Source organism: Gemmatimonas sp., assembly GCF_031426495.1.
Classification (GTDB): Bacteria; Gemmatimonadota; Gemmatimonadetes; order Gemmatimonadales; family Gemmatimonadaceae; genus Gemmatimonas.
In genome coordinates, this window is record NZ_JANPLK010000029.1 from 1 (window position 1) to 57,245 (window position 57,245).

The following is a 57,245-nucleotide window of genomic DNA, read 5'->3' on the forward strand; positions in this document are numbered from 1 at the left end:
GTGGGCGCCGCGGCCGCAGATAACCGCATATTTTTCTGGGCGGCCTCTGCGCCCTCTGCCTCTCTGCGTGATCGTTTCCAAGGGTGTGAGCGGTTCGCGCTTCACTCTCGGAATTGGACTAGATTTCCCGCCATGAAGATCCTGCTCCTCGGCTCGGGCGGCCGTGAACACGCACTCGCTGACGCACTCGCGCGCGAGAATACCACCATCGATCTCGTGGCCGGTCCGGGGAATCCTGGGCTCGCTCAGTTGGCTCGTGTGGTCTCGGTGAATGCCTCCGACCCGATCGAGGTGGCGGAACTGGCCGAGCGCGAGCAGGTGAAGTTGGTGGTCGTCGGACCCGAGGCGCCGTTGGCGATCGGGCTGGTGGATCATCTGCAGCATATCGGCGTGCCCGTGTTCGGGCCCACGATGGGAGCGGCCAAGGTGGAGACGTCGAAGGCCGACACCAAGGCGTTGATGATGGACGCTGGCATTCCGACGGCGCGCGCCGAGACGCACAAGAAGTCGGTGGATGCGAAAGAGGCGGTGCGTGCCCGCTTCGGCGTGCCAGTGGTCATCAAGGCCAGCGGACTCGCCGCCGGAAAAGGCGTGATCATCTGTCACACGCTGAAGGAGGCCGACGCCGCCATCGAGCGCGTGCTCGAAGACAAAGCGTTCGGCGAGGCCGGTAGCGAGTGTTTGGTGGAAGCGTTCATGACCGGTGAAGAGTTGTCGCTGTTCGCGGTGACCGACGGCGTCAACGTGATGCCGATGATTGGCGCGCAAGATCACAAGCGCTTGCTCGACGGCGACGAAGGCCCGAACACGGGTGGCATGGGGGCGTACACGCCCGTGTCGTTCTCCACGCCCGGGCTCGTGGACGATGTCACCGAGCGGATCTTCCTGCCCACATTGCACGCCCTGCGCAAGCGCGGCACGCCGTTCACCGGGCTGCTCTACGCGGGATTGATGCTCACGGAAGAAGGCCCCAAGGTCGTGGAGTTCAATTGTCGGTTCGGCGATCCGGAAACGCAGGCGATCTTGCCGATGCTGACCAGCAGCCTGCTCGATCCGATGTTGACCGTGGCCCATGGTGGCCGCATCGGTAGCCTGTCGCCGTTTACGTGGCGTGACGGCGCCTCGGTCACCACGGTCGTCGCGTCGCAGGGCTATCCGGATGCACCGATCACCGGTCAGCACATCACGCTGCCGTCGTTCAGCGACGACTTGCGCGTGTATCACGCCGGCACGTCGCTCGCGGCCGATGGATCGCTGCGCACCAGTGGTGGGCGCGTGTTCGCCGTGACGGCGATGGCCGACACCTTCGCCGATGCCCAGGACGCGAGCCGCGACGCGGCGTCGCGCATCGAGTTCGAAGGTGCGATCTATCGCGGCGACATCGGCTGGCGGGAAGCGGCGCGACTTGCCTGAGCTTCCCGAAACGGAGACCATTGCGCGCGATCTCGACGCGATGGTGTGTGGCGCCACCATCGTCGGGGTCGACGTGCTCAAAGCCGACGTGCTTCGCGAGGCCGATGCGGCGGGCTTTGCCGAGACGCTGTCGGGACTCACTATTGCCCACGTGTGGCGCCGGGCGAAACTGATCGTGCTGGACATGCGGCCTCGCTCGACGGCCGCGGACGTCGCCGAGCCGCCGTGGCGAGTCGTGGTGCAGCCGCGCTTCACCGGCGGCATGGTGGTCGATGATGGCTCGCTGTCGGAGGCCGACCGGGCGTACGTGGCCGTCACGCTGCGCCTGCACGATGGCCGCGCCCTGCACTACCGCGATGTACGGCGGTTGGGCACGGTGGCGCTGATGTCACCCGAACGTTTCACGAAGTATTCGAGCGCATTAGGTGCCGAACCTCTTGACCCGGAGCTTGGCGACGCCGAGTTTTCGGGACTTGTTCGGGAGTCGCGCCAAGCCATCAAAGTGTTCCTGATGGACCAGAAGCGACTCGCCGGCGTCGGCAACATCTACGCGAACGAGGCTCTGTGGCTGGCCGGGATCGATCCGTCGCGCGAAGCGCGCACTCTCTCCGAGCAGGAACGCGCTGCGCTGCGGTCGCAGCTCTGTGCCGTGTTGACCGCCTCCATCGCGGCCCGCGGTACGAGCTTCCGCGACTACCGGGACGCGCGCGGTGAACGGGGATCTTTCGTCGAGCAGTTGGCAGCCTACGGTCGCGCCGGCGAGCCCTGTCTCGCCTGCGGCCGCCGTCTGGTCGGCACGCACGCGATCGACGGGCGCAGCACCGTCTTCTGCTCGCACTGCCAACGGTAGGCTCGGCGGTACACGGCGCGGCAAGTCGCGCCCCAAGTTGGCCACTCAACTCGACCTGTCGGTCGGCTCACCCGACGCCGACGTGCAGCGACTGCGAGCCCAGGTGCGCGAGCAGATGCGCAACGAGCCGGGCGTCTATCTCATGCGCGGCGTACACGGCGAAGTGCTCTATGTGGGCAAGAGTACGCAGGTCCGCACGCGACTGTTGTCGTACTTCCGACTACCTTGGCCCGAACACCGTCTCGCGCAGCTGCTGCGCGAGACGTCGCGCATCGAGTGGGAGCCGATGCCGAGTGAGTTCGCGGCGCTGCTGCGCGAAGTGCGACTCATTCGTGCGCACCTCCCAAAGTACAACATCAAGGCCGCGCGCCCGCTCGATAAATGGTGGGTAATCACCGTCGCCGGCGGCCCGGCACCGCGGCTACGCCTTCAGCGCGCGAGTGCGGCCGCCCGCGCCAAGCAGGCCGCACAGGTTATCGGTCCGTTCGCGTCACGTCGTCCGCTGGTGGAAGCGCTGCGGGTGCTCAACGACGCGCTGGGCCTGCGTGACTGCACCGACCGCGTGCCGATGGTACTGCATGACGCGGTCGACCTGTTCGACGAGGTGGTGCACCCGTCGCTCACGCGCACGCCCGGCTGCCATCGCTACGAAACGCGACGCTGTCTCGGGCCGTGCGTTGGGGCGACCACGGAGTACGCCTACCGCGCACAACTCTCTCGCGCGCGGGCCGTGCTGGAAGGTCGCGACGATTCGCCGCATCAGCAGCTCGTACGCGAGATGTCGGCCGCCAGCGCCGCGCTGAGCTACGAGCGTGCCGGCTGGCTGCGCGACCGGCTTACGGCGCTGCAGGAGCTCGATGCGCAGTTGGCGCGCGTGCGCGAGGCGATCACGAAGCCGAGCTTCGTGTACGCGATGCCGGGTCGCGATGGTGACGACCGATTGTATCTCGTGCGACACGGTCGCGTGGTGGCCGAGGCGCGCTGCCGCGAGCCGGAATCCGTGACGGCGCTCCAGGCGCTCGAGCAACGCGGCGTGCAGGCCCCCACCGGCGCCGTGGTCGACCAACTCGATGAGCTACTGATGATCGAGTCGTGGTTCCGCACCAGGCCGAACGACGCGGCGCTCACGGCCGACACCGTGGTGGGAGCATTGGAGACGTTGGTGCGAGATCGCCGCGACTCCGACTCACTCAGGTGAGTCCGTCCACCTACTCCATGCCGTCATCTTCAACCACGACCTCTTCCGGAATCCCCAGCGGAATCAATTCCACGTCCGCCTTCCCGTTCAGGATGTAGAGCTTCGCCACGCTGGGCTGCAGCTTGAAACGCCGGGGACCCGCCGCGCCAGGATTCACGACAATGCGCTTCGCGGCCTTGGTGACCAGCTGCACGTGCGTATGTCCGTACACGATCACATCGGCGTTCATGTACGCACTCACCAGTCGCGGCGGGTTCACACTGCCGATTTCGTGTCCGTGTGTGACCACGATGCGCACGCCATCGATCGTTTCCTCGATGCGTTCCACCAGATCCGGTCGCCCAGGGGCGTCGGTGTTGCCCCACACCGCCTGAATCGGCGCGATGGTAGCGAGCTCGATCAGCACTTCCGGCGGCCCCACGTCACCCGCGTGAAAAATGCGAGATACGCCGTCAAGCGCCGCGAACACCTCGGGGCGCACCAGTCCGTGCGTATCGGAAATCAGGCCGATGATCGTGGCTTCCTTCATGGGTTCGTCTGGTCCTGTGCGAGGTGGTCGCGTCGGCGCCGGAGTTCGGCGAGCGCGCCCTGCCCATCGGGCGTGTCGGGAAAGCGATCGGCCATGCGCCGGAGTTCCACGATGGCGCGTCCGGGATCGGCCAACACCCCAAGATACAGGTCCAGGAGTCGATGTGTGGCAAAGAGCTCGTCGGATCGGCTGACATCGGTCACTTGGCGGAGACGATGCAACAGGTCGCGCGCACGCGCGGGTTCGCCGCCGGCCCGCATGTGCATCTCGGCCTCCGCTCGCAGCAGCGCGGCCATCTCCCCGTGTTTGGCCCGGAGGGCCTCGAAGGCCCTCGACGCCGCCTCAAAATCGCCTCGTGACGCCAGTGACTCTGCGTGGGAGAACACGGCCGTGCTGCGCCCTCGACCACCCGGCTCCAAGAGCCCGCGCACCACGCCCTCGGAGAGAACCGCGGTTCCCTTCACGCCGGCCAGAATCACGAGAGCGGCAAAGCACCCTCCGACCATGGCCAGAATGAACCGCAGAGGCACGGGAACACCGTAGAGCTTCAGCAGCATCTCGGCGGCAATGACCATCAGCGCCGTGACCAGCGTACCGATCACGCTGCGATTCAGCCGCGCTCGTTTGCGTTGGCGCTCAACCGCCTGTTCATGCAGCGCCGGATCGAAGGTCATTCGTGCTCGATCTCTCCGCCCCAGCGCTTACCCAGCGTGTGCTCCACGTCGAGATGATCGAGCACCCGCGCCACGATGAAATCCACCAGATCGTCGATGCGGGCCGGCTTGTGATAAAAGCCTGGCGCCGCCGGAATTACGGTGGCCCCGGCCCGCGTGACCTGCGTGAGATTCTCGAGGTGAATGAGCGACAGCGGCGTTTCCCGTGGAACCAAAATCAGCCTACGCCGCTCTTTCAGCGCCACGTCGGCCGCCCGCTCAACCAGTGAGCGCGACGTGCCGTGAGCGATCGCACTCACCGTGCCCATGCTGCACGGACACACCACCATGCCACTCGAACGCGCCGAACCCGATGCCGGCGCGGCCCCGCGGTCGTTGTCATCGAATACCGTGACGCAGGCGTCGAAGGCGTCCGCCCCGACGTGCGCCCGCAAGCTGTGCAGGTCGGGGATATCGCTTTCCGTGGCGAGCAGGCGAAATCCATGGCTCGACACGATCAACCAGGTGGGCACCTGCAACGTGACCAACTCTTGCAACAGTCGCACCGCGTACGGTGCCCCCGAGGCGCCCGTAATCGCCAACACCACCGGATGTCGAGCAGCTCCCTGCATCATGCGCCGGATCCGGAAGCGAGGAAACGAGCCGCCGCAAACGCCGTGAGAAAGCCCAGCGAGATGATACCGTTCATCGTGAAGAAGGCCGCGTCGAGCTTGGTGAGATCATCGGCCTTCACCATGCGATGTTCCCACACCAGCATTGCCGCCACAAAGGCCACGCCGCCCCACAACACCATCTGCACCGCCGGCACGCCGATGCCCAGCGGATGCGTGGAGACCACGACCGCCAGACAGCTCACCGCGATCACGTGCAGTGTACGCGAAAAGAGAATGGCGTTCGGCACACCGATGGCCGAAGGCATGCTGTGCAACCCGTTGGTGCGATCGAACTCGGCGTCCTGCAGCGCATACAGCATGTCGAAGCCGCCACTCCAGCACACGATGGCCAACGCGAGCACGCACAAGAACCACCACGGGTCGCTCCACGCACCGGTCACCGCCAAATAGCCGCCAACCGGCGCCATCGACAATCCAAGGCCAAGCCACAGGTGCGAGTACCGCGTGAAACGCTTGGTATAGCTGTAGCCGAGCACCCACAGCAACGCGACGGGTGACAGCGCGAGGCACAACGGATTCAACTGCCACGCCGCAATCACGAACACCGCACTGGCGACAGCCACTGCCCCTTTGGCCTGCGCCAACGACAGCGTGCCGGCCGGCAACTCGCGCTTGGCCGTGCGCGGATTGATCGCATCGACATCGCGATCGACGATGCGGTTGAACCCCATTCCGGCAAAGCGCGCCGCCGTGAAGGCCAGCAATACCCAACCCACCATCGCCACCGTGACCGGTGCCACCACGCTTGCGCACAACACTCCGACCAACGCAAACGGCATCGCGAAGACCGTGTGCGGCAGCTTCACGAAGTTGGCCAGGCGCACCAGCAGCGACTCGCCGGTCATGAGTTGACCGTCGCGGGCACCCTTCGGCGGCACGACGCTGCTCACGGCTTTGCCATCGGCGGCAGCCCGAGCTTCGACCACTTCGCATCGACTGCCCGCTGGGTCTCGGCGTCCATGGTGATCACCTTGGGCCACGCGCGGGTGAAGCCTTCTTCCGGCCACTTCCGCGTGGCGTCGATCCCCATCTTGCTGCCGTACGTGAACGCACGGCTGGCGTGATCGAGCACATCCACCGGCCCCATGGTGAAGCGCACGTCGCGCTGCGGGTCCATGTTGTTCAGCGCTACCCACCACGCCTCCACCGGGTTGCGCACGTTTACTTCCTTGTCCACCACCACCAGCACTTTCGCCAGCGACATCAGTCCCTGTCCCCACAAGGCGTGCATCACCTTGTCCGCGTGCCCGGGATACTTTTTGTCGATGCTCACGAACACGAGGTTGTGAAAGCCACCCTCGGCAGGCATGTGGTAATCCACAATCTCCGGCGTGGTGAGCTTGAGCAGCGGCAGGAAGATGCGCTCGGTGGCGTGGCCGAGATAGAAATCTTCCATTGGAGGACGTCCCACGATCGTCGTGGAGTACACCGCGTGCTTGCGCATGGTGACCGCCGTGACGTGCACTTGGGGATACAAATCGGCTTCGGAGTAGAAGCCGGTGTGATCGCCGAACGGCCCTTCAACCACCAGTGCTTCTGCGGGATCGATATAGCCCTCGATCACGAACTCGGCGTCGGCCGGCACTTCGAGATCACACGACACGGCCTTCGTGAGCTTCACGGGATCGCGCCGCAGAAATCCGGCGAAGAGAAACTCGTCGATGTTGGGCGGCAGCGGCGCGCTCGCCGAGAACATGCTGGCCGGGTCGGCACCGACGACGATGCACACTGGCATCTTCTCGCCACGCTCGGCCATCTGTCGCATATGCTCAGCGCCCGTCTTGTGACGCTGCCAGTGCATTGCCACCGACTTTTTATCGAGCTGCTGCACGCGGTACATACCGACGTTGCGAATGCCACGAACCGGATCCTTGCTGATCACCGCCGTCATGGTGATGAACGGCCCGCCGTCTTCGGGCCAGCAATGCAGGACGGGGATCCTGTCGAGATCGATCTCGTCGCCCTGCCATACGATCTCCTGACACGACGGCGTGCCGCTCTTGGTGCGCGGCGGGAACTTCGACACCTCGAGTAGGCGAGGCAACAATGAGAGCTTGCCGAGGAAGCCGTCAGGCACCTTGAGATCCATCAGCGCCGTGATGCGATCGCCGATGGCGTCGAGGTCGTTTACGCCGAGCGCCAGGGCCATTCGGCGCATGGAGCCGAACAAGTTGATGGCCACCGGATACTGCGAACGCGTACCGTCGCGGAGAATCGGATGCTCGAACAGCAGCGCCTTGCCGCCGCCGGGCATCTTGGAGACACGGTCGGCAATCTCGGTGATCTCGAGATGCACTTTCACCGGCTCGGTGACGCGGTGCAGTTCGCCGGCCCGATCGATGGCGGTAATGAAATCGGAAAGCGTATCGAGAGACATCAGAGACCAACCGGGCGGTACGTCATGGCGTTCCTAAGTGCGTTGCTCACGCGGTCCCCACGTGAATCGCGGCGATGCCGAAGGTGAGGCGTTCCCACGTGACCGTGGTGAAACCCGCGCGGCGCATGTGGCCGGCGAGCGCTTCTTCGGTGGGGAAATGCGAGACGGACATGGGCAGATACGTGTACGCGCTGCCGTGGCCGCTCACGAGACGCCCCACCAGCGGCAGCACGTGATGGAAGTACAGGTGATAAAACGTGCGCACGATCGCCAGCGGCGGCGTGGAGAACTCGAGAATCACGAAGCGGGTGCCAGGTTTGAGCACGCGATGCACTTCGCGCAGGCCGGCGTCGAGGTCGGCCACGTTCCGAATGCCGAAGGCCACGATCGCCCCGTCGAGGGACGTCGTGGCGAACGGCAGTGCCAGCGCGTCGGCGCCGACTGGGGCGAGTACCTCACGCGAGGCCTTGCCGTTGCCATGTCGCAGCATCGGCACGGCGAAATCGGCACCGGCTACGAATCCGGAGAATCCCGGCTGCCTGACCAGCGCGGCGCCCACGTCGAGGGTACCGGCGCACAGGTCGAGGTAGCTCCCCGCCGGTCGCTGGGTCCACTGCAGGGCGCGCAGGGCTTTGCGCCGCCACGCTTTGTCGATGTTCATCGACAGCACGTGATTGAGCAGGTCATAGCGCGGCGCGATGTCGGAAAACATCTGCTGCACGTACTCGCGCTTCCCTTCCCCACGGGCGGCCTGTTCGGCCCGGCCGGTGGATTCAGCGCGTTCGGTGGCCTCGTTCGGAGGCGGGACGACTGGCATTGGCGAAACATCGACAGGCGGGGGAGTGCGAGCAAGCGCACGCCCATGCTAGGTTATGCGATCCGATGCAGACTCTCGACGAGCTGGGAACTCTCCCCGATGCCGATGTCGTTCGCCTGGCGCAGCAAGGCCGTGAGCTTGCGTTCCGCGAGCTGGTGCGCCGCTACGAACGGCCGGTGTTTTCGCTCGTCTTCCGCATGGTCAGAGACCGGGAGACGGCTGAGGACCTCGCGCAGGATGCCTTCGTCAAAGTCCTGAACCACATCGACAAGTACAGTCCCGAGTTCAAATTCTCGAGCTGGCTGTTCAAGATCGCGAACAATGTGGCCATCGATCATCTCCGCCGGCGCCGGCTGGACACGATCAGCATGGACGGCTCCCCGCACGCCTCCTCGGCCAGCGAGGTCGAGGCCACGACCCTCAATCTCGAGAGCGAACAGGAGAGCGCCCTCGACGAGCTGGAGGCGAAGGAGCTGGGTTCGGCCATTGAGCAGGCCATCGCCAAGCTGCGCCCCGAGTATCGGGCGTGCATCATGCTGCGTCATGTGGAAGGCCGCTCCTACGAAGAGATCGCCGCCACGCTCGACCTGCCCTTGGGTACGGTGAAGACCTACATCCACCGGGCCCGACACGAGCTGCGGAAGGCGCTCGAGGGGCTGCGGGACTGAGACAACACGCTGGACCGATTCATGAAGCGATCTTCGTCAAGATCACTCAAACCCTGTGAAACCTGACGACGGGCAGGCGCGTAGTTTCCCGTGGAGGCATCAATGCACGACAGACACCTGAGATCAGACGAAATCGAGCTCCTGCTGGACGGGGAGGAAGGGTTTGGCGTCGCTCCTTTGAGAGCGCACGTCAAATCGTGTATTTCGTGCCGTCAGGAACTGGAGAGCGCCCAGGAGCTCATGGTCGCGCTCGATGCCCTTCCCGACTTTGCCCCCTCCGTGAACTTCTCGGATCGGGTCATGTCGCAGGTGCAGGTGTTCGAGCCGTGGCATGCCGCGGCCAGTCGCACTGTGGAGCAGTTCGTCCCGGCTACCCGGCCAGCGCGTATTGCCGCGGGATTCGGCGCCGCGATCACCGCTGGTCTGGCGACCGCCGGTGCCACGTGGGTCGTGGCGCGCGCCGACATGGCGTTCATCCTCACGCAGCTCGGCGCCGAAGGCGTGCGCGACCAGATCGTGGCCGCCTCCAACGACGTGGCGTCCACCGTGCTCGGTCAGCCTGGAATCGCCGCCATGCAGAGCGGGTCGCCGGAAATGGCGGCCATCGCGGTGGGCGGCTTTGTGGCGATCGTGGGGATGGGGGTCGTCGGGCTTCGTGCCCTCGCCACCGCCTCGCGTCGCGCCCGTTGAGGTCGTGACATGTTGACGGCGACCACCAACCTGCTCGCGGTCGCCGGTGTGTTCGGCATTGGCCTGATCATCGGCCTCGTGGTGCTCATGACCGCCGAAGAAGCACTCACCGCCGTCGCCAAGACCGCTGCCCGCGATATTTCCGGCAGCTTCTGGGTCGGCCTGCTCTGGCAGTTGCTGGCGGTGCCCCTGCTGGTGGTGCTGCTTGTCGCATGCGCCATCACGATTCTCGGCATTCTGGTTATCCCCATCGCTGCGCTGGCGTGGGCGCTCGCCTACGCTGGTGCGTTCACGCTTGGCATTCTCGCCGTCGCGTTGGTGATCGGTCGTGCTCTGGCCGGACGTGGTGCCAACAGCAGCGAGCGCGGTGCGGCCTTGCGTGGCTTGGCCGTGGGGTTAGCCACGCTCAGTCTGATATGGTTCGGCGCGGCCATCGCAGCCAAGGTGCCAATAGCCGGCGCCATCGCGCGGCTCATTGCCGTGGCGTTCACCTGGGCCGTGGCCACGGTGGGACTAGGCGCCGTAGTAAAATCCCGCATGGGCGTGGCGCAGCTCTCGATGCGGTTCGGAGCGTCGCGCTTCGGCATGTCGGGCTTCACCTCGCGTTGGGGCGCGGCCTCGACCACCACGACCACCGAAGTGGCTGCGCCGGGCTGGCAGACGCCGACGCCTGTGCAGGGCGTCGTGGCCGCTCGACGACCAGTGAACACGGACAGCGGCACGGGGAACGGCGCCGAGTTGTAGCTCGGCGGCCGTGCAATTTCAGCGCAGCGGGTTTTCGTAGCGCAGCCCGCGAAAGCGCGCGAAGTCACCATCGGCGCTGTGCAGCGTGGCACCACGTTCGATGCAGAGGGCGGCGAGATGCGCGTCGGTGGTGAGATTGCCGCCGCGGCCGGCTTCGCGCAGCAAGGCGCGCAGAATGGACCAATGCCCGGGTCCGGGCTCAACCACGCTCACGATGCGCTGCTGAAGCCACAGGTCCACCAATTCCGTGGCGCGATCGAGTCTCGCGGGTGACGAGACCACGCGCGGATTCGTACTCACGCGAATGAATCCGGTGAGCACGGTCCAAGAGAATCCGACCGGCTCGTCACCCGTGAGCAGCTTGTCGAGCCACGCTCGAGCCGTCGCATGCTGTTCGCTTTCAGCATGAACGGCGTACACCAGCAGGTTGACGTCGGGAACGATCACGCGTTATCGGCCTTCGGCCATCTTGCGAATGATCTCTTCGTCCTCGAGGTCGTCCGCGATCCATCGGGCTTTGACCAGATCGATGCCTTCCCGCACCTGCCCCATCGAATAGGACGGCGTGCAATACGGCACTTGTGCTTGCGGCGGCATCTCGAGCCCCCGCAGAATCACGCGATGCAGCAGCGCCTTGAACGGCACGCCTTCGCGGTGGGCCGTGTCACGCAGGCGCTGCAGGAGCGCTTCGTCGAGATCGATAGTGGTGCGCATATATGATGCTAACGCATCACTTAGATGATGTCAACGCATCACCGGCGCCAGCTCCACGGCCTGACCGCGCGACAGCCGCAGCCGTGCGGCCGCGTGCCCGTCGCGCACGGCGATCTCCACGAAGCCGCTCGATCCCACCAGCGCTACCAGTTCGCCGGGCGCTGCCTCACCATACGTGCGCACCACGCGCACCTGGTGGCCGCCCACCTGCACGGCCGCGCCGTCGCGGGCGGCCAGGTTGGTGATCGCGTTGCCGAAGCGATCGATGGTGAGGATCTCGCCGTGTAAGGCGCCGTCATGGGCGCGGCGTGGCTGCGGCGTGCGCAGTCGCACGGGCTGCGTGAACGGCTCGCCGATCATGTCGAGCGACATGCCGCGGGCCAACTGCGCAGCAGCGGGCGCGAACACATCACGCGCGTGGAAAGTGGGCGACGCCTGCGCATCGATCGCGAGCGACACCACGCGTGCATCGAGCGCGAACAGCGCCGGCGACAACACGCCGTTATCGGGCCCCACGAGATAGCGCCCTTCGCTGCACACGGCGATCGCCTCGCGCGACGTGCCGACACCGGGATCGACCACCACGAGATGCACGGTGCCCACCGGAAAGCGACGCCAGTAGCGCGCGACCGTGAGACGGGCGAACGCCACATCCTGCGCCGGCACATCATGCGTGAGATCGAGCAACGGAATGCCGGGCGCCAGCGTGGTGAAGACGCCCTTCATTTCGGCGACGTACCCGTCGGCGGTGCCGAAGTCGGTGAGCAGCGTGATGGCGGGAGCGATCATGTCGTAACGTGCGTCAGACCCGCACGCGCCGCCACCGTCCACTGCCCCACAGCGCCGCCATCAAGAGGCCGCGCGCCGCAGCGGTGAGCGCCAGCGTCCACCACAGTCCGCTGGTGCCCCACTGCGCGGCCGCCCACGCGCCGATCGGCAATCGCGATAGCGTGATCGTGCTGGAGCCAATCATCGGCCACAACGTCCACCCTGCCCCACCCATCGCACTTTCCAGCACCACCTCGGCGCCCAGAAACAGCTGCGAGAACGCGGCAATGCGCAGGTAACGCGCTGCCTCGGCAATCACCGCCGGATCGGTGGAGAAGATGGCCGCAAAGTTCTCAGCAAAGAAGAACGACGCGCCTGCCATAACCGCGCCGACGATGCTTACGATGCCGGTGGCAGTCCACCCCGCGCGTTCGGCCCGATCAGGATCGTCCGCGCCCATGCTTTGCCCAACGATTGCCGCCACTGCTGCGCCCATGCCGACCGACACGACGTACACCACGCTCTCGATGCGAAAGCCGAGGCCAAGTGCCGCCAAGGCCGGTGTACCGAACTGCGTGGTGATGCGTGTGAGCAGCACGTAGATCGCGCTGAACGCCACGCCCGTGAGCGCGGCCGGTGCGCCAACACGCGCAATACTCGCGATCACATCCCAGCGCGGCTTCGCCCAACGCAGCATGCTACGACGCTGCAAGATGATCACGCCGGCAATGCAGCCGAGTCCACGCGGTACGAGCGTGGCGAGTGCGGCGCCGCGAACGCCGAAAGCGGGCACGGGCCCCAATCCACGAATGAGGATCGGGTCGAGCACGAGCCCCAGCACCGTCGTCACCGCCAGGATATACAGCGGCGTACGCGTGTCGCCTTTCGCACGGAACGCGGCGTCGATGGCGAAGAAGCCGAAGATGAGCGGCATGCCGAGCAGATAGGTGCCGAGGTACTCGCGACCGATGGCACTGACACTGGCGCCAGTATTCATCACCGCGAAGAGCCAGTGCAACACGAATGGCGCGGCCAGCGCGATCGCGCCGCCCAGCAGCAGCGCAAGCAGGAACCCTTCACTGATCGTACGCGCTGCCTCCGACGGACGACGCTCGCCATGACGACGCGCGGCGATCGCATCGAGGCCGATGCTGACCATCTCACCGATGGAAATCACGAGCCAGATCCAGAAGATCGAACTCGTCGCGGCAGCGAGCGCATCGGGGCCGAGCGTACGTCCGATCCAGTACGTGTCCACGTTGTGAAACGTGGTCATGAGCAGATTCGCGACGACCGCCGGCAGCGCCACACGACGAATCGTGAGGGCTAACGGCTCCCCGACGAGTGCGCCGCGTGGCGCATCGACTTCAGCTGCCGTAGATACTGACAAGGCGCTCCACCACGCGCTGCGCGATCGCTTCGAGTTCCTTCGCCGCACGCGACGTCGGCTCGGCGTCGATTATCGGACGGCCGGTGTCCCCGCCTTCCTGAATGCGCGGATCGAGCGGCACCTGTCCGATCAACGGCAGGTTGGTTTCCGCAGCCAACCGCGCGCCGCCGCCGGTGCCGAACACGGCGATCGGCTTGCCCGTTTCGGGGTTCTCGAAGTACGACATGTTCTCCACGATGCCGAGTACTGGTACGGCGGTGCGCTCGAACATCTTAACGCCGCGCAGCGCGTCGCCCACCGACACCTGCTGCGGCGTGGTCACGATCACGGCGCCATGCACCTGCGTCGCCTGCACGAGCGAGAGCTGCGCGTCACCGGTGCCCGGTGGCATATCGACCAGGAAGTAGTCGAGCTGCCCCCACGCCACGTCCTTCAGGAACTGCGTGAGGATCTTCATCACGATCGGTCCGCGCCAGATGGCCGGCTGTTCTTTCTCGATCAGGAAGCCGATCGACATCACCTTGATGCCGTACGCTTCGAGCGGGATGATCTTCTCATCCACCACCGACGGCGCCGCATCCACGCCGAGCATGAGCGGCAGGTTGGGGCCGTAGATGTCGGCGTCCATGATGCCAACGCGCTTCCCCATCTTGGCGAGCGCCACGGCGAGATTCACGGCCACGGTGCTTTTGCCCACGCCGCCCTTGCCCGACGACACGGCAATGATGCGACCGAGCTGCGGATAGGCCACCGGCTCGGGGACCTTGGGCGGCGCCTTGGGGGCGGAATCCATGACGGGGAGGGCGCGTCCCATGCCGCCCGTGGCTGGTGCTTGCGGCTGGTTCATGGCTGGCGGTGCGGAGGTCGGCGCGCGGCGCGCCGGCGTGGGTTCGGCTTGCGCGGGGTCGCGCACATCAACGCGGACATCGGACACGCCTGTGAGCGCCTCGATGGCCTGGCGGACGTCGCGCACGAGAGTGGCGTCGTCGGCGGCGGCGAGCAGGAGCGTGAGGCGCACCTTACCGTCGACGGTGGTGGCGATATCCCGCACCATGTCGGCGGCCATGACATCGGCGCCGGTACGGGGGTTGCGGACCGCGGCGAGGGCGCCGGTGATCCGCTCCATGAGAGGCTGCATCGGAGAGTCGGGTTGTCGGGATAACTACATCCCGAAAAGTAGGCATCGCGGCGAGGGGCTCCAAGCGGGGATCTGACGTTCCCGACGACCAGCCGGCGGTGGAATGGCCATGCCGGCAACAATCGGGTGACAGCGCGCTGACGCCGAGGTGCTATGGTGGCTCCGTCGCGCGGATCCGGGCCGCGGCGACCGGTGCGACGCACTCCGCGGCGCGCCACTTCACGGATAGATCCCGAGGTTTGACATGATGATGACCATTCCCCGCGCCGCCTTCGGCGTGTTCGCGTTGCTGTTCACGGTGGCCACGGTCGATGTGTCGCGCGCGATGGCGCAGACGACGGTGACGCCGACGGCGTGTGGTGTCGGCGTGATCACCGCTTGCGGCACTGAATCAATTACGAAGTGCGAAACCACGTTCAGCTTCAATCTCAATGTGCTGCTGCAGAGCGGCGGACTTACCTGGTCGACCACCAACTGCACGAGTGCCGGCTATAAGACGTTGTACAAAGACGTGCGGAGCACGTCGACGGGAACAGAGTCCACGACCATCAACAGCTGCGGCGGCAGCACAGGCACCGGATTGACCGGCATGCGTGGTTCGGGCGACGAAGAGGAGACCATCGAGCTCTGCGAGTCCTAATGTCGCGAACCCCGAGCCTCTGGCATTGGGTGCTCGCGGGGTTGACACTATCGCTCGCCGGCGTCGGCTTTGACGCCGTGCGAGCGGTACCCTCGCGTCGGCTGAGCAGCGAGATGCGACCGTTTCTCCCCGCATCTCATACACGCTCCAACCAATCGACCGCTGTGCACGCTGCGGTCCTGCTTCAACTTGCAGACTGTTCCGGCAATCTCCGCATGCTGCATGTGCTGCATCGCGGTCCGTCGCGCGAGCGAATGCGGCTCGCGGTCATCTGGTACGTTGGACCGGCATCGGACTCGCTCGCTATCCGATCGCAGCTCCCGGCGTGGACCACGCTCGTTCCACTGCGGCCTGCCCCGCGCGGCGTCGTGCGTGAACTCGCCGAGCTCGGTCACCGCACGACACCCGCACTGATCGTGCTAGATCAGGAGGGGCGCGTGCGATTCACCACACAGAGCCCGCGATCATCACGCGAAGTGGCGGGTCTCCGCCGTATCGTCGAGGGGCTCACCTGGATCGAGGAGCTGTAAATGCGAACCGAACGACTGACCACGCTCGTTGTACTGCGCGCACGCACCGTGCTGAGCCTCACCGTGACACTGCTCAACGCCGTCGATGCGCTGGGTGCGCAAGGAAAACCAGGCGTGCGGCAGTTCCGCACAGACTCGTTCTTCATCCGCGAGTGGATTCGTGGCGGCGTCAAGGAACCGGACCTGCTCGTCGAGCCGCGCGAGATCGCCGTAACGCAGAGCGCCGTCGTCGTGCTCGACGCCGGTACGCGCGAGATCCACGTACTCGATCTAAGAGATGGATCGAAGCGCCTCGTGTTAAAGGCAACGGGTGAAGGTCCCGGCGAGTTTAAGCGTCCCATACACATCGCCACCACGACACAGCTTATCGGCGTGCTTGACCAGGCCACGAGTCGTATCACTGTGTACTCGGACTCCGGACGCTACCTGTGGACCACATCCGTTCCTGACGGTCCGAGCGTGGAGGCCATCTGTATGCTTCCACGAGGGCGATTGCGAGTTAAGTATCTCGGCGCCGTCGGGGCCTTGGCCACGATCGACAGTTCGGGGCGAATCCTGTCGCGGAGCTCACTGCCGGCAGCACCGGAGTTACAGAAGGCGCCCACCTTCGCGAACGCTGCGTACGTCGCCGACGGATGTGCTGACGGCGTGATGAGTATCGTCCCTAGCTTCGGCGCATTCTGGTATAGCATCGCGGAAAACGGCGCGACGAAGCGCTTCGCCTATGTCGAGGCAGGGCGCGACGCGGTGATCACGTTGAGGAAGCGAGCCGTCGATCGCAGCAGAACACTCAAGGCGGACCAGCTCATTCAAACGACCGAGGTCAACGCCATCGCGCGCGGCGCGATGCAGCGCGGTGACACGATCATTGTCGAGGCTGGGGCAACGAATCGTCTGCCCTACGAGCTGATCGACTACTATCGGGCCAAAGACGGCAAATATCTGTACTCTCGACACCTACCCTTCACGCCGTCGGCGCTCGCTATCACACCCGATGGACGACTGATTGCGACATTCATAGGGGACGAGACGTCTTCCATTGTCCAACTCTCGACCACCCCTCTTTCCCCACGCGAAATCGCCAAGCAAAAGCCGCGAAAATAGGACACGACCTTCTCAATCAATTCTCCCTCTACTCCGCCGCCGTGTCTCCGCCCGTCAGATATGCGCGCGCATCCGCCACCACCTGCTCCTGCACCTCCGCGAGATTCCCCGTCAGCAACGCCCCTGACGCCTTCGCGTGGCCACCGCCACCGTACCGACGCGCGAACTGCTGCACGTCCACCGAGCCGGTGCTCCGGAATGACACCTTCACCTTGCCGTGCCCGAGATCGCGGAAAAACATCGCCATCCGCGTACCCGTGATCGAGCGCGGGTGCTCCACGATACCGTCCAGCTCCTCGCTCGTGATGTCGAAGCGCTCCATCGCGCCGGCGGCCACCGAGATGTACGACAGACCGATCTCATGGTCGGCATGCAAGGTGGCGAGCGCCTCGCGCAGCAACTGCAAGCGACCCACGCTCACCTGCGCATAGATGCGCCGGTACATCTCTTCCGGGTTCACGCCGGCCGCCAGGAGCGCGGCGGCAATCGCATGCGCGCGCGGCGACGTGTTGCTGAACCGGAAGCTGCCGGTGTCGGTGAGAATCGCCGCGTACAGCGACTGCGCGATCGCCGGCGTGACGTCGAGGCCCAATGTGATCGCGATGTCGAACACCAACTCGGCGGTGGCACAGGCCGCGGTATCGGCCACGGCGATGTGACCCACCGGCTCATCGCCGGCCACGTGGTGATCGACCACCGAAATCGGTACGGTCAGCGCACGCACCGTGTCGGCCAGCTGACCGAGTCGGCGAATGTCGTTGATGTCGAGCACGATCAGCGCGTCGATCCCGTCGAGACCGGCGGCCCCGCGTGCGCTGGCCTCCTCGATGTCGTCACCGAGGAGGAAATTGAACATGGCCGGCCACGGCGTGGGATTCACGATGCGCGCGTGAATCCCCCGCTGCGCCAGCAGGCGTGCCAACGCCGTCTCCGAACCGCACCCGTCGCCATCGGAATTGATGTGCGTCGACAGCGCCACCGTCATACCCGGGCGCAGCGTCGCAAACCACGTCCCGATGGCGTCACGGCGTATCGTCGACGCCGTCAGCACGCCATCACTCATTTGGCGCCGCTGGCCTTGTCCTGCTTACCGATCTTGGAGTTACCCATGCCGTACACGAAGTAGACGGTCATGCCGATCGCGGTCCAAACGCCGAGCAGCGTCCAGGTGAGGCCGGGCAACTGGAACATCATGTACAGCGTGGCACCGGCGCCCATGATGGGAACGAGTGGCACCCAAGGCGTACGGAACGGACGATCGAGTTCCGGCGACCGCTTGCGGAGTACGAGCACGCCGATGCACACGGTGGCGAAGGCCGCCAACGTACCACCCGACACGAGCTCACCGAGCAGGCCGAGCGGGAAGAAGCCGGCAATCACGATGGCGATAAGACCGACGATCCACGTGGACGCCGCCGGCGTCTGATACTTCGGGTGCACCTTGGCGAAGATCTTCGGCAGCAGACCGTCACGCGACATCGTGTAGAAGATGCGCGGCTGGCCCATGAGCATCACGAGCACGACCGACGACAAGCCGGCCACGGCGCCGATGTTCACCAGATTCTCGAGCCACTTGAGCTGCGGGACCGCCTCGAGGGCCGCCGACACCGGGTGGGCGACGCCGAGCGCCTGGAAGGGCGCGAGTCCGGTCATGACCAACGACATCAGGATGTAGAGCACCGTGCAGATCAACAGGGACGCAATCATACCGATCGGCAGATCGCGCTGCGGATTCTTGGCCTCTTGCGCGGCCGTGGACACGGCATCGAAGCCGATGTACGAGAAGAACACCACCGGCGCCGCGCGCAGCACGCCAGACATGCCGTACTTCGTGCTGCCATCGGCGTTGGTGACCATCTCAGGAATGAACGGATGCCAGTTGTCCGTGTTCACGTACATGAAGCCGAAACCGATCACCAAGAGCACGATCGTCATCTTGATCGCGACGATGACGTTGTTGAACGTGGCCGATTCCTGCACACCACGCACCAGCAGCATCGTCAACGCCAGAATGAGCAGGATCGCGGGAAGATTGATCAGGCCATCCACCGCGTTGCCGCCCGCCGCCGTGCACGCGTCACGGGTGGCGAAGGCGACCTTGGTCGCGGCATCGGCGAGTACCCCGCCGGTGCTGGTGTTCACACAGGTAAACGCACGGACCACCTGATGCCCGTTCTCGACCGTCAGCGGCGCCGAGGCGAACGCGGCTGGAACGTGAATTCCCACCGTGTCGAGCATCGCGCTGAAGTACCCCGACCAGCCCACCGCCACGGTCGCCGCGGCGAAGAGATACTCGAGCACCAGATTCCACCCGATGAACCACGCCACGCCTTCACCCATCGTGGCGTAGCTGTAGGTGTACGCCGAGCCGGCGATCGGAATCATCGACGCGAACTCGGCGTAGCAGAGCCCCGCGAACAGACACGCGAGACCGGCCAGCACGAAGGAAAGCGAGACGCCCGGTCCGGCGAAGTTGGCCGCCGCGGTACCGGTGAGGACGAAGATGCCGGCGCCGATGATGGCGCCGATGCCCAGCATCGTCAGGTTGAGCGCGCCGAGCGTTCGCTTCAGGCCGCCCTCGGAACTCGCGGCCTCGGCGCGGAGCGCCGTGATCGACTTCTTGGACCAGATTCCCATCGGTCGGGGGTTGTGGGGACAAGGTGGGGTAAGACGCGGGTGTCGGCGCTGCCGACACCCGAGGGACAGAACCTCGGACGGAACGATACGCGCTGGACCGCAAACGTGTTACATCACGTTTACGGCCCGAGGCGATTTCTTCGTGCGCGTCAGGTGCCGGCCGAGGGACCAGACGCAGAAATCACAGCGAGTAGTTCGGTGCTTCGCGGGTAATGGTAACGTCGTGCGGGTGCGATTCACGCAGGCCGGCGGTCGTGATACGCACGAATTCCGCTTCCGTGCGCAGCTGCTCGATCGTGCCACAACCCACATAGCCCATGCCGCTGCGGAGGCCGCCGATCATCTGAAAGATCACGTCGCCCACTGCGCCCTTGTACGGCACACGCCCCTCGATGCCTTCCGGCACGAGCTTCTTGGGGGACATCTCGCCGTCCTGGAAATAGCGGTCGGCCGAACCGTCCTGCATGGCCGACAGCGAGCCCATGCCGCGGATCATCTTGAAGCGACGTCCCTCCAACAGGAACGACTCGCCCGGGCTCTCTTCGGTGCCAGCCAGCATCGAGCCCATCATGACACTCGAGGCTCCGGCAGCCAGCGCCTTCACGATGTCACCCGAATACTTCACTCCACCGTCGGCGATCACGGGGATATCGCCCGCACCCTCGACGGCGTCCATCACTGCGGTCAGCTGCGGGACGCCAACACCGGTCACCACGCGCGTGGTGCAGATCGAGCCCGGCCCCACGCCGACCTTCACGGCATCGACCCCACGCTCCACCAGCGCCGCCGCACCGGCCCGCGTGGCGACATTTCCGGCCACCAGCTGGACCTCAGGGAAGGCCTCCCGCACCTTCGCGGTCGCCTGGAGCACCCCTTCGCTGTGCCCGTGTGCCGTGTCGATGATCAACACATCGACCCCGGCCTGAATCAGGGCACGAGCCCGATCGAGATAGTCCCCACCCGAACCGAGCGCCGCCGCCACCCGAAGGCGACCGTGAATGTCCTTGTTCGCGTCGGGATACTGACGGCGCTTGTGAATGTCCTTCACGGTGATGAGCCCTTTGAGCACGCCGTGCTCGTCGACTACGGGCAACTTCTCGATGCGGTGCTTGCCGAGAATGCGCTCCGCTTCGTCGAGCGTCGTACCGACGGGAGCGATCACCAGATCTTCCGAGGTCATCACGTCGCGCAGCGGGCGATCGAGATCACGCTCGAACTGCAGATCGCGATTGGTGAGGATGCCGACCAACAATCCACTGGCGTCGACAATCGGCACACCCGAGATCTTGAAACGCATCATCAGCGCCACGGCTTCACGGAGCGACGCGGTGGGCGAGAGTGTGATCGGGTTCAGGATCATGCCGCTCTCGCTGCGCTTCACGCGGTCCACTTCGGCCGCCTGGCGGTCGATCGACATGTTCTTGTGCAGCACCCCGATGGCGCCAAAGCGCGCCATCGCGATCGCCATCTCGCTTTCCGTGACCGTGTCCATCGCGGCCGAGGCGAGGGGGACGTTCAGCGTGATACCACGGGTGAAGCGCGAGGCGATGCTGACTTCCCGCGGATGCGTCAAGGAATGACGCGGAGCGAGAAGCACATCGTCGAAGGTCAGCGCGAAATCGTCGCGCACGCGTGAAGGCGACCGCGCACCATTGTTGGCGCGGCTGGTCTGGGAACGCGAAAGCCCGCTCGCCGACGTGGAGTCGGCGGCGGGCTGTTGCTGCTGCGTCGGGTGGTCAGTCGTCGAGGGTGCCATCTTGAAGAGTAGACGGCCTCCGCAGCGCTGTCCAGCGGTCAGCGCCCGGCCATTTTGCGGAGACGACGACGGAGGCGCGCAGGCAGGAAGAATCCGGCCGCACTAACGAGCCGCGCGAGATTCACATCCTCGAGGGCGTCCGGGTCGCCGCGCCAGTGGTCGAGCAACACGGTGCGCCCCGCGTTGGCGACCAGCCGCTGCAGCGCGGTCATCAGCAGGAACAGGTCATCGACCTCGCCCAGGAACGGGATCAGATCGGGAATGAAATCGATCGGCGACACCATGTAGGCGCCCGCAGCCAACACGAGGAAGCGGTCGAACTTCGACACACGACTGTCGCCCACCAACCCAACCAGCAACCGTAGATAGGCGGGAATCTGTTGGATGGCGCGTAACACCGAGCGTTTCATGCCCGTCTGCGGGCGCGCGGGCTCCTCGAAGTCGTCCTCGCTCGAGCGGCGACGCCGCGTACGACGCGTCGCGTCGTCATCGGGTGGGGTCGAGTCCTTGCGACCGCGGCCGGTAAACAGGCCTCGCTCCGGACGTCCGTCTCGACGGTCGGCCTCGCGCTCCCGAGCCATCTTGTCGAAATGGCGCTCGCGCGCCGGCTCCGGCGGCAGTTCCTCTAGGCGATCCGTGGTCATGCGCTTCCTCAGTCCAGCAGGTTCAAGGCCGCCTCATGCGGCCGCGTTACGCGGCAGCGCTGGGCGGTGGGGGTGGCACACTCGGAGGTGCAGGTTGCGTGCCCGGCTGCGTGGTCGGCTGCGTGGTCGCGGCCGACGACGGCGGCGGCGGAGCGCCCACTTGATCGGCGGCCGTCTTGGCGGCGTTCACCACGTCGCCGGCCACGGTCATGGTGGTCTGGGCCACGCCGTTCAGCACGCCCATCGCCTTGTTGAGAAAGCCCATCGTCTCGGACACGGTGCTCACGGCGACGCCGCCCGCGCGCAGCTTATCCTCGACACCCTCGGCGAAGCGCGTGAACACATTCGCCACCGGGGCCGACTTCTCGGCGTACTTGGACTCCAGAAACTCGACATAATCCAGAATCTGATACAACCGCTCGTCGGAGAGCGTGTCGAGCTTGCGATTGATACGATCGCGGACGTACGGGTTCATCGAACCTCCAGCGTCTCTCGGACGCGCATTTGGGCGGGACAGGATGGCTGCCCTGCCCTACGCTTCAGCCGCGCCAGCGTTTCCGTTCGCCGCGCGCATCGATATGGCAATATGGCGTGGAGAAGCGTCGGCTGCTGTACACGCCGAGTCCACCGGCCAACTCTGGGTGCAGCCGCTCCACCCAGTCCACGGCCTGCTCGACGCGATAGGCGTCAAAAATCGTCAGCTTGCCATCTCCGTCGGCATCGATCGCGATGTCGGCCGCATCACCGTACAGGTGTCGCGAGTCGCGAGCGGACCCTTCCACGCCGGAGTTGTGAATCGGGGTGCGGAAGCCGCTGTGCACCTCGACACCAAAATCCATGCGCTCCTCACCACGACGGCGCGCCAGTTCGCGCATGACCAGTTCGATCTTGTCGAGCACGCGCGGGTCGACCGCGACATAGCGTGGCCACACCGTTTGCCGGTCGTGCGTGACGAAATCGCGCACTTTGATGTGCCGGGTGAGCTGCAGCTCGAGATCCGCCTCGCGCACCTCGGCAAATCCGGCCGGACGCTCGGCCTGCTCGTCGTGCGCCCATTCCGCAGGATAGCGGCCGATCTGGTAACCGTTGAGCGTGCTTCCAAGCTTGAGCTCGAAGGGCACCAACACTGCAAGTCGCGGCTCGGTGATGCGTTGCACGACACCGGCTCGCGTGACGGCGAGTTCGTAGAAGCCCGGCGTGAGCGGCGCGAGCAACGTGTCGCCTCGCAGCGGACGCGCCACGTCGGCGGAACTGTTGCTGCGCAGCTCGATCCACTGGTACGTGAACCCCTGCGCGTTGCCACGCACACGCACCGGAAACGCGACGCGCTCGCCGGCACGTACAAACTGCATCTGCACATCACCGCTCACGCCGCGCGACTCCGGACCCGCTTCGACGACCGGCACGGCGAGCTTCGCGCTCTCGGCGGATGAACCGGCCAACAGCTCCGCAGGCGGCTGATACAGGATCGCCGCCGTGATCGCGGCCATCCCGCTCAACACCAGTGCCACGCGACGACGAATCACATCGCCCCCCAACGGGCGCGTGTCCCACGCACGTCGATGTGTACGAAGGGGCCGTGCGCCGAGGTAGCTTTGTAGATCCCGACGCCGCCTGTGAACTCGGGATGGTCACGCTCCACGTTCTCGGCGGCCTGGGCCAACACCTTGGCATCGCGCGTGTCCACGCGGCCATCGCGATTGAGATCGCTCATCCAGTCACGATCGCCGTTCACGACGTACACGTCGGCCGCGTCACCGTACTGATGCCGGCTGTCCTGTACGCGTCCACCGGCCCCAACACCCTGCTCGTTGTACTGCGGGGTGCGGAAGCCCGACATGACCCGAAGCTTATTCGCCGGGATGCCCATGCGGCGCAGTTCGCTCAACACGAGTTCAAGCTTATCGACCAGCGGCTCGCGCAAGACGAGATACTTGGGCCACACGGTGGCCTGATCATGCGTGAGGAAATCGCGCAACCGGAAATGCTCGGAGATCGGCGTGTCCTGATTGAGCGCCGTCACTTCGAGGAAACCATCGGGATTGCCGTAGGTGGCCGATCGGACCGATCGCTTTTCGCTCGGGAAGAAGCCGATGCGATAACTGCCGATGCGACCCTGCACTTTGTCAGCGAAGGGACGCATGGTGATGAAATGAAACGACCCAGCGGCATCGTTGGCGGCATACACGCCGGCCCGAGACACGGCAGAGTCTCCGAACAGCTCACGCAGGAGCGGGATTCCCGCCGCGCGGTTCGGGCTGAGGAAGCGGGCCCGAAGCTTGCGACTGCGTCCTTTCAGAGAGTCGAGAAGCGGGATGCGCGGCGCGGCGGCGATCGACCGCGTGGAGGCCCGGGTAGCGGCGCGTGCCGCTGCGGCTTCGGCGTAGCCAGGACGGGCAAAGGCTACCAAGACTACGCACGCCGACGCCCCGGCCACCGTCATGGCGAGCCGGGTGATACGCGTATGCTGACGGCGCCGCGGGGAGGATACCTTCTCCTGGGCTGCCTGGGGTGAATCGAAAGGTTTCTGGGTCACGGATTCGGGTTTGGCGCTCAATCCAAGGACGATCAAGCGACAGTCAGGAAATATAGCCGACCCGGAGCTCAGTAGATGTAGACCGGAGTGCCGACCGCGACACGATCATACAGCACGGCAATGTCTTCGTTCCGCAATCTGACACATCCATGGCTCACCGCCTGCCCGATCGACGCGGGGTTGTTGGTGCCATGCAGCGCATAGCCATCGCCGAGATACAAGCGATGAGTACCGAGCACATCGGCGTACTTCCGCTGGTTAGTGCCGTAGGGCGGGATCACAATCTTTCCGTCAGCCACGATCTCCCGGCCATCGCTGGCCGTGAGCGGGCGAAGCGTGCCGTCAGCACCCCGACGCACCACGTCGTTGCCCTGTACGATCATCTGGGATCCATCGCGAAGCTTGAGGGGCACCCCACGAACGAGCTGTACAATGCCGAGTCTGCGCTTGTTGGCTTGCTCCTGATAATGCCAATCGGGCGGGATCCAGGCGGGGGCCGAATCCCGGCGCTGCACCGTGAGGCGCCCCCGGGGCGTCTCGAAGCGGAGGATCTTGTTGTTGCCCTTGATGACCAATTGCTTGCCGGATCCGGTGGCGACCGGGGCCGTGAAGAGCACGCTGTCGCGATGTTTGTACCAGACGCGTCGGTCGGCGATGGAGACCACCAGGTAGTCGGAGTCGGTCGGGGGCGACGCTGGGGTTTCGTCGAGCGCGGCCCGAAGACTGTCGGTCGCGAGGCCGGCCTGCAGTTCGGCCTGCTCCAGCGCCTCGCTGTTGTCGTTGAAGACCATGCGGGCGACGTCGCGCTCGAAACGGTCGCGCAGCGTCAGCCGAACGAGCCACGTCGCGTGCCCGACCGCCACGGCCACCAGCAGCAACAGCCAGAGGGGCGCGCCGCGCCATCCGCGCCCGGCGCGGATGGCGCCGGGCGGGTTGATCGAAGTGGTGGTCATCAAAAGAAATAGACCCGCATGCCGGGGGAAAGATTCTCGCGAATGGCGGCGAGCTCGGCTGCGGGCACCCGAATGCTGCCGGGCATCACATAGCTGCTGTCGGCGAGTGGCCCCGAGGCCGGGAGCGAGTAAATGAGCGTTCCGCCGGTGGTAAGGATGGCCCCGCGACCGACCCATCCGCTGTCGGCGCGAACGTCCGGGACCGGGAGGCCGCGATCGATCCACACCCACGCCGGAAGCTCATATCGATCGCTGGCCGTGAGCAGGCGCTGGACCGCGCGAACGCCACGTGGTATCGCCACGTGCATGGTGTCCGGGGCCAGACCGACACGCCGCTCCGGTCCGATCAGCGCCTTGATTTCGCGAAGCCGGGCCGGCCCGCGGTCGAGTGCGAGATACGCCGAATCGGTGCTGATGGCGAGATGCAGACCGTCGTCGCCTTCCGCCTGCCGGCGCATGAGTTCCAGCATCAACTCCGCCCGATCCGCCTGCGCGGAAACAATGGCATCGGCACGGGTACGCTCGAGTGTGGACATCCCATCGCGCAGCCGCGTGGCCTCCTCGCGATAGCGCGCCCGGCGCAACAGCAGGAAGCCATCGAACAACCCGATGGCGAGCAGAAGGAGGACCAGCAACAGGCTTCGTCGACGAACGCGCATCAGTGCTCGATTGAGGACAGAACAGCGGGCGGGCGGTGGTGTCGAGGTCGCGGCTTCCAGTAGATTCCAACAGTTCGACCTGCTCCAACGATCCCAAACCGGATCGCGGACGGCGCCATGCTTCCGTGGCGCCTTCGGATCTTTCCCAGCTTACCCCATGACCCGATGACCGCGCGACCCGCACGTGCCGTTGCCCTCGTCATCCTTGATGGGTGGGGCTATCGGGAGGACCCTGAATCGAATGCAATCCTGATGGCGAACACGCCAAACTGGAACCGCATCTGGGCCCACGCGTCGCGTACCCTGCTGACCGCCTCGGGGCGCGCCGTCGGACTTCCCGACGGGCAGATGGGCAACAGTGAGGTAGGACACCTCAATCTGGGTGCCGGACGGGTCGTGATGCAGGACCTGGTGCGCATCGGTAGCGCCATCGAGGACGGGAGCTTTTTCCGGAATCACGCGCTGGTTCAGGCCTGCGATCGCGTCAACGCCTCGGGCGGCACGCTCCACCTGCTCGGCTTGCTGGGGCACGGCGGCGTGCATGCGCACGACGCGCACTTGCTGGCGCTGGTGGAGCTGGCGCAGCAGCGCGGTGTGAAACGGGTGATGCTGCACGCGATGCTCGACGGCCGCGACACCCCGCCGCAGTCGGCGATGGGTTTTTTGCGTGACGCACTCGCGAACATCGGCGACCGCGCGCAACTCGCCTCGGTCTCCGGGCGCTATTACGGCATGGACCGCGACAATCGTTGGGAACGCACCGGCCTGTGGTACCGTGCGGCGGTGCGTGGCGAGGCCCCCGTGGAAGTCGATGCACTGACGGCGCTGCAGCGCGCCTATGACGCCGGCACGACAGACGAATTCGTGCTGCCGTACGTCATGTCTGGGCCCGATGGGGCACCCCTCGCGCCGATGCGCGATGGCGATGCGTTGATCTGTTTTAACTATCGCAGCGACCGGATGCGACAGTCGCTCCGCGCCATCGCCATGCCCGACTTCACCGGCTTCGACACCGGCACGCGTCCCGCGCTCTCGATCACCACAATGACGAGCTACGACGATGCGTTCCCGTTCCCGGTCGCCTTCGCTCCGCAGTCGATGCGTCATCTCGTGGGTGAAGTGATTTCCGACGCTGGTCTCACACAGCTGCGCATCGCCGAGACTGAGAAGTATCCGCACGTCACCTTCTTCTTCAACGGCGGGCGCGACGCACCGTTCCCTGGCGAAGAGCGGCACATGATGCCGAGTCCAAAGGTTGCCACGTATGACCTGCAACCGGAAATGAGTGCGGCCGGCGTCTGCGACATTCTGTGCGAGGCGCTGGCCACTCGCACGCACGACTTCATGCTGTGCAACTTTGCCAACACCGACATGGTCGGCCACACCGGATCGATTCCGGCGGCCATCCGCGCCGTGGAAGCGGTGGATGCCTGCCTCGGTCGCATCCTCGAAGCCGCCGAGCGCGGCGGGGCGCGGTTGATCATCACCGCCGACCACGGCAACGCTGATGTCATGGTCGATCCGATCACGCGTCAGCCACACACCGCGCACACCACGAATCCGGTGCCGCTCGTCGTGCTCGACCCCGATCAATCGGTGCCGCTGCGACGTGGTGGTGCCCTGTGCGATGTAGGGCCGACGGCACTCGCACTGCTCGGCCTCGCGTTACCCCCAGAAATCACGGGTCGCGATCTGCGCGACCTGAGCGATCGCTCGCCTTCAGCCACCGTGTGATGCCCGCTTTGTCTTCCGTTCTGCGCTCGCCGCTGCCTTCCTCGATCTCGTCGACCGTGTCGCTCGCCCGCGTGTGGCGGTCCCTCGTCCAGTTCGGCGTCGTCGCCGTCGGCAGCCTGGTGCCGGCTGTCGTCGCCGCGCAGGTGGGGCATCTCCCGGCCAACAGCCCGTTCGAAGACGTGAAGCTGGGGCAGAATCTGTCGATCATGGGTGGGTGGATGGCGATGAAGCGTGACCCGGCCGATGTTGCGCCCAAGTCATCGCTTGCCGCCGCGCTGCGCTACGATATCGCGATCGGCGGGCCGGCATCACTGTACGTGCGCTATCTCATCGCCCCGTCGGAACGGAAGCTGCTGCTGCCCACGAATCCGCGAGCGACGCGCACGATCGGCAATCCCGGCGTGACGACGCATGAACTCGACGCCGGCCTCGACCTCGCGTTGACCGGCAAGAAGACTTGGCACCGGCTCATTCCATCGCTGAATGGTGGTGCCGGCATCGTGAGTGATTTTTCGTCGGCCGATACGGGTTCGTATCAGTTCGGCACGAAGTTCTCGTTCTCGTATGGCCTGGGGGTGCGCTACCTGCCGCGCAAGGGGCCGATGATCCGCGTGGATCTCACGAACTTCCTGTGGCAGTACGACTATCCCGACCGCTACTTCGTGAAGGCGTCTGACACGACGTCCGTGCTGACCGATACCCGCAACCGCTCCGCGTGGCGCGGGTCGCGCACGGTCACGGTTGGCGTGACGCTGCCGCTGTTCCGCTGATCGGGTATGCCGCGCACGTCACTCACCCGCCGCGTGACGTTCGCCGCGGCGCATCGTTATCGTCGCCCGGACTGGAACGATCAGGAGAACGCCGAGGTGTTCGGCGCGTGCGCCCATCCCAACTATCATGGACACACGTACGTCTGCGATGTGACCGTGGCCGGTCCGGTCGATGAAGAAACGGGCTTTGTCGTAGACCTCGGTTTCCTCGACCGCGTGTTGCAGCGCGAAGTGCGCGACCGGTTCGATCATCGCAATATCAATCTCGACGTGCCCGAGTTCGGTGACGGCCGTCTGATTCCCACCGGCGAAAATCTCTCGCGATTCATCTGCGAGCGCGTGCAGGGAGCGCTCGCGCACACCACCGCCGTGGTCATCCGCGTGCATCTCGCCGAAGATCTCACGCTCAGCAGCACGTATGAGGTGGATGCATGATGGTGCCTTCGAGACTCGGCGTCACCGTGGTGTCGCTCACGCTCGGTGCCGCCCTGGCCGCCGGATGTGCAGGCGGCTCCCGTGCCGCGATGGACGTGCCGCGCCCGGAGCCGGGTGTGCCGATCATGATGCCGGCGGCGGTGGTCCCGGCGCCTACAACGCAGGGTATCCTGCAAGGCATCGTGGACTCGGTGCTGGCGGCGCCGATGTGGCGCAATGCCCGATGGGGGCTCTTGATCGTGGACGCCGAGCGCGGCGACACGATTCTGAGCAACGATGCCGACAAACTGTTCATGCCGGCGTCGAACGAGAAACTGCTCACCGGTGCCATCGCGTTACAGACGCTGGGCCCGGACCATCGGTGGCGCACGCCGGTGCTGTTGCACGGGCGCCAGCGCGGATCGACGTGGCAGGGTGATGTGCTGGTGTCGGGAAGCGGCGACCCCGGCGTGAGCGACTCACTCAGTGGCGGGTCGGCGATGAATGCGTTCGCGCCTGTACGCGACGCCCTCGCGACCCGCGGCATCACGCGTATCACCGGCCGCGTGCGGGCCATCGGCGATGCGTTCCCGGGACTGACCACGGGATTCGGATGGGCGTACGACGACTTCGATGCGGCGTATAGCGCGGCGGTGGACGAACTGATGTTCAACGAGGGCGTGCTCGTACTGAAGGTGCGCGCCGCCACACGAGTGGGTGGTGCGGTCGCGGTCACGAGTGCGCCCACGCGAACGTATCCGCAGCTGCTGGTGCAGGCGACCACGCGCGATTCGGTGGCGACGACGGCTGGCGCGGTGCGCCCGCCCCGCCTCGAAGCCATGTACGACAGCATCGGCGATCGCGTGGTGGTCACGGGCACGTTGGCCATCGGTGACAGCGCATCGATCACGCTGTCGTATCGCCATCCCAACGATGCGTATGTGGCGGCGCTCACGCAGTCGCTGACCGACGGTGGTATCCGGATTACCGGACGCCCACTAGCGAAAGCGGATACGCTGGGTCGTGTGGCGGACACAGTGGTCGTGCTCCAGTCGGCGCCGTTGGCCGACGTGCTGCGTCGCATGCAGAAGCCGTCGCAGAATCAGATCGCGGAATTACTGTTCCGTACATCAGGACTGCGGGCCAGCGGTGATGGATCGCCGGACAGTGCGCGTGCGGTGGGCGTGCGCACGCTCGCCGGATGGGGCATTACCACCGCCGATGCGGCGTATCGCGATGGCAGCGGACTGTCGCGCCACGACTACGTGACACCGCGGGCGATCGTGAAGGTGCTCGACGCGATGCGCCGGTCGCCGTGGTTCACGACCTATCGCGATGCGTTGCCCATTGCCGGCGTGGACGGCACGATCGGCAATCGGATGAAGGGCACGCCGGCCGCAGGCAATGCCCGGGCGAAAACCGGCACGGTAGACAAAGCGCGATCGCTCTCGGGGTACGTCACGACCGCCGATGGCCGGCTGATCATGTTCTCGATGTTGAGCAACAACTTCACGGTGCCGACTCGTGAAGTGGAGCGGGTGCAGGATCTGCTGGTGACGACGCTGGCCGGTCGCGCATTGGGCGGCCTCGCGCCGCGCGCGCCGCGTTGAGTGAGACGTCGCGTCACGCGTCGCGTGCTGCATTGCTACCGGTATTGACACCAGCGAACCACATGCCACTCTCGTTCGATGAAGCGCTCGACGCCATTCTGCGGCAGGCCGACGGCCGCACTACCTCGACGGAGCAGATCGCGCTCGGGCACTCGCTCGGGCGCGCGCTCAGTGCGCCGATCCGCAGTCGCGTGGCCTTGCCGCCCTGGGATAATGCCGGCATGGACGGCTACGCGGTCAACCGTGCCGACGTGATGGGCGCCACGCGCGCGGTGCCGAGGGTGATGCCGGTGCTGGGGATGAGTGCGGCTGGTGCGGACGCCACCGCCTTGCCCTGGGTGCAACAGGGTACGGCGCTGCGTATCATGACTGGCGCGCCGATGCCTCCGGGCGCCGATGCGGTCATTCGCATCGAAGACACCGACGAAGGGATCGAACTCGTCACCGTGTTCGATGACCGCGATGCACAGGGTCGGGCGAACGTGCGGCCACGCGGTGAAGATGTCGCAGCTGGCAGCGAGCTGTTTTCGCGCGGCACCACGATTGGCGCGTCGCATCTGGGCGTACTGGCCAGCGTCGGCGCGCACACGGTGCCGGTGTACCGCGCCCCGCGGGTCACGATCGTGTCCAGCGGCGATGAACTGGTACTGCTCGATCGGTTCGATGAAGTCGAAGCCGGTCAGCGCATCGTCTCGTCTTCCAGTTATGCGCTGCCGGCACTGCTGCGATCGGCAGGTGCCGACGTCCGCACACTGCCGCTGGTGCCCGATACCCTTGGCGCGCTGACCGATGCGTTGGCCGGAGCCCTCGACGATGGCTGCGACTTGCTGATCACGACGGGCGGTGTGTCGGTCGGTGCCCACGACTACACGCGAGACGCGCTCGCCGCGCTGGGTGGACGACAGACGTTTTGGCGCGCGCGTATTCGCCCTGGCGGACCGATCGGCACCGGCATGGTGCGCGACGTGCCGTGGCTCGGTCTGCCCGGCAATCCCGTGTCGACGATGGTCACCGGCTCGCTGTTTGCGTGTCCGTTGATACGCTTGCTCGGCGGACATGCCGGCCATCGCCCACTGCGCATCCCGGTGCGCTTTCTGGACGGCGCCGATACGCCAGCCACGCTGACCCATTTCCTCCGCGTGGTGCTGACGGCCGGCGCCGACGGCTTGCCCGAGGCGCGGCTGGCCGGTCCGCAGGGCTCCAACCTGCTGCGCACGATGGCGCTCGCGAATGCGTTGCTGATGATACCGCCCGAGGTGTCGCGCGCTGACGCTGGTTCGACCTTTACCGCGATTCTCCTACCCGACGTTCCTCTGATGACGACATGACCCGTCCGATCCTGACCGACCTGCATGGCGAGGCGCTTGATGAGGCGCTGGGACGCTGCTTCTCACTCGCTACGGAAACGGTGGATATCGGAGGACGCGCAGTGACCCTCGTCAAGCCGGAGAACGCCGACCACCTGATCAGCGAAGCGGACTACGTGATGGACGAGCGCCTGCCGTACTGGGCAGACTTGTGGCCATCCGCGCGCGTGCTCTCGGCCACGATGGCGCGTGAAGCGGGCGCGGGGCGACGCTTGCTGGAGATGGGTTGCGGACTCGGACTGGCGACCGTGGGAGCGATGCTAGGCGGCTTCGAGGTGACCGCGACCGACTACTACGATGACGCGCTCCATGTGACCCGCGGCAATGCCGCGCGCAATCTGGGCCACGAGCCCAAGGTGCGCATGGTGAACTGGCGCGAATGGCCCACCGACCTGGGCGCCTTCGACGTGGTGATGGCAGCCGACGTGCTGTACGAGAAGGAGTACGCGATCCTGGTCGGCGAGTGCATGGCGCGTGCGCTGACGCCCGACGGCGTGGCGATCGTGGCCGACCCCGGTCGTCTCGCCCTGCCGATGTTCCGCGAGAATCTCGTGCACGTCGGCCTCGAGATCTTCGACACCGTCACCACGAAGTTCGAGGAAGGCCCGGTGAAGCAGGAGATTCAGGTGATGCGCTTGCGGCGCGGCTAGCGCGCCGCGGCGACGGTCGCGGTAAGCACACGCAGGAGTTCGCTTGTGCTGAACGGCTTGGCGATGAGCGGAACGCTGTCGATGCCTTCGACCGCATGTTGCTCGAGCTCATCGTAGCCCGAGAAGAACACGACTGGAAAGTCGGCGACGATACGACGCACCGCGAGAGCCAGCTGCACGCCGTCCATGACCGGCATCCGCACATCGGTGAGCACGAGAGCGATCTGGTCGCGATGCGCCCTGAACAGCGCGAGCGCCGCCTCTCCGTCAGGCGCCTCGAGCACGCGCCAGCCATGACGCTCCAGCAATCGACGCGTCGTGGTGCGCACCGCGAGATCGTCGTCCACCAGGAGAACGCCATTTGCGGCATTGGCCGGGTAAGTGGGCGCGGTACTCGTCGCGCCCGCCTCCGTGCCGACGGCAAGCGGTAAGGCGATACGCATGCTTGTGCCCTGCCCAAGGACGCTGGTCACCTGCACTGTGCCGCCGGCCAGCGTGACGACGCCGTACACCACGGAGAGCCCGAGCCCCGTCCCACTGCCGGTGGCCTTGGTCGTGAAGAACGGCTCGAAGATGCGCTGCTGGGTCGCTTCGGCCATGCCGATCCCGTTGTCGCGCACGGTCAAGACCGACGTGCTTCGTGCGGCGTCGACGCGAACGCCAATCTCTAAGCGGCCACCGTCGGGCATCGCGTCGCGCGCATTGAGCACGAGATTGAGTATCACCTGCTCCAGCTGACTGCGGTCGGCGATTACCAGCGCATCACCGCTATCCGCATCAATGTGCACCTCGACCGTCGGTGGCATCGACGTGCGCAGCAGCGGCAGCGTGTCGTGCACCAGCGCTGCGAGATCGATGCACTCGGTCGCTCGCGTCTGTCGGCGACTGAACGCCAGGAGCTGTCGTGTGAGACTGGCCGCGCGCTCCGCGGTCTGCAGCGCATTCTCGAGGTCAGCCCGCGCGTCATGCGTGCTCGGCAGATCATACAACGCGAGCTGCACCGCGTTTCGGATGGCTGCCAGCAAGTTGTTGAAGTCGTGCGCCACCCCACCGGCGAGTTGCCCGACAGCTTCCATTTTCTGCGCCAGATCGAGCCGCTGTTGCAACTCGGCGCGCTCGCGATCAAGTTCGAGGCGGCGCGACTGATCCCGCCAAGCCACGACGGAGACGCGTCGGCCGGCGAGCATGGTATGACGCACACTCACTTCGACCGGCACCTCGGTGCCATTCGGTTGCCGGTGCACCCAGTCGAAGGTGAGCGCTCCGTGTTCGAGCGTAATGGCGCCGAGCGCACGCGACTTCGCCTCGGAGAGACTGCCGTCGGGCTGGATGGGCGGTGAGAATTCCGCCGGCCGACGGCCGACGAGATCCGACTTCTCGGTGAGTCCGAGCATACGCAGCGCGGCCGGGTTGCAGTCGACGACGCCCGAGTGATCGGAGATCAGCAGGCCGTCCTGCGCATGCTCGAAAACCAGCCGGAGGCGTTCCTCAGCCTCTTTGCGCGAAGTGATGTCCTGGCCGATCGCCACAATGCCAATCGGCGCGTCAGTTTTGTCCAACACCCGGGTCACATTCCAGAGCAGCGTGCGCCGCTGACCATCCGGGAGGATCGAGTCATCCTCGAAGTTCACGGTGCGTTTGCCGGCCAGCACGGCCTGAATGTCAGCCGCGACGGCGACACGATGCTCGGGCGCAATAAAATTCGCGACGTAGTCCATCCCCAGCGCTTCGCGGCGTGGCGTCTGATACAGATCTTCGGCCGCACGATTCCAGGCGAATATGCGATGGTCCGGATGCAATCCCACCATGACGCTGCCCGCCGTCTCGACGATGGCCGCCAGCATCGGTCCCTCGGGGGCGTCACCCAACCTCCACTGCGCCGTGTCGAACATCGCCTCTGCACCCTCGTTGTTCGCTCACGCGATCGGCCCATCCCGTACTAACGATACGCGACCCAAGATATGGCGCCGACCTGGCCTCTTCCGACAGGGCTCGGACGACCGGCCGCGTTTGGCGGCGATGACGGACCGATCCCGCAGAAACTGTCGCGCGCGCTCCACAGGTTGGGCCATGCGAGGGCCATTCTCCCTCTGACGGAAGATTGGCACCATCCTTCCAGTAGTGCACGGCATGAACTCGCCAACGCGTATCCCCTGGCTGCGGGCGCCCCTGATGGCCCTCGCGATTCTGCTTTTTGCCCTCCTGCTGCTGTTGCCTGTCGCGGCAATCCAGGCGCAGGCGGTCACCGCCGCCGCTCCCTCCGTTGTGGTGACGGTCGACGGCGAAGTGAGCGACATGTTCGTGAAGGGCAAGTCGTTGGAGGTGCGCTACCGCAACACGGGGACGACCGCCACCGAGATCATCGGCGAAGTGCAGGTGCGCCTTGGCGACGACTCGCTGGTTGTGGCGTTGCCGCTGGTGGAAGGCAAGCGCATCCAGGCGGGCAAGCGTGAGACGTTCCGCCTGGCCATGCCGTCGCTCCCCCCCGGCAAGTACACGATCTACGCCGTGGTGCATTTCGGCGGTGAAGCGCTGACCGCGGCCCAAGCCGAACTCGAAATCCGGCCGTAAGCGCGCTACGCTTGGGCATGCTCACTCGCGTGCCCAAGCAATTCTCGATCGTGGGGCCGGCGTTGGCCGGCCTGTGCATTGCCGCCTTGGCATCAGCCGCTGCGGCTCAGGAGGCGCCTTCCCGGCCTCCACGCAGCGCGCCATACCTTGATGCCCGTGGCACGCCGCCGGAGCGCGCACAGGACCTGCTGGCGCGCATGACGCTCGAAGAGAAGTTCTGGCAGCTGTTCATGATTCCCGGCGATCGTGACGACCCATCGCACGACTATCGCCACGGGTCGTTCGGCCTGCAGATCAACGTACCGTCGGGCATGCGCGCCGATGCGTTGCGCAGCGACACGCTGAACGCCGACGTGGTCGCACGAGCGCACACGGAGCGCATCAACGCGCTGCAGCGCTGGTTCGTGAACGAGACCCGGCTGGGCATTCCGCTGCTGCCCTTCGAGGAAACGCTGCACGGGCTTGGCCGCGAAGGGGCGACGACGTTTCCGCAGGCCATTGGCTTGGCGGCGACCTGGGACACGGCGCTGGTGAGTCGCGTGGCCGGTGCGATCGCGAACGAAGCGCGCAGTCGTGGCATCCGCCTATCGTTGTCGCCGGTCGTGAACATCGCCAATGACGTGCGTTGGGGCCGCGTCGAGGAAACGTACGGCGAAGACACCTGGCTCACGTCGGCCATGGCCCGTGCCTACATCACAGCCCTCGAAACGCGCGGCGTCATCGCCACGCCGAAACATTTCGTGGCCAACGTCGGTGATGGCGGGCGCGACAGCTATCCGATCGAGTTCAGCCAACGGTTGCTGCAGGAGCGCTACTATCCACCGTTTCTGACGGCGATCCGCGATGCACACGCCGGGTCGGTCATGAGTTCGTACAACTCGGTGGATGGTTCACCCTCCACGCAGAATCGCGCGTTGCTGACCGACGTACTGCGCGGTGAATGGCGGTTCGGCGGGTTCGTGATGTCCGACGCGGCCGCGACGGGAGGCTCTACGGTGCTGCACCACACCGAGGCCAGCACCGCCACCGCTACCCGGCACGCGCTGGAGTCGGGACTCGATGTCATCTTTCAGTCGAGCTACGACCAACACCGCCCGTATCTCGCCGCGTTTCGCACCAGCGGCCTGTCGATGGCGGTGATCGACAGCGCGGTCGTGCGCGTGCTGCGCGCCAAGTTCGCGATGGGGCTGTTCGAGTCACCGTACGGCAATGCCGACAGCGCGGCGGCGTTGGCGCGGTCACCGGCGCACCGAGCGTTGGCGCGTGAGGCGGCCGTAGCGTCGTACGTATTGCTGCGCAACGAACGCGCGCGATTGCCCTTGTCCGCGCGCGCGCAGCGCATCGCCCTCATCGGCCGCGATGCCACCGAGGCGCGCGTTGGTGGCTACTCGCCGCCGGGGGCGCGCGCCGTGAGCATCGCCGAGGGTGTGCGCGCCGCCTTGCCGGCGGGGAGTGTGCTGCGCGTGAGTGCGGGCGTGCCGCGGCTCTGGACGCCGTTGGTGGTGATTCCTACCACGCACTTCACGACGGTGCGCGACGGCGCCACGGTGCCCGGATTGCGGGGAGAGTACTGGGCCAACATCGGCTTCGACGGTGCCCCCGCGATCACCCGCACTGATGCGCAGATCGACTTCGGCTGGACGCTCAACTCGCCGGGTCGCGGTATTCCGTACGACTGGTACTCGGCGCGATGGACGGGCACGCTCACGGTACCGGCCGGCGGCGCGCGCACGATCGCCGTGGAGGGCAACGACGGCTATCGCCTGTACGTGAACGACACGCTGCGTATCGACCGGTGGCGCAAAGCGTCGTACGGCACACAGCGCGCAAGCGTGTCGCTAGCCGGCGGATCGCGTCAACGCATCCGACTCGAGTACTTCGAGGCCACCGGCAACGCGCGACTCAAGCTGCTGTGGGACGCCGGCGTGCGCGACCCGCAGCCGGCGGCGATCGCGCGCGCGGTAGCCGACGCGCGTGCGAGTGATGTGGCGATCGTCGTAGCGGGCATCGAGGAAGGCGAATTCCGCGACCGCGCGTTACTCGGCCTCCCCGGCCGGCAGGAGGAACTGATCCGTGCGGTGGCCGCCACCGGCACGCCGGTGGTTGTCGTGCTCGTCGGCGGCAGTGCGATCACGATGCCGTGGATCGATCGCGTGGACGCCGTGCTGGACGTGTGGTATCCCGGCCAAGACGGTGGGCACGCGGTGGCCGACGTGTTATTCGGCAAGGCGTCACCGGGAGGGCGGCTGCCGCTCACCTTCCCGATGCACGAAGGTCAGGTGCCGCTGCACTACGCCCATAAACCCACGGGGCGCGGCGACGACTATCTCGATCTCACCGGACAGGCGCTCTTTCCCTTCGGCCATGGGCTGAGCTACACCACGTTCGCGTATCGGGATCTTGCCATCGAGGTGCGCCCGAAGAGCGACAGCATCGCGATGCGCGTGTCACTCACCGTCGAGAACATCGGCGCGCGCCGTGGCGATGAGGTGGTGCAACTGTATCTGCGCGACGTACTCGCGAGCGTGGCGCGTCCGATGATGGAGCTGGCTGGATTCACGCGCATCGCGCTCGCGCCTGGGGTGTCGCAGCGCGTGACGTTCAGTGTGCGTCGCGAGCAACTCTCGCTCCTGGATGCAAACATGCGCCGGGTCGAAGAACCCGGCGCATGGCGCATCATGGTTGGCGCATCCTCCAAGGACATCCGCGTGCGGCGCGAAGTCGACGTGCCGTAGCGGCGTGATCGTGCGCTACACCGACACGATCGGCAACAATCGAGAGGCCACGACTTCGGAGATGTCGAGCACCGGCACGCTGCTGCCGGCACCGGTCACACCGTCGGTGATCATCGTCATGCAGAACGGACAGGCCACGGCGATCTGATCGGCGCCCGTGGCCAACAGCTCCTCGCTGCGCTCCACGTTCACGCGCTTACCGACGTTCTCTTCCATCCACATGCGACCACCGCCGGCGCCACAGCACATACCGCGACTCTTCGTGCGCGGCGGCTCCACCAGTTCCATGATCGGCAGCGCCCGCTTGAGCGTGTTGCGCGGCGCGTCGTAGATCTCGTTGTAGCGACCGAGGTAGCACGAGTCGTGATACGCGACCTTGAGCCGCTGCCCGTGCTCGGTGTCGAGCGGCACGCGACCGGCTTCGAGCAACCGCTCGATGTAGTCGGTGTGGTGAATGACTTCGTAATTGCCACCGATGTCCGGAAACTCGCTGCCCATTTGATGGAAACAATGCGGGCAGAAAGTCACGATGGTTTTCACGTTGTAGCCGTCGAGCGTTTCGATCACGCCCTTGGCGAGCATCTGATACAGATACTCGTTGCCCATTCGACGGGCCGGATCGCCGTGACAGGTCTCTTCCTGGCCGAGAATCGCAAAGCGCACGTTCGCCGCCTGCAAAATGCGCGCGAACGCCACCGTGATTTTTTTGGCGCGATCGTCGAACGATCCCATGCAACCGACCCAGAACAGGATGTCGGCCTTCTCGCCCTTCTCCACCAGCTCGGCCATCGTGGGGATGTCCATCCCCTCGGCCCACTGCGCTCGGTCCGACGCACTGAAGGCCCACGGGCTGCCGTTGCGCTCGAGACTCGTGAGCGCCGGTGCCAGCTCGTCCGGAAAGCGCGACTCCATGAGCACCAGATCGCGACGCAACTCGTTGATGATGTCGAGCTGGTCGATGCTGACCGGGCACTCCGTCACGCAGGCGCGGCAGCTGGTGCACGCCCACAGTTCTTCTTCGGTGATCCAGTCGTCGAGCAGGTTCTTGGCGAGCACCGCCGTCTGCGCTTCGCTGGCCGTACCGCCGCTCGCTGCAATCGCATCGAGCGTTGTCGCCTTTTCGGTCAATCGCGCACGCGTTTTCACGACGATCATGCGCGGTGACAGCAGCTTGCCCGTCGTGTTGGCCGGACAGACGGCGGTGCAACGACCGCACTCGGTGCACGAATAGCCGTCGAGCAGGTTCTTCCAGCTCAGATGCTCGACATCGGACGCGCCGAACTGTTCGGCATTCTCGGCTTCGAGATCCATCGGGCGCATGGCGCCGATGCGGCCCGGGCCGCTCGTGTTGGAGAACCACACGTTGATGAGCGACGTGAGCACATGCAGGTGCTTGGAACCGGGCAGATGATTCAGGAAGTACAGAATCAATACGGCATGAATCCACCACGACCCACGCGCCACAAGGTGCGCCGTTTCCGCCGACACGCTACTGAACAGCGGCAGTAACAACCCGGAGATAATGCGACCGTCTGGCGACGCGCCCGTACGCAGCTCCATCACGAACAACAGCAACAGCGTGAGCATGAGCGTCGCGATCATGCTCAGGATGAACACGGCGTCGGCGCCACTCACCTCAGCGAAGCGCTTCGGCTTGATCACCAGACGACGGTACAGCAGATACACCACGGGGATCAGCACGAAGACCGCGAAGATCTCCTGCGACACGACGTACGGGAGGTACAGGAACCGCGGAAGAATCACGTCCCAAGTGAAGGGCGTGTAGAGCCCTTGGATCATGATCTCGAGCGTACCGAGGCCGAGCACACAGAAACCCCAGAACACGAGGGCGTGCATCATGCCGCCAACCGGGTCGCGCAGAATTTTGCTCTGCCCGAGCCCGATCAGCAGGAAGTTTTTCGTGCGCTGATCGGGGTGGTCGGTACGCACTTCCTCGTGGCCGATATTCAGCCAGCGCTTCAGCCGTTTCGCGCTGCGGGCGAAGAACCCGAGCGCGACGGCGAGAATGACCGCGAAGACGAGATTCGAGACCCCCATGTTCCCGGTCAGCCTTGCGCCTTGGCAGCCTTCACGGCGGCGGTGAGCGCCGGCATGATCTCGAACACATCACCCACGATGCCGTAGTCGGCAATCTTGAAGATCGGGGCGTCCTTGTCCTTGTTGATCGCCACGATCGTCTTTGAGGTGCGCATACCGGCCAGGTGCTGAATGGCGCCCGAAATGCCGACGGCCACGTACAGGTTCGGGCTCACGTTGCGTCCCGTCTGGCCGATCTGATCCGAGTGCGGGCGCCAGCCCTCGTCGGTCACCGCGCGGGTTGCCCCCACAGCGGCGTTGCCGAAGGCGTCGGCAAGATCTTCGCACAGCTTGAAGTTCTCGGGCGCCTTGAGGCCGCGACCACCGGCCACGATCACCGGCGCGTCGTTGAGATCGAGCTTGCCGGTGTTGCCTTGCTTGAGCTCCACCACCTTCACGCGCGACGCCAGTGGATCAGCGGCCGACGTGATCGAGGTGGTCGCGAGCGCCCGCGGCGCCTCCGCCGGCTGGAACGCCGCCGGACGCACCGACAACAGCGCCGGCGTCCCGGAGAGCGCCAACGTGGCGATCACCTTGCCGTTCATGTTGAAGTGCTGACCCAACACCGCGCCGCCGTCCACCGTGAAGCCGGTGAGATCGGCGGCGAGACCGACGCCCAGCTTCGCCGCCACGCGCGGTGACAAGTCGCGTCCCTGCGCGGTTGCGCTGAACAGCGCGTAGCCGTACGTACCGCTGCCTAGCTGTTGGGCCACCGTCGCTGCGAGGGCTTCGGGATTGTACTGCGCGAATCCGGCGTGCTCGAGCACGAGCACCGAGTCGGCACCGTACTGCGCCAGCGAGGCCGCCTTGGCACCAATGCCAGCGTCACCGGCGAGGAGCGCATGCACGCTGCCGCCACCGGAGAGATCGGCCAGAGCACGACCGGCGGTCACGGCTTCGAGCGCCACCTTGCGCAGGTCGCCACCACGCACTTCTGCGAATACGAGAACGTTGGCCATCTCAGAGCACCTTCGCTTCGGTCTGGAGGAGTCGTACGAGCTCGGGCACCGCGGCGGAACTGTCACCGAGAATGCGACCGGCAGCCCGTTCGGGGGGCAGCGCCATCTTGTGCACCGTCACCTTCGCGTCGCCGAGCTGCGCCGGCTTCACGTCGAGCGGCTTCTTCTTGGCGGCCATAATGCCCTTGAGCGATGGCAGCCGTTCCTTGTTCAGGCCGTCGTCGATGGTGAGCACCGCAGGAAGCGGGAACTCCATGACTTCCGTCGCGCCTTCGAGTGCGCGTTCGGCCCGACCGGTGCTGCCGGAGATGTCGAGCTTGAAGACGTTCGTCACGCACGGCAGATCGAGCAGCTCGGCCACCATCGGGCCCGTCATCTGATTCATCGAATCGATGGCGATGCGTCCGAAGAGGACGAGGTCGTAGCCGCCCTCTTTGATTTCGGCGGCGAGCGCACGCGCAATGGCGAGACCGTCGGCCGGAATGCTATCGGCCTTCAGCAGCACTCCGCGATCGGCACCCATGGCGAGCGCCTTGCGAATCTGCTCCTGTGCCGCGTCGGGTCCGAGGGAGATCACGGCCACTTCACCCACATTGCCGTTCTTCTCCTTCAACTGCAGCGCGGCTTCGATCGCCCACAGATCGAAGTCGTTGACGTCGTACTTGAGACCCGCTTCATCTACGCGGGAGCCGTCAGCGGTGATGGCGAACTTCACTTCCATGACCGGGACGCGCTTGATGCACACGGCGATCTTCACCGCGGACGCTCCGTAAAAGAGGCTGATAAAGAATCTGCGAGGTAGGAACTACTTCGCTGGGGAAGCTAGGCGCGGGTCCCCCCGCCGGCAATGCGACGGGAGCGTCACCTTTTGGCCGCTCCGCTCACCCCTACTTGAACGCGTTAAGTCCCGTAATGGCCTGTCCGAGAATGAGCGAGTGCACGTCGTGCGTCCCCTCGTACGTATAGACGCTCTCGAGATTTGCCATATGGCGCATCGCGCTGTACTCGGCCAGGATGCCGTTGCCGCCGAGCAAGCGACGCGCTTCTCGGGCGATGTCGGTGGCGATGCTGACGTTGTTGCGCTTGGCCAGCGACACCTGCGTGGGCGTGAAATTGCCGGCGTCCTTGAGGCGACCCAGGTGCAGCGACACCAGCTGCGCCTTCGTGAGTTCGGTGAGCATGTCGGCCAAGCGGACCTGCTGGATCTGAAAGCCGCCGATCGGCTTGTCGAACATCACGCGATTCTTCGAGTACGAGACTGCCTCCTCGAAACAGGCCATGGCGGCGCCAAGCACGCCCCACGAGATGCCGTAGCGCGCCTGCGTCAGGCACATGAGCGGGCTCTTGAGCCCCTTTGACTCGGGCAGGATGGCGTCGGCCGGCACGTGTACGTCGGTGAGCACCAGCTCCGAGGTGTAGCTGGCTCGCAGCGAGAGCTTGCCGTGCTGATCCTTGGCGTGGAAGCCCGGCAGCGATGTGTCGACGACAAAGCCGCGGATGCTGCTGTCGTCGGTGCTGTCGCCGGTCTTGGCCCAGACAATGGCGACATGCGCCTTGGATCCGTTGGTGATCCACATCTTGCCGCCGTTGATGATCCAGCTGCCGTCGGCCTGCTGCTTGGCGCGGGTGATCATCCCCGACGGGTTCGACCCGTAGTCGGCTTCGGTGAGGCCGAAGCAGCCGATCATCTCCGCCTTGGCGAGCTTGGGCAGATAGTGCTGCTTCTGCGCTTCCGATCCGAAGGCAAAGATCGGATACATGACGAGCGCGCCCTGCACCGACGCGAACGAGCGGATGCCCGAGTCGCCGCGCTCCAGTTCCTGCATGATCAGCCCGTAAGCCACGCTCGAGAGGCCGGCGCAGCCGTACTCCTCGGGGAGGTTAGCGCCCAATACGCCGAGCTCGGCCATCTCGGCCACGAGCTCGTCGGGGAAGCGTCCCTGCACATAGCACTCGCCGATGATCGGCAGCACGCGCTCGTCCACGAACTTCCGGATCGTGTCTCGAATGGAGCGCTCTTCTTCGGTGAGCGCCGCATCGATGTTGAACAGGTCGGCGGCGTGCGCCTTGAGCTCGACGGAGGGCAGCGCGGCGATCGCGCTCGCGGACAGGAGATCAGTCGACATGTGGGAAGCCTTTCAGCTGGAGAAGCGAGGGGGTATTCGGCGAAATCTAGCGTGTTACCAAGGTGAAGCGACCATCACGCTCGAGTTTGGTTGACATACGAGTTAATGCGCTGTCCTATCACTTGGTTCACACGACATGACTTTTTTCTCATGAGGACATGATGCATCGTTGGCCGTCGTTCGTTCGTTCCGCCGTTCTAACCCTCGCCTTGGCCGCGTGCTCGAGCGGCGGTGATGGCGGCACGACGCAACCGCCCGTCACCCAGAGCATTGGGCTGTCCCTGTCTGCCACGTCGGGCACAATCGCCCGCGGCGCCTCGGGGAATTCCACGATCACCGTGAGTCGGGTGGGTGGCTACTCGGGGAGCGTGGCGCTCACCACCGAGAATTTGCCGACGGGTGTCACGGCCGACTTTACGCCGTCGACGCTGTCCGGGTCAGCGACCAGTGCGACGGTGGTGTTCAACGTCGGAACGACGGCGGCGGCGGGATCGAGCACGATCACGGTGCGTGCGGCGGGCAGTGGCGTGACGGCCGTAACGAGCACGTATGCGTTGACCATTCCGGCACCGGCGGTGGCGCTCACGGCGGGCAGCGGGGCCACTTCCATCGTGGTTGGTGGATCGGCAACCGTACCGATCACGATCACGCGTTCCAACGGCTTCACTGATGCGGTGACATTGGCGGCGACGGGGCTCCCCACCGGTGTAACGGCGACGTTCACGCCGGCGACGATCGCGGCGGGTTCGACGACCAGCACGCTCAGTCTGACCGTCGCGGGCACGGCGACCCCTGGCGCGAGCACGATCACGATCAGTGCGTCGGGTACCGGTGTGACCACGCAGACGGCAAGCCTGGCGCTCACGCTGACGGCGGCCGCGACACCGGCCGTCTCGCTCACGTCGACTCCGGCCGCCGTGAGCATCGTGGCGGGTACGAACGGCACCACGGCCATCGGCGTGTCACGCACCGGCGGCTTCGCTGGTGACGTCACGCTGGCGCTGGAAGGCGCACCGGCCGGTGTAACGGGCGCGTTCTCGGCCAATCCGGTGTTGGCGGCGGGCACGGCCAGCACGCTGACGATTACGACTACGGGTGCCGCCGTGCCGGGCATCTACAATCTCACGGTGCGTGGTACCGGTACCGGCGTGACGGCGGCCACGACGACCGTAGCGGTCACCGTTGCCGCGGCACCGGCCATTACCGTAGCGGCTACACCCGCTGCGGTCACGGTCGCAGCAGGCAGCGCGGTGACTACGGCGGTCACGATCACGCGCGTAGGTGGCTACGCGGCTGACGTCGCGCTGGCGGCCACGGGCCTACCGGCCGGTGTGACGGCAGGATTTGCCCCGGCAACGCTTACCGGCGCGACGCTTACCAGCACGCTTACGCTGACGTCGACCACTGGTGCAGCCGTTGGCGCGGCTACGGTCACGGTGACCGCGTCGGGCACCGGCGTGACGGCGCGGACGGCGACCGTTAACCTCACGGTCACGGCTGCTCCGACGTACACGACGGCCGCGACCGCCGTGACGGCGCAGCAGGGCACGGCCGGCACGAGCACGGTAACACTCACGCGTGGCGGTGGATTCGCCGGTCCGGTGAACCTCGCGGTCACGGGATTGCCGGCCGGTGTGACGGCCGCGTTCAATCCGGCGACTGTGACGGGCACGACCTCAACGCTCACGCTCACGGTGGGCGGTGCGGTTGCCGCGGGCAACTACACCGGCGTGATCACGGGCACGACGGCGGGACTGGCGGATGTCACGGCGAACGTGGCGCTTACGGTCACGGCGACGGGTGGTGGGACGGGAAATGTGAACTGGCAATTCTGCGAGACCGGCCGCTTCCCGCTCTGGTTTGCGTTCCGTGACGGTACGACTGGCGCGTGGACACGAGTGACCGCTGGCGCCAATCAGACCTACTCGTTCACCATCAACAGCGCCGTGGGCGGCGTGGCGTACGCGCAGCCGCTCAGCGGCGGGCCGGCGCAGGTCACCGTCAACTACTTCACGCGCACCGAACTCACGCAGATGGGCACCCTCGAGTGCGTGAACAATCGTGCGACGAAAGCGCTCACCGGCTCTTTCGCCGGACTGGCTTCAGGCCAAACCGGAACGGTGAATGTGGGCAGCTCACTCGGCTCGGCAGCGTTCCCGACCACGACGTTCAGTCTCGATGCGGATGACGGTGCGACCGATCTCCTTGCGTTCCGGACGACCACGGTCAGTGGCGGAACTTCCGTCTCGATCGCGGCCGATCGCGCGGTGCTCCGACGTGACGTGAACTACACGGCGAACAGCGCGATTCCGGTGATTGACTTCAACGGGGCTGAGTCGTTCCCCGTGCAAACGGCGCAGTTCACCGTGAACGGCGGCGGCAGCGACATCGTTCAAGTGTACGCCAACTTCCAGAGCACCAACGGCAGTTTCTCCGGCTTCGCGTTCGGTGCGCTGTTCGGCGGGGCGTCGCCGTATACCGTCTATGGCATTCCGCTGGCGCGTACGCGTGCCGGCGACCTGCACATGGCCATCGCTCTGGCTTCCACGTTCAGCGGCAGCGAGGTATCCCAGACACGCCTCGTCGCACAGTACAATCGTGAATTGGCGAATCGCACGCTCACGATCGGCCCGTCGCTCACCGTGCCGGCCATCACCGTCGCCGGTACGTCGCCCTTCGCCCGACTGAAGTCGAGGGGCAGTTGGCAGGCAGACTATGCGGACGCGGTCGGTGCTGGATTCACACAATCCGCCGGCACAGCGCGTTCGTGGACACTCTTGGCATCACGCGGCTATTTCGGTGCATCGGGTGAATACGACCTCGAAACGCCAGACTTCAGTGGTGTGGTCGGCTTTGACAACAACTGGGGACTTCGCACCGGCGTCGCGACAACGTGGACGACCAACGCTCAGGGTGGTCTCACCGGCTTCAACCAGATCATCGAAGGCGCCTCGTTCAAGACGGCGGCGCGAATCGGTACTGTGACACCGTAAGCCATACCAGCTCAACAGGACGACACGGGGGACGCGCAGTTTGCGCGTCCCCCGCGTTGGTTGCGAAGACAGTGACGGAATACGTCACCTCGCGTGTGCACCGTCACCGAGCGCACGAAAACCGGACCGACATTTGCTTTGCATGCATCGCACGTGACCGCGCGTACTCGCGCGGCGTACTTCTCAGCCTGTACAAGCGAGACGATGCGATGAAAGCATGGTTACCGTTCCTTCTGTCCGCGGCGGTTCTGACCGCCGCGTGTTCCGACGATGACATCGTCAATCCGTCTGCCACGCTCGGCGTGTCGCTCGGCCAGACCGCCTCAGCCGTTGTTGTCGGCGGTAACACGACGGTGCCGATCACGCTCACGCGCGGCGGTGGTTTCAGCGGTTCGGTGAATCTGTCGGCCGAAAATCTCCCCACGGGCGTCACGGCAACCTTCACGCCCGCCACCGTGGCCGGCGGCACCACCAGCAGCGTGCTCACCCTCACCGCCGCCAGCACCGCCGCCGCAGCCACCAGCACGATCACGGTTCGTGCGACGGGCAACAACGTGAGCGCTGGCACCGCAACACTGCCGCTCACGGTGTCCAGCAACGGTCTGACGCTCGCCGCCAGTGCGACCACCGCGATGGCCGCGCAAGGAGCCGCCACGACTATCCCCGTGGTGATCAATCGCATCGGCACCTTCAGCGGTGATGTCACGTTGTCTGCCGAGAATCTGCCGACTGGCGTCACGGCGACGTTTGCGCCCGCCACGATCACTGGCACGAACCGCGTAAGCACGCTCACGCTGGCGGCGGCCGCCACGGCCGTCGCAGGCGTGAATACCATCACGATCCGCGGCGCCGGCACTGGCGTTGGCGCGCAGACGCAGACGATCGCCTTCACCGTAGCGCCATCCACGACCGCCGGCTTCGGCTTGTCGACCGCCCCCGCCGCGCTCAGCGTGCAGGCCGGCGCATCGGTGGCCAGCGCGATCACGGTGTCGCGTCAGAACAGCTTCGCGGGCAATGTGCAGCTGGCCGCAACGGGCGCCCCGACCGGCATGACGATCACGTTCACCCCGAATCCGGCAACGGGCACCGCGGTCGCCATCACGGTAGCGACCACCTCGGCGACGCCGGCTGGCGTGTACGTGTTGCCGATCACGGGTACCTCGACCGGTGCCGCGAACTACGTGAGCACCCTCACGGTGATTGTCACCGCGCCGTAACCTCGCGACTTATCCAGTCGCTTTTCGTCGCTTCTCAAGCGGCGTGACATCACGGCGCGCGGCGGGGGTAATTCCCACGTCGCGCGCCTTTTGTCGGAACGCCGTGCCGTGGTCCACCGGCTGACCGGTTTCGTGCTGCCACTGATGCACCATCTCGTGCAGCAGCGTGTGCATCGCTTCGCGCCATCCGTGTCGCGTGATGTGCGTGCGTGACATCACGATCTCGGGCGGCGTGTGACGCGAACCCGGATCGTAATGACCGAGTCGCGTGGCCATCTTCCCCGACAAGCGCAGCGGAATCGCTGTCAGCGCGCCCGCGAACCACTTCGCGTTGAGGTCGCGATGGGCTTCCATGAGCTGCGCGATGATCGAGACGTCACCTGGCCGCGCCGGTTCCTGTCGGCGTACCGAGGGGCCACGCTCTACGTCGAAGGCCAGAATCGCTTCGCGCGCGGTGGTCCGCTCGGTCTTGTTGCGCGCCGTGGCGAAGGCGACGATTGCGCGTAGCACCGCCTCCGGCGCTTCGGCGTAGCCTTCGTGAATACGCAGCGTACGGCCGATGAGCGACACCATCACGGTGCGCGTGCGCATGAGCACCAGCGCATCCACGCCGCGCAGTCCAAGATCTTCGAGGCGCGAAAACAGGACCGCCGTGCGGGCGCGCACGGCCGTGCGACCGCGCGACGGACGCGTGTCGTCGGCCACCGGCTTCGGCGGCACCGGCACGAACGCCGGCGTGAGCACCGGCGAAAAGACCTGCGTAAACAATTGCGACACCGCGCTGGTCACGCTCTGCGTGAACGAGGGCGCGGGCACGGTTGGCGGTGTCACAACGGGCACCACCGGCAACGACGCTTCGGACGCGGCCGGAGCCGCGTCGAAAAAGTCGAACCCCAATTGCGTGTGCCGGCTACTCATCGACGCGGAAGATGCGCCCCCTACTGGGCTCCGCGCAACGTATTGACCATTTCGGTGAGCGCGTCAATTTCGTCGCCCACGATGTCATGACCGATTCCCGGATAGATCCGCAAGTCGACCGACGCATCAAGCTGGCGGAACACCTCGGCCGACGACCGCACAATGGCCTCGGGGATGTGACTGTCGGCGTTCCCGCAGGCGAGCAGCACCGGCGTTCCGCCCAGCGACCCTCGGTCATCGCGCGCCACCAACGGGTCGCCGATCAACCCACCCGCCAACGCCGCAACGCCACCGAAACGCACGTCGGACTTGGCCGCCATCGTGGCGTATTCGAGCATCAGACAGGCGCCTTGCGAGAAGCCCACCAAAATGATGCGCTCGCTCGGAATGCCCCCCGCCCGCACCTGCTCCACCGCCGCCCCCACCGACGCCAACGCGCTGCTCAACCACGGCTCGTTCTGTTCGCGCGGATCGAGAAAGCGCTTCGGATACCAGCTGTTGCCCACGGCCACCGGTGCCACCAATGCCGCATCGGTGGCTTTCGCGGCCTTGGCGATCGGCAGCATGCCCTCGGCGCTGCCGCCGCGCCCGTGCACCAGCACAAGCGCGTACGACGCCTCCGTAAGCGGCGTGCCGGCCATGAGTGGGGACACGCTGCCGTGCGGCCCCGCCCGTTGTGCTGCAGTTGTGTCGTTCACGAACTCGCCTCCATCGTCTCAGGAATCGGCAGTGACCGACCCGGGTGTGAGAGCATCCCGCGATCACCGTCGAAGCCGTCGTAGGGCCACGGCGACCGGTCGATGTCTTCAATGTGCGCCTCGATCTGCTCGCGATGCTCCTCGAGCCACGGCGGCAGACGCAACGTCGAACCGGTTGTGCTCACCGGCTCGTCTATCAGGAAGCCGGGGCCCATCGTGGCCAGCTCCACGATATGTCCATCGGGATCCTTGGTGTAGATACTCTTGAAGTACACGCGGTCCATCACCGGCGACACGTTGATGCCGGCGTCGAGCAAGCGATCACGAAACATGAGCTGCTCCGTTTCGTTCGACACCGCCAGCGCGTAGTGATGGCCCTGCCCCGTGCCCATGTGCGAGCGGCGCTCGGTGGCCGGACGCTCGAGATACGTGACCAGCGAGCCGGGACGCGCATCGGGGCTGCCCCACGACCAGTGGCGCGTACCCGGATCATCGAAGTTCTCCGTTTGCTTCACGAGCGACAGGCCGAGCACACCGCGCAGAAATTCGTCGGTACGCTCCACGTTCGCCGTCATCGCGGTGAGATGGTGCATGCCGCGGGTAAGCGCCATCGCCGGATCGATCGTCGTGACCGGGTCCGGCCACGTGAGCGTCGCGATCAACGCTTCATCGCGACCGCCGCGCACCAATTCCGCCGGCGGCGTACGCTGCAACATGGTGCCGGCCTGCTCGTTGAAGAGCATGCCAGGGCCATCGGTCGCGATCTCGAGAATCACGCCGTCCGGGTCGCGGAAGTAAATCGACGTGAAGTACTGCCGGTCGTACGGACCACGCACGCGCAGGCCGAGATCGGTGAGCCGACGCTTCCACCGCAGCAGCGCATCGCGATCGGCGACCCGCAGCGCGACGTGATGCGTGCCGCCGATACCGGTGCGGCCGCGTGGCGCCCGCGGCCATTCGAAGAACGTGACCACCGTGCCCGCACTGCCGGTTTCGTCGGCGAAGTACAGGTGGTAGCTGCCGGGATCATCGAAATTGACCGTGGTTTTGACCAGGCGCAGGCCAAGCACGCGGGAGTAAAAGTCCACAGTCCGCTGCGCGTTGCTGGCGACGAGCGTGACGTGGTGAAGACCGACAATCTGTGCGGTGGCGGACATGCTGTCCTCCTGCCCGTCTGGCGGGCGGTGAATATCTTAGTACTAAGATATAGCCCTTTCCGCCAAGGTCAAGAGCTGCTACCGACGGTCCAGCGTGGCGGACATCGGGCCCGGCACAAAGACACCCTCGTGGTAGCCCCACGCCCGCACGGTGATCTGCGAGGCCGTGGCTTCGATCACGTTCAGCGCCGAGGGGCGATGCTTTCGACTTCGACTGGAGAGGGTGTTCGCGCCGCTCACCAGGAACCGGCCGGTGCGTCGCGGCACCACGTCGGCGCGCGCCTCGTGATCGTGTCCGGTGCACACCACATCGACCGGCAGCGCCGCCAGACGGTCGAGGGCCGTCTCCGGCTGCTTGAGGCCCCACCGGTGCGAAAGTCGGCCGCGCACGACGTTGTGGTGCACCACCAACAACCGCAGATCGCCCGCCGGGCTGGCGGCGAGTTCGCGCTGCGCCCAGTCGAACTGCGACGCGGTCAGTCCGCCTTTGACCCGCCAGTCACGCGGATACCACGTAACCGCCTGCGGCAGCATGCCGGCAGCGGAGTTGAGCCCAACCATGGTCACGCCAGGTACACGGACGACGGGCTCCAACACCGGGTTGATGTACTGCCGGTAGCCATCGTGGAGCCGGCTGGCATCCCCCCAGCCGAAGGGGGCGTGCCACCAGGCGGTGTCGTGATTCCCCGGGACTTCGATCGTGGGCGCTACGGCGCGGAACTGCTCGAGGATCGCGCGGGCGCGCTCGAACTCTTTCACGCGTGCGCGCTGCGAAAAATCGCCGGAGATGACGATGGCGTCGATACGCGATGTGGCCGCCACCTGAAGTGCGGCGGCCACATGTTCAGCCACGAACGGGAAGCCGCAGTGGATATCGGAGACGTGCAAAATGCGACGGAGCACCGCGCCGGTGTCCGGATCAGCCAAGGCGCGCGATCACGGCGTCGGTGAACTGATCGGTGGTGGAGGTGCCGCCAAGGTCGCGCGTGAGCACGGCCCCGTCGCGGATGGTGCCTTCGAAGGCGTTCCGAATGCTCGTCGCCCGCCCACGATCGCCGATGTGATCGAGCATCATACACGCCGCGAGTACGAGCGCGCCCGGGTTCGCGATGTTCTTGCCGGCGATGTCGGGCGCGGTGCCATGCACGGCTTCGAAGATCGCGGCGTTGGTGCCGAAGTTCGCACCGGGCGCGAGACCCAATCCGCCCACGAGCCCCGAGATCTCGTCGGAGAGAATGTCGCCGAAAAGGTTGGTGGTGACGACGACGTCGAACTGCTCGGGGCGCATCACCAGGTGCATCGCCATGGCGTCGATGATGCGCTCTTCAAACTGCACGCGTCCCTCGTACTCACGGGCGATCATGCGGCCGACATCGAGGAACAGTCCCTGTGAGAACTTGAGGATGTTCGCCTTGTGCACCAGCGTGACTTTCTTGCGATTGTGCGCGATCGCGTAGTCGAACGCGTAGCGCACGATACGCTCCGAGCCATGCCGCGTGATGATCGCCACCGACTCGGCGGCCGCTTTCGGATCGTCGCCGATCTTCACGTAGTGCTCGACGCCGATATACAGCCCTTCGGTGTTCTCGCGCACGAGCACGATGTCGACGTTGTCAAAGCGACCCGGCACGATCGTGTACGCCGGGCGGACGTTGGCGTAGAGATCAAAGGTCTTGCGGAGGGCGACGTTGATGGAGCGGAAGCCTTCGCCGACCGGCGTCTCCAGCGGGCCCTTGAGGGCTACGCGGGTGCGCTTGATCGAGTCGAGGGTGGCGTCGGGGATCGGGTCGTTCCAGCGCGCCACGCCGGCCATACCGGCAACCTGGCGGTCCCATTCGACATCGGCGCCCGCGGCGGCCAGAATGCGAACGGTGGCGTCGGCGATGGACGGTCCGATGCCGTCGCCGGGGATGAGCGTTATGGGAGTAGCCATACCAAATAAGATCGTCTGACGCGCACGGGGAGTGAAGTCGCGTGCTGGAATGCCGCAGATTGGGAGACGGCACGTCCAAACTGGAGTACGCCCTGCCCCAATTTTCCGAAATTTGCACAGGTCTTCATTGACACGGGCATGTACCAGAGCGTACACCGTATGCCATGTCCTCCCCCTCCCCTACCTCCGGCCTGCTCAAACAGGTCCCGTGGATCGCCATCGCTGTGCTCGGCGCCGGCGCCCTCGCCACCGTCGCCCTGAACAAGGGTGAGACGATCAGCGCTGCGTGGTTGCTTACCGCGGCGGTCTGCACCTACCTCATCGCGTACCGGTTCTACAGTCGCTTCATCGCGGCCGACATCTTCGGCCTCGACGCCACCCGGTCGACACCGGCGGAGCGACTCGATGACGGTCGTGACTACGTGCCGACCAACAAGTGGATCGTGTTCGGCCACCACTTTGCGGCCATCGCCGGTCCGGGCCCGCTGGTTGGTCCCACCCTGGCGGCCCAGTTCGGCTTCCTCCCCGGCGCTCTCTGGATTCTCGTGGGTGTGGTGCTTGGTGGTGCGGTGCAGGACTTCGTGATTCTCTGTGCCTCGATCCGCCGCGACGGCAAGTCGCTGGGTCAGATGGCAAAGGAAGAGATCGGCACGGTGGCCGGCGCCACGGCGCTCGTGTCCATTCTCGGCATCATGATCATCCTGATCTCGGTGCTGGCGCTGGTCGTGGTGAATGCCTTGCGCGACAGCCCGTGGGGTACGGTCACGATCGGTCTCTCGATTCCGATCGCGATGTTGATGGGCGTGTATCTGCGCTGGATCCGGCCGGGTGCCGTACTCGAGGCGACGGGCGGCGGCCTGGTGCTGCTGTTCCTGTCCCTGTACGCGGGCAAGTGGGTATCGGAGTCGGCCACATGGGCGCCGGTGTTCACGCTGAGTGGCGTGACGCTCTCGCTGTCGATCATGGTGTACGGCTTTTTTGCCTCGGTGCTCCCGGTGTGGATGCTGCTCGCGCCGCGTGACTACCTGTCGGCGTTCGTGAAGATCGGCGTGGTGCTGGCGCTCGGCGTCGGCATCATCGTGGTGCTCCCGGACATGGAGATGCCGCCGGTCACGAAGTTCATCGACGGTACCGGGCCGGTGTTCGCCGGGAAGCTGTTCCCGTTCGTGTTCGTCACGATTGCCTGCGGCGCCATCTCCGGCTTCCATGCGCTGATCTCCTCGGGCACCACGCCCAAGTTGCTGCGTCGCGAGCCCGATGCCCGCCTGATCGGCTACGGTTCGATGCTCACCGAGTCGCTGGTGGCCACGATGGCGTTGATCGCCGCGTGCGTGCTCACGCCCGGCATCTACTTCGCGATCAACTCGCCGGCGGCCGCGATCGGCACCACGACGATGAGCGCGGCCGACGCGATCAACGGATGGGGCTTGTTCAAGACCATTTCGGCGGCGGACCTCGACAATCTCGCGCGTCAGGTCGGCGAGAACTCGCTGCTGTCGCGCACGGGTGGCGCGCCCAGCCTCGCGGTGGGCATGGCCCACCTGTTCTCGCGCGCGCTCGGCGGTGAAGCGGCGATGTCATTGTGGTACCACTTCGCCATCATGTTCGAAGCGCTGTTCATCCTGACCACGCTCGATGCCGGCACGCGCGTTGGCCGCTTCATGCTGCAGGATCTGCTCGGTCAGGTGTACAAGCCGCTGGGTCGGGTGTCCTGGTATCCCGCCGTGGTGTTGTGCTCCGGGTTGTTCGTGTCGATGTGGGGATACTTCCTGTATCAGGGTGTCACGGATCCCCTGGGCGGCATCAACTCGCTGTGGCCACTGTTCGGTATTTCGAATCAGCTGCTGGCCACGGTGGCGCTGTGCGTCGGCACAACGGTGATCGTGAAGATGGGTAAGGCCAAGTACGCGTTCGTCACCATCATCCCGCTCGTCTGGCTGGTGATCGTGACGTCCACGGCTGGCCTGCTCAAGATCTTCTCGAGCGATCCGAAGCTCGGCTTCCTGTCGCACGCGCGCCTGATCGAAGGGCAGATCGCGGCCGGTACACTTCCGGCGAACATCAAGTCGCTTGAAGCAGCGCAGCGCATGATCTTCAACGACCGCCTCGATGCGGCCGTGGCCGGCTTCTTCCTGGTGTCGGTGGTCGTGATTCTGACCGCGTCGATCATCGAGTGGGTGAAGGTCATGAACGGCAGCAAGGCGGCGGTGTCGAGCGAGACGCCATACGTGCGCACCCAGCTGGTCGACGCGTAACGCCGACGGGCAGGTTCCGCTCGACGGCTTGTACGAAATCGGGGGCGACGGCACATGCCGTCGCCCCCGATTTCGTCAGCGTAGCGTTCGACAGTAGCCCACGCGCGCTTCGATGGAGCGCGGCAGCAGCCAGCGGAGCATCGGCACGCTGGCGCCGGCCGTCGCGCCCGTTGCCGCGGCCAACCCGGTGGGGCCATCGGAGAAGGCGTCGAGCCGCCGATGCATCCGCCGACGGACCTCCGGCGCACCCGGCATGCCAGCCATGGCGTCGATGGCGCGGTCGAGGGCGGCATGTCGCGTCGTCGATGCGCCGAAGAGCATCTCGCGTGTGCTGACACAGGCGCCATCGGCAATCGCCTCGAGCAGTCGAACGCGAGACGCGAGCGGCCGTGTCGTGTCAGCGACCTCCGCGAGCACGGCAGGCGAGAGTGGATCCACGCGTCCCGCCACCCGGGCACCGGGCGGAATCTGCCGGGCCGTATCACTCGCCGCGTACACACTTGCCGCCGTCGCCGACACCACCGCACCCGAGACCGTGAGCAGGGACAGGATCAAGAGACGACTCGTCGTCATCGACGTCGGCAGTGACATGGGCGGGACTCTGGCTCTCGCAAAAAGGCGGGTCACGAACGAACTTACGGACAGACCGCGCGCCGACCGACCCGACGTCGGGCGCTCACCCACCCTACGAGCCAGCATGACCGAGGTCACCCTCGTGTCACACCGGCGCCTCTCATCGTCACGCCATGTCACACGCAGCGAATGCCACGCCGTGGAAAGTCACGATGCGTCGTTGGATCGCGACGGTGCATCGGATCATCGGCGCGCCGGATTACGAGACGTATCTGGCGCACATGCAGCGCAAGCATCCCGGTTGCACCCCGCTCGATGCCCGGGCGTTCGAGAAGCAGCGCCTGGTGGACCGTTACAAGCAGCCCGGTTCCCGCTGCTGCTAAGCGTGCCTGGCTAGGCTTCGGCGGGGGTCAGGGCCACCAGCGACATGATCACCGCGGCCACGACGGCCAGCACCGCTCCCATCCCGAAGGCCGCCGGCGAGCCATATCGGTCCCACACCACGCCGAACACAATGCTGGCCGGCAACGCGGCCACGCCGACCGTCGCCTGGTACCACCCGAAGGCCGTGCCACGACGCGCCGCCGGCACCAGATCGGCCACCAACGCCTTCTCGGTGCCTTCCGTGAGGCCGAAAACGACGCCGTACACGCCAAAGAGTGCCCAGGCATGCCACGGGTCGGTCGCCCGGGAGAAACCGGCGTACACGGCCGCGTAGAGCCCCCAGCCGGCCACGATCAGCGGGCGACGCCCCACGCGATCCGACAACGCGCCGGCCGGTGTACTCGACGCACTCTTTACCAAGTGCAGCAGCACCCACACCAGGGGGATGAGCGCCGTGGGCACCCCGAGTTGCGAGGCCCGCAGTAGCAGAAAGGCGTCGGTGGAGTTGCCCAGCGTGAACACGAGGATAGGCAACATCGTGAGCCAGAACGAGCGTGGCAGCGCACTGGCCGGAATGGCCGGAGACGTCCGGGCCTTGGTCGGGGTGACGACCGGCCGACCAGCTGGAGCGACCGCCGAGTCGTGTTGCTCGCGGACGAACGCGATCGCCACCAACACCGCCAGCGCGCCTGGAATGGCCGCCACCCAAAACACCTGGCGCACCGGCATGCCGAGCCATTGGAGACAGGCCAGCGCAATCAACGGACCGACCACGGCACCGGCGTGATCCGCCGCCCGATGGAATCCAAACGCCCGACCACGGAATTCGGGCGGCGTGGAGTCGGCCAGCAGCGCGTCGCGTGGTGCACCGCGAATCCCCTTGCCAACGCGATCCACCAGACGGATCGCCAGCACCTGCGTTGCACTCTGCGCGATCGCCACCAACGGACGCACCAGCGACGCGATCGTGTAACCGGCCACAATCAACGGCTTGCGGCGGGACACCCGATCCGACCACCATCCACTCGCCAGTTTAAGCAGCGAGGCCACCGCCTCGGCGCTGCCCTCGATCACGCCCACCATACTGACCGTCGCGCCCAACGTGCCCACCAGAAACAGCGGGAGCAGCGGCGCGATGATTTCACTGGACGCGTCGGTGAGAAAACTGACGGCGGCCAGCGCGAGCACATTGCGCGTCGGCATCCAGCGCCTGGCGGGCGCCGGTTCGTGCGTTGGCGGGATGGAGCTCATGCGATGACCACCACGGACTCCGGGAAGAACTGGTTGACGCCGCTGCTGGACACCTGGCGAGCACGGCGCGCGTGGATTCTTGAACAACAGATCGCGATCGCCCGCGTCGCGGCACCGACGGGGAACGAAAGCGAACGGGCGGCCATGCTGCAACAGGACTGGTTCGCGTGCGGCCACTTGGTCACGCGGGACTGCGTCGGTAACGTGATCGCCCGGGTGGACCCATCCGGGACGCCCACTCGCCCCGATCGCCGACCGCTCGTCTGCCTGGCGCACCTCGATACGGTGTTCGACGACAGGGAGCCGCTCGCGGTGCGACAGGAGGGCGCTCGCACGTACTGCCCCGGCATCGGTGACAATGGCCGCGGACTGGCCGCCATGTCGGTGCTGGCGCGTGCGCTGCTGCAGCCCGAGGTGCGAGCGCGCCTTCGGCGGCCGATCGAACTCGTGCTGACCGTCGGGGAAGAAGGCGAAGGCAATCTTCGCGGGGCAAGACAGTGGTTCGACGATGCCGCGGCACGTGACGCGATGCCGGTCGCGGCCGTCGCGATCGACGGCCCCGGCGATCGAACCATCGTGCACCACGCCGTCGGTTCACGCCGATGGCGCATCGCGTTCACTGGTGCGGGCGGGCACAGTTGGGCCAATGCGAGCACCCCGAACCCGGTGCACGCCGCCGGCGCCTGCATTGCCGCGATCGCCCGCCTCGCCGAGGCGTCCCGGCCCTCCG

The 57,245-nt window shown here is 65.8% G+C and carries 54 protein-coding genes (1 of these 54 running past the window's edge); 22 read left to right on the plus strand and 32 right to left on the minus strand.

Annotation, left to right across the window (positions count from 1 at the left end; translation table 11 throughout):
• Positions 1 to 132: 132 nt before the first annotated feature.
• The 3 genes from purD to RMP10_RS08165 are packed head-to-tail and all read left to right on the plus strand — an operon-like array spanning position 133 to position 3,461.
• Positions 133 to 1,413 carry a phosphoribosylamine--glycine ligase gene (purD, locus tag RMP10_RS08155; protein WP_310569847.1) on the plus strand — a complete coding sequence of 427 codons (1,281 nt, stop codon included), beginning with the start codon at positions 133 to 135 and terminating at the stop codon, positions 1,411 to 1,413.
• Entirely contained in the window at positions 1,406 to 2,263 is an 858-nt protein-coding gene (mutM, locus tag RMP10_RS08160; RefSeq protein ID WP_310569848.1) for a bifunctional DNA-formamidopyrimidine glycosylase/DNA-(apurinic or apyrimidinic site) lyase, read from the plus strand. The genes purD and mutM overlap by 8 nt, the downstream gene beginning before the upstream one ends.
• Positions 2,264 to 2,300: 37 nt before the next feature.
• On the plus strand, positions 2,301 to 3,461 hold the full coding sequence (locus tag RMP10_RS08165) for a GIY-YIG nuclease family protein (protein ID WP_310569849.1): 1,161 nt from the start codon (positions 2,301 to 2,303) through the stop codon (positions 3,459 to 3,461).
• Positions 3,462 to 3,471: 10 nt separating this feature from the next.
• Here the strand turns inward: RMP10_RS08165 and RMP10_RS08170 are convergent, their stop codons facing one another.
• The 6 genes from RMP10_RS08170 to RMP10_RS08195 are packed head-to-tail and all read right to left on the minus strand — an operon-like array spanning position 3,472 to position 8,532.
• The gene (locus RMP10_RS08170) at positions 3,472 to 3,990 is read right to left on the minus strand and encodes a metallophosphoesterase family protein (protein ID WP_309672214.1); all 519 of its coding nucleotides are present in this window, start codon (positions 3,988 to 3,990) and stop codon (positions 3,472 to 3,474) included.
• Positions 3,987 to 4,664, minus strand: a complete 678-nt coding sequence (locus RMP10_RS08175) for a hypothetical protein (protein WP_310569850.1) — start codon at positions 4,662 to 4,664, stop codon at positions 3,987 to 3,989. Before RMP10_RS08175 ends, RMP10_RS08170 begins: the two co-directional genes overlap by 4 nt.
• Positions 4,661 to 5,278: a flavin prenyltransferase UbiX gene (locus RMP10_RS08180; protein ID WP_310569851.1), complete on the minus strand. Its 618-nt coding sequence runs from the start codon at positions 5,276 to 5,278 to the stop codon at positions 4,661 to 4,663. The genes RMP10_RS08175 and RMP10_RS08180 overlap by 4 nt, the downstream gene beginning before the upstream one ends.
• Positions 5,275 to 6,228 (minus strand): UbiA-like polyprenyltransferase, encoded by a 954-nt coding sequence (locus tag RMP10_RS08185; protein ID WP_310569852.1) that lies wholly within the window; start codon positions 6,226 to 6,228, stop codon positions 5,275 to 5,277. Before RMP10_RS08185 ends, RMP10_RS08180 begins: the two co-directional genes overlap by 4 nt.
• The gene (locus RMP10_RS08190) at positions 6,225 to 7,715 is read right to left on the minus strand and encodes a menaquinone biosynthesis decarboxylase (protein ID WP_310569853.1); all 1,491 of its coding nucleotides are present in this window, start codon (positions 7,713 to 7,715) and stop codon (positions 6,225 to 6,227) included. Before RMP10_RS08190 ends, RMP10_RS08185 begins: the two co-directional genes overlap by 4 nt.
• Before the next feature lie 46 nt (positions 7,716 to 7,761).
• Entirely contained in the window at positions 7,762 to 8,532 is a 771-nt protein-coding gene (locus RMP10_RS08195) for a ubiquinone/menaquinone biosynthesis methyltransferase (protein WP_310569854.1), read from the minus strand.
• A 65-nt stretch (positions 8,533 to 8,597) separates the two neighbouring features.
• Between RMP10_RS08195 and RMP10_RS08200 the strand changes: the two genes are divergently transcribed.
• The 3 genes from RMP10_RS08200 to RMP10_RS08210 all read left to right on the plus strand — a co-directional run bounded on the left by RMP10_RS08200 (position 8,598) and on the right by RMP10_RS08210 (position 10,634).
• Entirely contained in the window at positions 8,598 to 9,200 is a 603-nt protein-coding gene (locus tag RMP10_RS08200; protein WP_310569855.1) for a sigma-70 family RNA polymerase sigma factor, read from the plus strand.
• A 240-nt stretch (positions 9,201 to 9,440) separates the two neighbouring features.
• The gene (locus RMP10_RS08205) at positions 9,441 to 9,890 is read left to right on the plus strand and encodes a hypothetical protein (protein ID WP_310569856.1); all 450 of its coding nucleotides are present in this window, start codon (positions 9,441 to 9,443) and stop codon (positions 9,888 to 9,890) included.
• Positions 9,891 to 9,899: 9 nt separating this feature from the next.
• Positions 9,900 to 10,634, plus strand: coding sequence for a hypothetical protein (locus RMP10_RS08210; protein ID WP_310569857.1), 735 nt, complete (start codon positions 9,900 to 9,902; stop codon positions 10,632 to 10,634).
• 18 nt (positions 10,635 to 10,652) lie between these two features.
• Here RMP10_RS08210 and RMP10_RS08215 read toward each other — a convergent pair whose 3' ends face one another.
• The 5 genes from RMP10_RS08215 to RMP10_RS08235 are packed head-to-tail and all read right to left on the minus strand — an operon-like array spanning position 10,653 to position 14,644.
• On the minus strand, positions 10,653 to 11,081 hold the full coding sequence (locus tag RMP10_RS08215; protein ID WP_310569858.1) for a type II toxin-antitoxin system VapC family toxin: 429 nt from the start codon (positions 11,079 to 11,081) through the stop codon (positions 10,653 to 10,655).
• 3 nt (positions 11,082 to 11,084) lie between these two features.
• Complete coding sequence (locus tag RMP10_RS08220) at positions 11,085 to 11,348, minus strand: hypothetical protein (protein WP_310569859.1); 264 nt, start codon at positions 11,346 to 11,348, stop codon at positions 11,085 to 11,087.
• A 30-nt stretch (positions 11,349 to 11,378) separates the two neighbouring features.
• Complete coding sequence (locus RMP10_RS08225; protein WP_310569860.1) at positions 11,379 to 12,137, minus strand: SAM-dependent chlorinase/fluorinase; 759 nt, start codon at positions 12,135 to 12,137, stop codon at positions 11,379 to 11,381.
• 13 nt (positions 12,138 to 12,150) lie between these two features.
• Positions 12,151 to 13,506 (minus strand): MATE family efflux transporter, encoded by a 1,356-nt coding sequence (locus tag RMP10_RS08230; protein WP_310569861.1) that lies wholly within the window; start codon positions 13,504 to 13,506, stop codon positions 12,151 to 12,153.
• Positions 13,484 to 14,644: a P-loop NTPase gene (locus RMP10_RS08235; protein ID WP_310569862.1), complete on the minus strand. Its 1,161-nt coding sequence runs from the start codon at positions 14,642 to 14,644 to the stop codon at positions 13,484 to 13,486. The genes RMP10_RS08230 and RMP10_RS08235 overlap by 23 nt, the downstream gene beginning before the upstream one ends.
• Positions 14,645 to 14,888: 244 nt before the next feature.
• On the opposite strand from RMP10_RS08235, the gene RMP10_RS08240 reads away from it, so the two are divergent.
• From RMP10_RS08240 to RMP10_RS08250, 3 genes are all read left to right on the plus strand, one after another.
• Positions 14,889 to 15,284: a hypothetical protein gene (locus RMP10_RS08240; RefSeq protein WP_310569863.1), complete on the plus strand. Its 396-nt coding sequence runs from the start codon at positions 14,889 to 14,891 to the stop codon at positions 15,282 to 15,284.
• Positions 15,285 to 15,499: 215 nt separating this feature from the next.
• Entirely contained in the window at positions 15,500 to 15,814 is a 315-nt protein-coding gene (locus tag RMP10_RS08245) for a hypothetical protein (protein WP_309672195.1), read from the plus strand.
• A gap of 63 nt (positions 15,815 to 15,877) precedes the next feature.
• A complete protein-coding gene (locus RMP10_RS08250; RefSeq protein ID WP_310569864.1) occupies positions 15,878 to 16,918 on the plus strand; it encodes a 6-bladed beta-propeller in 1,041 nt (346 codons plus the stop codon).
• 28 nt (positions 16,919 to 16,946) lie between these two features.
• Here RMP10_RS08250 and RMP10_RS08255 read toward each other — a convergent pair whose 3' ends face one another.
• The 9 genes from RMP10_RS08255 to RMP10_RS08295 all read right to left on the minus strand — a co-directional run bounded on the left by RMP10_RS08255 (position 16,947) and on the right by RMP10_RS08295 (position 26,103).
• On the minus strand, positions 16,947 to 17,981 hold the full coding sequence (locus RMP10_RS08255) for a bifunctional oligoribonuclease/PAP phosphatase NrnA (protein ID WP_310569865.1): 1,035 nt from the start codon (positions 17,979 to 17,981) through the stop codon (positions 16,947 to 16,949).
• Positions 17,978 to 19,555, minus strand: coding sequence for an amino acid permease (locus RMP10_RS08260; protein WP_310569866.1), 1,578 nt, complete (start codon positions 19,553 to 19,555; stop codon positions 17,978 to 17,980). The genes RMP10_RS08255 and RMP10_RS08260 overlap by 4 nt, the downstream gene beginning before the upstream one ends.
• 181 nt (positions 19,556 to 19,736) lie before the next feature.
• Complete coding sequence (guaB, locus tag RMP10_RS08265) at positions 19,737 to 21,311, minus strand: IMP dehydrogenase (RefSeq protein WP_310569867.1); 1,575 nt, start codon at positions 21,309 to 21,311, stop codon at positions 19,737 to 19,739.
• Positions 21,312 to 21,349: 38 nt separating this feature from the next.
• Entirely contained in the window at positions 21,350 to 21,955 is a 606-nt protein-coding gene (locus RMP10_RS08270; RefSeq protein WP_309672190.1) for a DUF1232 domain-containing protein, read from the minus strand.
• Positions 21,956 to 22,001: 46 nt separating this feature from the next.
• The gene (locus RMP10_RS08275) at positions 22,002 to 22,430 is read right to left on the minus strand and encodes a hypothetical protein (protein ID WP_310569868.1); all 429 of its coding nucleotides are present in this window, start codon (positions 22,428 to 22,430) and stop codon (positions 22,002 to 22,004) included.
• A gap of 64 nt (positions 22,431 to 22,494) precedes the next feature.
• On the minus strand, positions 22,495 to 23,481 hold the full coding sequence (locus RMP10_RS08280; RefSeq protein WP_310569869.1) for a D-Ala-D-Ala carboxypeptidase family metallohydrolase: 987 nt from the start codon (positions 23,479 to 23,481) through the stop codon (positions 22,495 to 22,497).
• Entirely contained in the window at positions 23,478 to 24,398 is a 921-nt protein-coding gene (locus tag RMP10_RS08285; RefSeq protein ID WP_310569870.1) for a D-Ala-D-Ala carboxypeptidase family metallohydrolase, read from the minus strand. The genes RMP10_RS08280 and RMP10_RS08285 overlap by 4 nt, the downstream gene beginning before the upstream one ends.
• 161 nt (positions 24,399 to 24,559) lie before the next feature.
• A complete protein-coding gene (locus RMP10_RS08290) occupies positions 24,560 to 25,444 on the minus strand; it encodes a L,D-transpeptidase (protein WP_310569871.1) in 885 nt (294 codons plus the stop codon).
• The gene (locus RMP10_RS08295; protein WP_310569872.1) at positions 25,444 to 26,103 is read right to left on the minus strand and encodes a hypothetical protein; all 660 of its coding nucleotides are present in this window, start codon (positions 26,101 to 26,103) and stop codon (positions 25,444 to 25,446) included. The genes RMP10_RS08290 and RMP10_RS08295 overlap by 1 nt, the downstream gene beginning before the upstream one ends.
• Positions 26,104 to 26,268: 165 nt before the next feature.
• Between RMP10_RS08295 and gpmI the strand changes: the two genes are divergently transcribed.
• From gpmI to RMP10_RS08325, 6 genes are all read left to right on the plus strand, one after another.
• Positions 26,269 to 27,837 carry a 2,3-bisphosphoglycerate-independent phosphoglycerate mutase gene (gene gpmI / locus RMP10_RS08300; protein WP_310569873.1) on the plus strand — a complete coding sequence of 523 codons (1,569 nt, stop codon included), beginning with the start codon at positions 26,269 to 26,271 and terminating at the stop codon, positions 27,835 to 27,837.
• A gap of 56 nt (positions 27,838 to 27,893) precedes the next feature.
• Positions 27,894 to 28,607, plus strand: coding sequence for a hypothetical protein (locus tag RMP10_RS08305; protein ID WP_310569874.1), 714 nt, complete (start codon positions 27,894 to 27,896; stop codon positions 28,605 to 28,607).
• A gap of 6 nt (positions 28,608 to 28,613) precedes the next feature.
• Positions 28,614 to 29,042: a 6-carboxytetrahydropterin synthase gene (locus RMP10_RS08310; RefSeq protein ID WP_310569875.1), complete on the plus strand. Its 429-nt coding sequence runs from the start codon at positions 28,614 to 28,616 to the stop codon at positions 29,040 to 29,042.
• Positions 29,039 to 30,631, plus strand: coding sequence for a D-alanyl-D-alanine carboxypeptidase/D-alanyl-D-alanine-endopeptidase (gene dacB / locus RMP10_RS08315; RefSeq protein ID WP_310569876.1), 1,593 nt, complete (start codon positions 29,039 to 29,041; stop codon positions 30,629 to 30,631). Before RMP10_RS08310 ends, dacB begins: the two co-directional genes overlap by 4 nt.
• Positions 30,632 to 30,693: 62 nt before the next feature.
• Positions 30,694 to 31,959, plus strand: a complete 1,266-nt coding sequence (gene glp, locus RMP10_RS08320) for a gephyrin-like molybdotransferase Glp (protein WP_310569877.1) — start codon at positions 30,694 to 30,696, stop codon at positions 31,957 to 31,959.
• The gene (locus RMP10_RS08325) at positions 31,956 to 32,648 is read left to right on the plus strand and encodes a methyltransferase domain-containing protein (protein ID WP_310569878.1); all 693 of its coding nucleotides are present in this window, start codon (positions 31,956 to 31,958) and stop codon (positions 32,646 to 32,648) included. The genes glp and RMP10_RS08325 overlap by 4 nt, the downstream gene beginning before the upstream one ends.
• Here RMP10_RS08325 and RMP10_RS08330 read toward each other — a convergent pair.
• A complete protein-coding gene (locus RMP10_RS08330; RefSeq protein WP_310569879.1) occupies positions 32,645 to 34,540 on the minus strand; it encodes an ATP-binding protein in 1,896 nt (631 codons plus the stop codon). The two genes, RMP10_RS08325 and RMP10_RS08330, sit on opposite strands and share 4 nt — an antisense overlap.
• Before the next feature lie 238 nt (positions 34,541 to 34,778).
• On the opposite strand from RMP10_RS08330, the gene RMP10_RS08335 reads away from it, so the two are divergent.
• Both RMP10_RS08335 and RMP10_RS08340 read left to right on the plus strand, forming a co-directional pair.
• The gene (locus RMP10_RS08335; protein ID WP_310569880.1) at positions 34,779 to 35,219 is read left to right on the plus strand and encodes a hypothetical protein; all 441 of its coding nucleotides are present in this window, start codon (positions 34,779 to 34,781) and stop codon (positions 35,217 to 35,219) included.
• A gap of 17 nt (positions 35,220 to 35,236) precedes the next feature.
• Positions 35,237 to 37,954 carry a glycoside hydrolase family 3 N-terminal domain-containing protein gene (locus RMP10_RS08340; protein WP_310569881.1) on the plus strand — a complete coding sequence of 906 codons (2,718 nt, stop codon included), beginning with the start codon at positions 35,237 to 35,239 and terminating at the stop codon, positions 37,952 to 37,954.
• 15 nt (positions 37,955 to 37,969) lie between these two features.
• Here the strand turns inward: RMP10_RS08340 and RMP10_RS08345 are convergent, their stop codons facing one another.
• The 4 genes from RMP10_RS08345 to RMP10_RS08360 form a co-directional block, all read right to left on the minus strand.
• Entirely contained in the window at positions 37,970 to 40,012 is a 2,043-nt protein-coding gene (locus RMP10_RS08345) for a (Fe-S)-binding protein (protein ID WP_310569882.1), read from the minus strand.
• Between the two features lie 8 nt (positions 40,013 to 40,020).
• Positions 40,021 to 41,010, minus strand: coding sequence for an electron transfer flavoprotein subunit alpha/FixB family protein (locus RMP10_RS08350; protein WP_310569883.1), 990 nt, complete (start codon positions 41,008 to 41,010; stop codon positions 40,021 to 40,023).
• Position 41,011: 1 nt separating this feature from the next.
• A complete protein-coding gene (locus RMP10_RS08355; protein WP_310569884.1) occupies positions 41,012 to 41,767 on the minus strand; it encodes an electron transfer flavoprotein subunit beta/FixA family protein in 756 nt (251 codons plus the stop codon).
• Between the two features lie 130 nt (positions 41,768 to 41,897).
• Positions 41,898 to 43,136, minus strand: coding sequence for an acyl-CoA dehydrogenase family protein (locus tag RMP10_RS08360; RefSeq protein ID WP_310569885.1), 1,239 nt, complete (start codon positions 43,134 to 43,136; stop codon positions 41,898 to 41,900).
• A gap of 158 nt (positions 43,137 to 43,294) precedes the next feature.
• Here RMP10_RS08360 and RMP10_RS08365 point away from each other — a divergent pair, with 158 nt between their 5' ends.
• Complete coding sequence (locus tag RMP10_RS08365) at positions 43,295 to 46,129, plus strand: hypothetical protein (RefSeq protein WP_310569886.1); 2,835 nt, start codon at positions 43,295 to 43,297, stop codon at positions 46,127 to 46,129.
• A gap of 209 nt (positions 46,130 to 46,338) precedes the next feature.
• Entirely contained in the window at positions 46,339 to 47,346 is a 1,008-nt protein-coding gene (locus tag RMP10_RS08370) for a hypothetical protein (protein ID WP_310569887.1), read from the plus strand.
• A gap of 9 nt (positions 47,347 to 47,355) precedes the next feature.
• On the opposite strand, the gene RMP10_RS08375 is transcribed toward RMP10_RS08370, so the two are convergent.
• The 5 genes from RMP10_RS08375 to RMP10_RS08395 all read right to left on the minus strand — a co-directional run bounded on the left by RMP10_RS08375 (position 47,356) and on the right by RMP10_RS08395 (position 52,052).
• The gene (locus tag RMP10_RS08375) at positions 47,356 to 48,264 is read right to left on the minus strand and encodes a SprT-like domain-containing protein (protein ID WP_310569888.1); all 909 of its coding nucleotides are present in this window, start codon (positions 48,262 to 48,264) and stop codon (positions 47,356 to 47,358) included.
• A 20-nt stretch (positions 48,265 to 48,284) separates the two neighbouring features.
• Positions 48,285 to 48,962, minus strand: a complete 678-nt coding sequence (locus RMP10_RS08380) for a dienelactone hydrolase family protein (RefSeq protein WP_310569889.1) — start codon at positions 48,960 to 48,962, stop codon at positions 48,285 to 48,287.
• The gene (locus RMP10_RS08385) at positions 48,959 to 50,119 is read right to left on the minus strand and encodes a VOC family protein (RefSeq protein WP_310569890.1); all 1,161 of its coding nucleotides are present in this window, start codon (positions 50,117 to 50,119) and stop codon (positions 48,959 to 48,961) included. The genes RMP10_RS08380 and RMP10_RS08385 overlap by 4 nt, the downstream gene beginning before the upstream one ends.
• Before the next feature lie 78 nt (positions 50,120 to 50,197).
• Positions 50,198 to 51,046 carry a metallophosphoesterase gene (locus RMP10_RS08390; protein ID WP_310569891.1) on the minus strand — a complete coding sequence of 283 codons (849 nt, stop codon included), beginning with the start codon at positions 51,044 to 51,046 and terminating at the stop codon, positions 50,198 to 50,200.
• Positions 51,039 to 52,052: an isocitrate/isopropylmalate family dehydrogenase gene (locus RMP10_RS08395; RefSeq protein WP_310569892.1), complete on the minus strand. Its 1,014-nt coding sequence runs from the start codon at positions 52,050 to 52,052 to the stop codon at positions 51,039 to 51,041. Before RMP10_RS08395 ends, RMP10_RS08390 begins: the two co-directional genes overlap by 8 nt.
• A 164-nt stretch (positions 52,053 to 52,216) precedes the next feature.
• On the opposite strand from RMP10_RS08395, the gene RMP10_RS08400 reads away from it, so the two are divergent.
• Complete coding sequence (locus tag RMP10_RS08400; RefSeq protein ID WP_310569893.1) at positions 52,217 to 54,307, plus strand: carbon starvation CstA family protein; 2,091 nt, start codon at positions 52,217 to 52,219, stop codon at positions 54,305 to 54,307.
• Positions 54,308 to 54,382: 75 nt separating this feature from the next.
• On the opposite strand, the gene RMP10_RS08405 is transcribed toward RMP10_RS08400, so the two are convergent.
• Positions 54,383 to 54,898 carry a hypothetical protein gene (locus RMP10_RS08405; protein WP_310569894.1) on the minus strand — a complete coding sequence of 172 codons (516 nt, stop codon included), beginning with the start codon at positions 54,896 to 54,898 and terminating at the stop codon, positions 54,383 to 54,385.
• 155 nt (positions 54,899 to 55,053) lie between these two features.
• Between RMP10_RS08405 and RMP10_RS08410 the strand changes: the two genes are divergently transcribed.
• Positions 55,054 to 55,263, plus strand: coding sequence for a YbdD/YjiX family protein (locus RMP10_RS08410; protein ID WP_309672161.1), 210 nt, complete (start codon positions 55,054 to 55,056; stop codon positions 55,261 to 55,263).
• A 10-nt stretch (positions 55,264 to 55,273) separates the two neighbouring features.
• Here the strand turns inward: RMP10_RS08410 and RMP10_RS08415 are convergent, their stop codons facing one another.
• Positions 55,274 to 56,515 carry an MFS transporter gene (locus RMP10_RS08415; RefSeq protein ID WP_310569895.1) on the minus strand — a complete coding sequence of 414 codons (1,242 nt, stop codon included), beginning with the start codon at positions 56,513 to 56,515 and terminating at the stop codon, positions 55,274 to 55,276.
• Between the two features lie 3 nt (positions 56,516 to 56,518).
• Between RMP10_RS08415 and RMP10_RS08420 the strand changes: the two genes are divergently transcribed.
• Positions 56,519 to 57,245, plus strand: partial view of a M20/M25/M40 family metallo-hydrolase gene (locus tag RMP10_RS08420; protein ID WP_310569896.1) — the 5' portion only. Its footprint extends 491 nt past the window's final position; only the first 727 of its 1,218 coding nucleotides appear in the window; the start codon lies at positions 56,519 to 56,521; the stop codon falls past the right edge of the window.

Coding starts and splice junctions, on each gene's coding strand:
- RMP10_RS08240 (WP_310569863.1), top strand. CDS start 14,889: ATGATGATGACCATTCCCCGCGCCGCCTTCGGCGTGTTCGCGTTGCTG.
- RMP10_RS08190 (WP_310569853.1), bottom strand. CDS start 7,715: ATGTCTCTCGATACGCTTTCCGATTTCATTACCGCCATCGATCGGGCC.
- RMP10_RS08415 (WP_310569895.1), bottom strand. CDS start 56,515: ATGAGCTCCATCCCGCCAACGCACGAACCGGCGCCCGCCAGGCGCTGG.
- RMP10_RS08210 (WP_310569857.1), top strand. CDS start 9,900: ATGTTGACGGCGACCACCAACCTGCTCGCGGTCGCCGGTGTGTTCGGC.
- RMP10_RS08325 (WP_310569878.1), top strand. CDS start 31,956: ATGACCCGTCCGATCCTGACCGACCTGCATGGCGAGGCGCTTGATGAG.
- RMP10_RS08180 (WP_310569851.1), bottom strand. CDS start 5,278: ATGATGCAGGGAGCTGCTCGACATCCGGTGGTGTTGGCGATTACGGGC.
- RMP10_RS08295 (WP_310569872.1), bottom strand. CDS start 26,103: ATGCGCGTTCGTCGACGAAGCCTGTTGCTGGTCCTCCTTCTGCTCGCC.
- RMP10_RS08350 (WP_310569883.1), bottom strand. CDS start 41,010: ATGGCCAACGTTCTCGTATTCGCAGAAGTGCGTGGTGGCGACCTGCGC.
- RMP10_RS08235 (WP_310569862.1), bottom strand. CDS start 14,644: ATGCAGCCTCTCATGGAGCGGATCACCGGCGCCCTCGCCGCGGTCCGC.
- RMP10_RS08330 (WP_310569879.1), bottom strand. CDS start 34,540: ATGTTCGACACGGCGCAGTGGAGGTTGGGTGACGCCCCCGAGGGACCG.
- RMP10_RS08385 (WP_310569890.1), bottom strand. CDS start 50,119: ATGTCCGCCACCGCACAGATTGTCGGTCTTCACCACGTCACGCTCGTC.
- RMP10_RS08395 (WP_310569892.1), bottom strand. CDS start 52,052: ATGGCTACTCCCATAACGCTCATCCCCGGCGACGGCATCGGACCGTCC.
- RMP10_RS08365 (WP_310569886.1), top strand. CDS start 43,295: ATGATGCATCGTTGGCCGTCGTTCGTTCGTTCCGCCGTTCTAACCCTC.
- RMP10_RS08275 (WP_310569868.1), bottom strand. CDS start 22,430: ATGAACCCGTACGTCCGCGATCGTATCAATCGCAAGCTCGACACGCTC.
- RMP10_RS08310 (WP_310569875.1), top strand. CDS start 28,614: ATGCCGCGCACGTCACTCACCCGCCGCGTGACGTTCGCCGCGGCGCAT.
- RMP10_RS08270 (WP_309672190.1), bottom strand. CDS start 21,955: ATGACCACGGATCGCCTAGAGGAACTGCCGCCGGAGCCGGCGCGCGAG.
- RMP10_RS08405 (WP_310569894.1), bottom strand. CDS start 54,898: ATGTCACTGCCGACGTCGATGACGACGAGTCGTCTCTTGATCCTGTCC.
- RMP10_RS08410 (WP_309672161.1), top strand. CDS start 55,054: ATGTCACACGCAGCGAATGCCACGCCGTGGAAAGTCACGATGCGTCGT.
- guaB (WP_310569867.1), bottom strand. CDS start 21,311: ATGGCACCCTCGACGACTGACCACCCGACGCAGCAGCAACAGCCCGCC.
- dacB (WP_310569876.1), top strand. CDS start 29,039: ATGATGGTGCCTTCGAGACTCGGCGTCACCGTGGTGTCGCTCACGCTC.
- RMP10_RS08345 (WP_310569882.1), bottom strand. CDS start 40,012: ATGGGGGTCTCGAATCTCGTCTTCGCGGTCATTCTCGCCGTCGCGCTC.
- RMP10_RS08205 (WP_310569856.1), top strand. CDS start 9,441: ATGGTCGCGCTCGATGCCCTTCCCGACTTTGCCCCCTCCGTGAACTTC.
- RMP10_RS08225 (WP_310569860.1), bottom strand. CDS start 12,137: ATGATCGCTCCCGCCATCACGCTGCTCACCGACTTCGGCACCGCCGAC.
- RMP10_RS08400 (WP_310569893.1), top strand. CDS start 52,217: ATGTCCTCCCCCTCCCCTACCTCCGGCCTGCTCAAACAGGTCCCGTGG.
- RMP10_RS08360 (WP_310569885.1), bottom strand. CDS start 43,136: ATGTCGACTGATCTCCTGTCCGCGAGCGCGATCGCCGCGCTGCCCTCC.
- RMP10_RS08285 (WP_310569870.1), bottom strand. CDS start 24,398: ATGACGGTGGCCGGGGCGTCGGCGTGCGTAGTCTTGGTAGCCTTTGCC.
- RMP10_RS08335 (WP_310569880.1), top strand. CDS start 34,779: ATGAACTCGCCAACGCGTATCCCCTGGCTGCGGGCGCCCCTGATGGCC.
- RMP10_RS08175 (WP_310569850.1), bottom strand. CDS start 4,664: ATGACCTTCGATCCGGCGCTGCATGAACAGGCGGTTGAGCGCCAACGC.
- purD (WP_310569847.1), top strand. CDS start 133: ATGAAGATCCTGCTCCTCGGCTCGGGCGGCCGTGAACACGCACTCGCT.
- RMP10_RS08260 (WP_310569866.1), bottom strand. CDS start 19,555: ATGGGAATCTGGTCCAAGAAGTCGATCACGGCGCTCCGCGCCGAGGCC.
- RMP10_RS08170 (WP_309672214.1), bottom strand. CDS start 3,990: ATGAAGGAAGCCACGATCATCGGCCTGATTTCCGATACGCACGGACTG.
- glp (WP_310569877.1), top strand. CDS start 30,694: ATGCCACTCTCGTTCGATGAAGCGCTCGACGCCATTCTGCGGCAGGCC.
- RMP10_RS08220 (WP_310569859.1), bottom strand. CDS start 11,348: ATGCGCACCACTATCGATCTCGACGAAGCGCTCCTGCAGCGCCTGCGT.
- RMP10_RS08245 (WP_309672195.1), top strand. CDS start 15,500: ATGCTGCATGTGCTGCATCGCGGTCCGTCGCGCGAGCGAATGCGGCTC.
- gpmI (WP_310569873.1), top strand. CDS start 26,269: ATGACCGCGCGACCCGCACGTGCCGTTGCCCTCGTCATCCTTGATGGG.
- RMP10_RS08195 (WP_310569854.1), bottom strand. CDS start 8,532: ATGCCAGTCGTCCCGCCTCCGAACGAGGCCACCGAACGCGCTGAATCC.
- RMP10_RS08340 (WP_310569881.1), top strand. CDS start 35,237: ATGCTCACTCGCGTGCCCAAGCAATTCTCGATCGTGGGGCCGGCGTTG.
- RMP10_RS08375 (WP_310569888.1), bottom strand. CDS start 48,264: ATGAGTAGCCGGCACACGCAATTGGGGTTCGACTTTTTCGACGCGGCT.
- RMP10_RS08290 (WP_310569871.1), bottom strand. CDS start 25,444: ATGACCACCACTTCGATCAACCCGCCCGGCGCCATCCGCGCCGGGCGC.
- RMP10_RS08200 (WP_310569855.1), top strand. CDS start 8,598: ATGCAGACTCTCGACGAGCTGGGAACTCTCCCCGATGCCGATGTCGTT.
- RMP10_RS08370 (WP_310569887.1), top strand. CDS start 46,339: ATGAAAGCATGGTTACCGTTCCTTCTGTCCGCGGCGGTTCTGACCGCC.
- RMP10_RS08255 (WP_310569865.1), bottom strand. CDS start 17,981: ATGAGTGATGGCGTGCTGACGGCGTCGACGATACGCCGTGACGCCATC.